This is a genomic window from Flavobacterium cupreum (assembly GCF_003996965.1).
Taxonomy (GTDB): domain Bacteria; phylum Bacteroidota; class Bacteroidia; order Flavobacteriales; family Flavobacteriaceae; genus Flavobacterium; species Flavobacterium cupreum.
Window position 1 is genome coordinate 57,672 of record NZ_QWDM01000007.1, and the last position, 57,671, is coordinate 115,342.

45 protein-coding genes (2 of these 45 cut by a window edge) are annotated in these 57,671 nt (G+C 37.8%); 12 read left to right on the top strand and 33 right to left on the bottom strand.

Annotated features, from left to right (window positions below):
• The 13 genes from D0817_RS12130 to truA all read right to left on the bottom strand — a co-directional run.
• On the bottom strand, nt 1-352 hold the start of the coding sequence (locus D0817_RS12130; RefSeq protein WP_127338640.1) for a DUF6620 family protein. The gene continues 611 nt to the left of window position 1, outside the view; the window shows 352 of its 963 coding nt (coding positions 1-352); the start codon lies at nt 350-352; the stop codon falls past the left edge of the window.
• Nucleotides 353-377: 25 nt separating this feature from the next.
• On the bottom strand, nt 378-1,313 hold the full coding sequence (locus D0817_RS12135; protein WP_238160862.1) for a hypothetical protein: 936 nt from the start codon (nt 1,311-1,313) through the stop codon (nt 378-380).
• Between the two features lie 10 nt (nt 1,314-1,323).
• Nucleotides 1,324-1,566: a hypothetical protein gene (locus D0817_RS12140; RefSeq protein ID WP_127338641.1), complete on the bottom strand. Its 243-nt coding sequence runs from the start codon at nt 1,564-1,566 to the stop codon at nt 1,324-1,326.
• The gene (locus D0817_RS12145; RefSeq protein WP_127338642.1) at nt 1,566-2,519 is read right to left on the bottom strand and encodes an SPFH domain-containing protein; all 954 of its coding nucleotides are present in this window, start codon (nt 2,517-2,519) and stop codon (nt 1,566-1,568) included. Before D0817_RS12145 ends, D0817_RS12140 begins: the two co-directional genes overlap by 1 nt.
• Nucleotides 2,520-2,682: 163 nt before the next feature.
• Complete coding sequence (gene lpdA / locus D0817_RS12150; RefSeq protein WP_127338643.1) at nt 2,683-4,071, bottom strand: dihydrolipoyl dehydrogenase; 1,389 nt, start codon at nt 4,069-4,071, stop codon at nt 2,683-2,685.
• Nucleotides 4,072-4,275: 204 nt separating this feature from the next.
• Nucleotides 4,276-4,860, bottom strand: coding sequence for an NUMOD4 domain-containing protein (locus D0817_RS12155; RefSeq protein ID WP_127338644.1), 585 nt, complete (start codon nt 4,858-4,860; stop codon nt 4,276-4,278).
• Between the two features lie 200 nt (nt 4,861-5,060).
• A complete protein-coding gene (locus D0817_RS12160) occupies nt 5,061-5,825 on the bottom strand; it encodes a LytR/AlgR family response regulator transcription factor (protein WP_127338645.1) in 765 nt (254 codons plus the stop codon).
• Between the two features lie 235 nt (nt 5,826-6,060).
• On the bottom strand, nt 6,061-7,380 hold the full coding sequence (locus D0817_RS12165) for a RagB/SusD family nutrient uptake outer membrane protein (protein WP_127338646.1): 1,320 nt from the start codon (nt 7,378-7,380) through the stop codon (nt 6,061-6,063).
• 12 nt (nt 7,381-7,392) lie between these two features.
• Nucleotides 7,393-10,731, bottom strand: a complete 3,339-nt coding sequence (locus D0817_RS12170; protein WP_127338647.1) for a SusC/RagA family TonB-linked outer membrane protein — start codon at nt 10,729-10,731, stop codon at nt 7,393-7,395.
• Nucleotides 10,732-10,749: 18 nt separating this feature from the next.
• On the bottom strand, nt 10,750-13,341 hold the full coding sequence (locus D0817_RS12175) for a zinc-dependent metalloprotease (RefSeq protein WP_127338648.1): 2,592 nt from the start codon (nt 13,339-13,341) through the stop codon (nt 10,750-10,752).
• An 86-nt stretch (nt 13,342-13,427) separates the two neighbouring features.
• A complete protein-coding gene (locus tag D0817_RS12180) occupies nt 13,428-14,999 on the bottom strand; it encodes a sensor histidine kinase (RefSeq protein ID WP_127338649.1) in 1,572 nt (523 codons plus the stop codon).
• 28 nt (nt 15,000-15,027) lie between these two features.
• Nucleotides 15,028-16,782, bottom strand: coding sequence for an ABC transporter ATP-binding protein (locus D0817_RS12185; protein WP_127338650.1), 1,755 nt, complete (start codon nt 16,780-16,782; stop codon nt 15,028-15,030).
• Between the two features lie 148 nt (nt 16,783-16,930).
• On the bottom strand, nt 16,931-17,671 hold the full coding sequence (gene truA, locus D0817_RS12190) for a tRNA pseudouridine(38-40) synthase TruA (RefSeq protein WP_127338651.1): 741 nt from the start codon (nt 17,669-17,671) through the stop codon (nt 16,931-16,933).
• Between the two features lie 307 nt (nt 17,672-17,978).
• On the opposite strand from truA, the gene D0817_RS12195 reads away from it, so the two are divergent.
• Nucleotides 17,979-18,473 (top strand): metallophosphoesterase family protein, encoded by a 495-nt coding sequence (locus D0817_RS12195; RefSeq protein WP_127338652.1) that lies wholly within the window; start codon nt 17,979-17,981, stop codon nt 18,471-18,473.
• A 3-nt stretch (nt 18,474-18,476) separates the two neighbouring features.
• Here D0817_RS12195 and D0817_RS12200 read toward each other — a convergent pair whose 3' ends face one another.
• The 3 genes from D0817_RS12200 to D0817_RS12210 form a co-directional block, all read right to left on the bottom strand.
• The gene (locus D0817_RS12200) at nt 18,477-19,385 is read right to left on the bottom strand and encodes a sensor histidine kinase (RefSeq protein WP_127338653.1); all 909 of its coding nucleotides are present in this window, start codon (nt 19,383-19,385) and stop codon (nt 18,477-18,479) included.
• 15 nt (nt 19,386-19,400) lie between these two features.
• A complete protein-coding gene (locus D0817_RS12205; RefSeq protein ID WP_127338654.1) occupies nt 19,401-20,063 on the bottom strand; it encodes a response regulator in 663 nt (220 codons plus the stop codon).
• Between the two features lie 155 nt (nt 20,064-20,218).
• Entirely contained in the window at nt 20,219-20,632 is a 414-nt protein-coding gene (locus D0817_RS12210) for a DUF4293 domain-containing protein (RefSeq protein ID WP_127338655.1), read from the bottom strand.
• Between the two features lie 182 nt (nt 20,633-20,814).
• On the opposite strand from D0817_RS12210, the gene rho reads away from it, so the two are divergent.
• Nucleotides 20,815-22,623: a transcription termination factor Rho gene (gene rho / locus D0817_RS12215; RefSeq protein ID WP_127338656.1), complete on the top strand. Its 1,809-nt coding sequence runs from the start codon at nt 20,815-20,817 to the stop codon at nt 22,621-22,623.
• Between the two features lie 729 nt (nt 22,624-23,352).
• On the opposite strand, the gene D0817_RS12220 is transcribed toward rho, so the two are convergent.
• The 4 genes from D0817_RS12220 to D0817_RS12235 all read right to left on the bottom strand — a co-directional run bounded on the left by D0817_RS12220 (nt 23,353) and on the right by D0817_RS12235 (nt 26,880).
• The gene (locus tag D0817_RS12220; protein ID WP_127338657.1) at nt 23,353-24,375 is read right to left on the bottom strand and encodes a M28 family peptidase; all 1,023 of its coding nucleotides are present in this window, start codon (nt 24,373-24,375) and stop codon (nt 23,353-23,355) included.
• A gap of 7 nt (nt 24,376-24,382) precedes the next feature.
• Nucleotides 24,383-25,357 carry a DUF3667 domain-containing protein gene (locus D0817_RS12225; RefSeq protein ID WP_127338658.1) on the bottom strand — a complete coding sequence of 325 codons (975 nt, stop codon included), beginning with the start codon at nt 25,355-25,357 and terminating at the stop codon, nt 24,383-24,385.
• Between the two features lie 177 nt (nt 25,358-25,534).
• A complete protein-coding gene (locus tag D0817_RS12230; protein ID WP_127338659.1) occupies nt 25,535-26,308 on the bottom strand; it encodes a dienelactone hydrolase family protein in 774 nt (257 codons plus the stop codon).
• A 119-nt stretch (nt 26,309-26,427) separates the two neighbouring features.
• On the bottom strand, nt 26,428-26,880 hold the full coding sequence (locus D0817_RS12235; RefSeq protein ID WP_127338660.1) for an Lrp/AsnC family transcriptional regulator: 453 nt from the start codon (nt 26,878-26,880) through the stop codon (nt 26,428-26,430).
• 200 nt (nt 26,881-27,080) lie between these two features.
• On the opposite strand from D0817_RS12235, the gene rocD reads away from it, so the two are divergent.
• Nucleotides 27,081-28,331: an ornithine--oxo-acid transaminase gene (rocD, locus tag D0817_RS12240; protein WP_127338661.1), complete on the top strand. Its 1,251-nt coding sequence runs from the start codon at nt 27,081-27,083 to the stop codon at nt 28,329-28,331.
• Nucleotides 28,332-28,462: 131 nt separating this feature from the next.
• Here rocD and D0817_RS12245 read toward each other — a convergent pair whose 3' ends face one another.
• From D0817_RS12245 to D0817_RS12280, 8 genes are all read right to left on the bottom strand, one after another.
• The gene (locus tag D0817_RS12245) at nt 28,463-30,112 is read right to left on the bottom strand and encodes an arylsulfatase (RefSeq protein WP_127338662.1); all 1,650 of its coding nucleotides are present in this window, start codon (nt 30,110-30,112) and stop codon (nt 28,463-28,465) included.
• Between the two features lie 25 nt (nt 30,113-30,137).
• Nucleotides 30,138-31,400, bottom strand: a complete 1,263-nt coding sequence (locus tag D0817_RS12250; protein ID WP_127338663.1) for a YeiH family protein — start codon at nt 31,398-31,400, stop codon at nt 30,138-30,140.
• Nucleotides 31,401-31,418: 18 nt separating this feature from the next.
• On the bottom strand, nt 31,419-32,135 hold the full coding sequence (locus tag D0817_RS12255; RefSeq protein WP_127338664.1) for a thioredoxin domain-containing protein: 717 nt from the start codon (nt 32,133-32,135) through the stop codon (nt 31,419-31,421).
• 124 nt (nt 32,136-32,259) lie between these two features.
• A complete protein-coding gene (locus D0817_RS12260) occupies nt 32,260-33,327 on the bottom strand; it encodes a sterol desaturase family protein (protein ID WP_127338665.1) in 1,068 nt (355 codons plus the stop codon).
• Between the two features lie 386 nt (nt 33,328-33,713).
• Complete coding sequence (locus tag D0817_RS12265) at nt 33,714-35,636, bottom strand: arylsulfatase (protein ID WP_127338666.1); 1,923 nt, start codon at nt 35,634-35,636, stop codon at nt 33,714-33,716.
• A 123-nt stretch (nt 35,637-35,759) separates the two neighbouring features.
• Entirely contained in the window at nt 35,760-37,328 is a 1,569-nt protein-coding gene (locus D0817_RS12270; RefSeq protein WP_127338667.1) for an arylsulfatase, read from the bottom strand.
• A gap of 24 nt (nt 37,329-37,352) precedes the next feature.
• On the bottom strand, nt 37,353-38,828 hold the full coding sequence (locus D0817_RS12275) for a RagB/SusD family nutrient uptake outer membrane protein (RefSeq protein ID WP_127338668.1): 1,476 nt from the start codon (nt 38,826-38,828) through the stop codon (nt 37,353-37,355).
• A gap of 16 nt (nt 38,829-38,844) precedes the next feature.
• Nucleotides 38,845-41,970 (bottom strand): SusC/RagA family TonB-linked outer membrane protein, encoded by a 3,126-nt coding sequence (locus D0817_RS12280; protein WP_127338669.1) that lies wholly within the window; start codon nt 41,968-41,970, stop codon nt 38,845-38,847.
• 930 nt (nt 41,971-42,900) lie between these two features.
• Between D0817_RS12280 and D0817_RS12285 the strand changes: the two genes are divergently transcribed.
• From D0817_RS12285 to moaA, 9 genes are all read left to right on the top strand, one after another.
• Nucleotides 42,901-44,079: a molybdopterin molybdotransferase MoeA gene (locus D0817_RS12285; RefSeq protein WP_127338670.1), complete on the top strand. Its 1,179-nt coding sequence runs from the start codon at nt 42,901-42,903 to the stop codon at nt 44,077-44,079.
• A gap of 201 nt (nt 44,080-44,280) precedes the next feature.
• On the top strand, nt 44,281-45,027 hold the full coding sequence (locus D0817_RS12290) for a sulfite exporter TauE/SafE family protein (RefSeq protein ID WP_127338671.1): 747 nt from the start codon (nt 44,281-44,283) through the stop codon (nt 45,025-45,027).
• Between the two features lie 162 nt (nt 45,028-45,189).
• Nucleotides 45,190-45,762, top strand: a complete 573-nt coding sequence (locus tag D0817_RS12295) for a molybdenum cofactor guanylyltransferase (RefSeq protein ID WP_127338672.1) — start codon at nt 45,190-45,192, stop codon at nt 45,760-45,762.
• A 5-nt stretch (nt 45,763-45,767) separates the two neighbouring features.
• Nucleotides 45,768-46,559, top strand: a complete 792-nt coding sequence (gene cobA, locus D0817_RS12300; RefSeq protein ID WP_127338673.1) for a uroporphyrinogen-III C-methyltransferase — start codon at nt 45,768-45,770, stop codon at nt 46,557-46,559.
• A complete protein-coding gene (locus D0817_RS12305; protein ID WP_127338674.1) occupies nt 46,559-46,795 on the top strand; it encodes a MoaD/ThiS family protein in 237 nt (78 codons plus the stop codon). Before cobA ends, D0817_RS12305 begins: the two co-directional genes overlap by 1 nt.
• 11 nt (nt 46,796-46,806) lie before the next feature.
• Nucleotides 46,807-47,883: a HesA/MoeB/ThiF family protein gene (locus D0817_RS12310; protein WP_127338675.1), complete on the top strand. Its 1,077-nt coding sequence runs from the start codon at nt 46,807-46,809 to the stop codon at nt 47,881-47,883.
• 202 nt (nt 47,884-48,085) lie between these two features.
• A complete protein-coding gene (locus D0817_RS12315; RefSeq protein WP_127338676.1) occupies nt 48,086-48,517 on the top strand; it encodes a molybdenum cofactor biosynthesis protein MoaE in 432 nt (143 codons plus the stop codon).
• A gap of 3 nt (nt 48,518-48,520) precedes the next feature.
• Entirely contained in the window at nt 48,521-49,435 is a 915-nt protein-coding gene (moaCB, locus tag D0817_RS12320) for a bifunctional molybdenum cofactor biosynthesis protein MoaC/MoaB (protein ID WP_127338677.1), read from the top strand.
• Complete coding sequence (gene moaA, locus D0817_RS12325) at nt 49,422-50,429, top strand: GTP 3',8-cyclase MoaA (RefSeq protein WP_127338678.1); 1,008 nt, start codon at nt 49,422-49,424, stop codon at nt 50,427-50,429. The genes moaCB and moaA overlap by 14 nt, the downstream gene beginning before the upstream one ends.
• A 76-nt stretch (nt 50,430-50,505) precedes the next feature.
• Here the strand turns inward: moaA and D0817_RS12330 are convergent, their stop codons facing one another.
• The 5 genes from D0817_RS12330 to D0817_RS12350 all read right to left on the bottom strand — a co-directional run.
• Nucleotides 50,506-51,105, bottom strand: a complete 600-nt coding sequence (locus D0817_RS12330) for a hypothetical protein (protein WP_127338679.1) — start codon at nt 51,103-51,105, stop codon at nt 50,506-50,508.
• Between the two features lie 367 nt (nt 51,106-51,472).
• The gene (locus D0817_RS12335; protein WP_127338680.1) at nt 51,473-52,903 is read right to left on the bottom strand and encodes a rubredoxin; all 1,431 of its coding nucleotides are present in this window, start codon (nt 52,901-52,903) and stop codon (nt 51,473-51,475) included.
• Between the two features lie 103 nt (nt 52,904-53,006).
• Nucleotides 53,007-56,525: a nitrate reductase gene (locus D0817_RS12340; RefSeq protein WP_127338681.1), complete on the bottom strand. Its 3,519-nt coding sequence runs from the start codon at nt 56,523-56,525 to the stop codon at nt 53,007-53,009.
• 231 nt (nt 56,526-56,756) lie between these two features.
• Nucleotides 56,757-57,125 carry a hypothetical protein gene (locus D0817_RS12345; RefSeq protein WP_127338682.1) on the bottom strand — a complete coding sequence of 123 codons (369 nt, stop codon included), beginning with the start codon at nt 57,123-57,125 and terminating at the stop codon, nt 56,757-56,759.
• Nucleotides 57,126-57,262: 137 nt separating this feature from the next.
• On the bottom strand, nt 57,263-57,671 hold the final stretch of the coding sequence (locus tag D0817_RS12350; protein WP_127338683.1) for an alginate export family protein. 848 nt of this gene lie beyond the right edge of the window; only the last 409 of its 1,257 coding nucleotides appear in the window; the start codon falls outside the window, past its right edge — the gene reads right to left on this strand; it ends in the stop codon at nt 57,263-57,265.

Here is a 57,671-nt window from a genome sequence, read left to right on the forward strand (position 1 = left end):
TTAATGAATTTGCCTTCTCAAACCTTATCATTTGATCTGAATCGCAATTGTTCCATTCCTTATAAACTTCTCTTCTGTAATTAAGATAGATGCTTTGAGTATCTTTTTCCCTCAGTTCCTCTCCGCGCGAGCGCTCATCCTGAATCCATGCCTCAGCTCTTGATGTCACTTCATTATCAAAATCTTCTATATCGTAATGAATTCCGTGCAAAGTATCAGGATCGTATTCTACTTCCTGATTTTCATTTTCGTAATCGTCTTCATAATTATCATTTGAAGATTGAGGCTGTTCGTAATTTTGATTTTCTTGTCTGCTTTCGCCTTCTAAGGCTCCAAAAAGTTTTTTAAACATTGGTCTATTTTTAAGGATTAATAAATTATTTTTTGTGTAATTGATTTTGATACATTTTTTCATTGTGCTCTTTTAAATCAGGTACAATTGCATTCCATTCGTCATACATTGCACGCAAATAAACTTGATATAATTTTGGAGCATTCTTAATAACAGATTGTCTTTGTTCTTCTAAATCATTCATTTTTGACTGAATTTCGGCAATTACTTTTTTGTCTGATTCATGAATTTTACTCAAACTCAGTTCATGTATCTCATAATAGAGTTCGCGCTCTTTGTTATTTTCGGTTTCAAAAGCTTCGTATAGATGGGCAGTCCTTTGATCTGCTAAATCTCTTGCAATATTCTGTAGATTCTTTGCATGTGTGCTTGGTGCAAAAGTATTTTGCGTTTGGCAATATGGACATGAAATATAAGTTTCAAGTAAAAAGATTTTCTCGATTTGAATATTTCCCCCACATTGTGTACAGTTGAATTTGTTTTTAATTACTTCGTATTCTTCTAAGATCTTTTTATATTCGATTTCGAGATCACGTTTCTGAGTTTTTTCGATTTGATTTCTCCAATATTCGCATATTTCTTCAAAATCATTATAACGGTCACAACAATCGTTTCTAAAATCAGAAATCAGGTTATGATGTTTACTTAAAACAGAAATATACGAATTGTAATCTTGATAAACTTTTAGTATCTTTTCATCGTAAGTATCTCTGGCTTTTTGTCTTATATTTGATAATTGACCATTAACGCCAGAATATACTCTGTGGAAAGTTCTTTTATACAAATCGTCGTCGCTTTGCATAATTTCTTTGAGCTCGGGAATTGCTGCAGTTGCAAATTCTTCTATTTTGGCTTCTAATTTTTCTAAAAAGATAAACCATTTTTCCTGCGATTCCTGAAGTTCCGGATACCATTCCGGAATTGCTTCATCGGCTTTTTGTTTGTTAAATAATCTGAACACTATATTAAATTTAAATTGAATTGTCTTCTTTTTTGATGTAAACCCCATCTGTAAGTTTGGTGTTTATAAACTCAAATCCACAATACGAACAATGTGTGACGCCGTCTTGTTTCGCTCTTCCGGCACCACAGTTTGGGCAGTTTCTAACATTTATCTGCGCTTTATTGATTTCGGTTTTGCCTCCATAGTTATTCTGGTTTTTGACCTTTTGTTTTAGGTTTTCTAAAAACGAATTTACATTTTCCTCTTGCATTATAATTGGCTTAATAATTCGGTTTTTTTGATTTTAAACTCGTCTTCGTCGATCAAACCGATATCAAATAAAGATTTTAGTTTTTGAAGTTTTGAAGTTAAATCCTTTGTGGTTTCTTGTTTTGATATTTCCTTATTTTGCTGTAATTGATTGAAAAGTATTCCCAGGCTTAGTGCATTTTGAGTCGTATCGTGCAGTGCCGTTCCTTTATCACCAATAGCAGTTGCGGTATTAAATTTCGTGAATTTATCCATGTCGTTTACCATATTCATATTGGTAATTTTATCGAAATGTGCTGTAACTTCTTCAGGTAATGTTACGCTTGATATTATAAGTTGTGTTAACTCGATTCCGAATTGTTCAAAATACGGGTTTAAATAAGGTTCTATTTTTTTGCCTAGTTGTGTAATGTTGCCGGCAACGTCTGTGATAGTGATATTTTCATTTGCTAAAACTTCGCCAAATTTCGGAGCAATAAAATCCCTTAATTGATTTTGTAATTCAAAAATTGTAAGTTGTTTGTAGGTTCCGGCATATTGACGGAAGAATTTGGCAACATCGATAATTCTAATATCAAAACTTCCGAAAGCGCGAACTCTTATTTGTCCGAATTGCGGATCGTTAAGGATTATGGGAGTGGGAGTTCCCCACTTATTATTGATGAATTGATGTGTATTGAAAAAGTAAACATCGACTTTAAACGGACTTTCGAAGCCATATTTCCAACCTTTGAGTTTACTTAAAACAGGAATGTTTGCTGTAGATAAAGTATATAGGCCGGGCGAAAAAACATCTGCAAACTGTCCTTCATTTAAAAGCATTACATGCTGGCTTTCGCGAACAGTTAGTTTTGCTCCGTTTTTAATTTCTTTATCTTCATCATAAAATTTCCACATTAACAAATTAGGATCGCTAGTTGTAGATTCAATTATTTCTATAAAGGATAGTTTCATAAATAATTATTATAAAACAGCAAAAAGACAAAATTTAAGGTAATTTAAAAGCTTGAAAAAGACATTTTTCTAATAAAATAAGGTTAAATAAAAAAATCCGGTTTGCTTTAGCAAACCGGATTTTTAAATTGAAAATTATATGTAACCTTAAAACGGTTCTGTATTACAAGTGAATTACTTCGCCGTACGCATCAGCTACAGCTTCCATAACAGCCTCGCTCATTGTTGGGTGAGGGTGAATGGATTTTAGGATTTCATGACCTGTAGTTTCCAGTTTACGGGCTACAACCGCCTCAGCAATCATATCTGTAACTCCGGCACCAATCATGTGGCATCCTAACCATTCTCCGTATTTAGCATCGAAGATTACTTTTACGAATCCGTCTGAATTACCGGATGCTTTTGCTTTTCCTGAAGCAGAGAACGGGAATTTACCAATTTTTAAGTCGTATCCTTTTTCTCTTGCTTGTTTCTCTGTTAAACCAACAGAAGCGATTTCAGGAGTTGCGTAAGTACAGCCCGGAACGTTTCCGTAATCGATTGGGTCTACGTGTAATCCTTTGATTTTTTCAACACAGTTGATTCCTTCAGCAGAAGCTACGTGAGCTAAAGCCTGCCCAGGAGTAACATCACCAATGGCGTAGTAACCCGGAATATTGGTTTGGTTGTAAGCGTTTACTAAGATTTTATCTCTGTCCACAGCGATTCCAACTTCTTCAAGACCTATGTTTTCAATGTTTGTTTTGATTCCAACTGCCGAAAGTACGATGTCAGCTTCAAGGATTTCTTCTCCTTTGGCTGTTTTTACCGTTGCTTTTACACCCGCTCCTGAAGTATCCAGTGATTCTACAGAAGAACTGGTCATTACCTTAATACCTGCTTTTTTCAAAGATTTTTCAAATTGTTTTGAGATATCTTCGTCTTCTACCGGTACCACGTTTGGCATAAATTCTACAATGGTAACATCTGTTCCCATGGAGTTGTAGAAATGTGCAAACTCTACTCCAATTGCACCTGAACCTACAATAATCATAGATTTTGGCTGTGTTGGTAATGTCATTGCCTGACGATATCCGATTACTTTTACACCATCCTGAGGTAAGTTTGGTAACTCACGGGAGCGTGCTCCGGTTGCAATGATAATGTGATCTGCACTATATTCGGTAACTTTATTGTCTTTGTCTGTAACGTCAAGTTTTTTTCCCGGTTTTAGTTTTCCAAAACCTTCAATAACGTCAATTTTGTTTTTCTTCATTAAGAACTGAACTCCTTTGCTCATTCCTTCTGCCACATTACGGCTGCGTTGTACAACAGCAGGAAAATCTTTATCAAATTCAGAAACTTTTAATCCGTAGTCAGAAGCGTGTTTCAGATAATCAAAAACCTGAGCTGATTTTAGCAATGCTTTTGTCGGGATACATCCCCAGTTCAAACATACACCACCTAAGTTTTCTTTTTCAACTACAGCTACTTTAAAACCTAATTGTGAAGCTCTAATTGCTGTAACATATCCGCCGGGACCACTTCCTAAAACAATAACGTCGTATTTCATTTTTTTTGCTTTTAGTATTTACTACCGAAAATGAAGTTTATGAATCCGAAACTCATTTTCAATTTCTTTGTTATTTGTGATTGCGAATTTAAGGATTTATTTTAAAAAAAAGTAAGATGTAAAAAAGTAAAAAGGTAAAATGTGAAATGTTGATTTAAATATCCTACATCTCACATTTTACCTTTAGCATTTTATTTAAGCCGGTTAAACCTTAATATGTCCCCAGTTTTCACCGCTCGCAATGCGTCTGATTTGCATTTCGCTTACCCCAAATTGCTTGGCAATCATTTTCAGACGTGTTTTTTGTTCCGGTCTGGCCAGGATTTTCTTTATTAACATCACTTTGGTCGTTGTAAGTTTTCTTCCGTCGGCTTTTAGGTTGTGCTCGATCAGATTCTTTTTGGCCTGGATTACATGGGGGCTTTTGCGGCTGTGTTCCATCATTTCGGCTTTTGTTGCCCAGCGTAAATTACTGACATCATCATTGCTTCTGTTGTAATCCAGATGGAGTACATAACTTTGTTCTTCTGATTTTTTCGGAATGAAATACTGCGCTACTAATTTGTATAAGAAAAGATATTTGTTGACAATCTTGTCGTCTTTCTTCACTTTGAAACGGAAGGTTGGATATCCGTCGCTCAGGCCTCCTTTTAAAAGCCGGCCGTTTTGTATTTCGTCGGTAAAGCTTATTAATCTTCCTCTGTTTGAAATGGCATATCTAAGCTGCAAAGAGGCATTTATTTCTATTTCTTTGAATTCTTCGTTTGGATAAAATCTGTTTATTGGCATTGTCTTTTACATTTGATTTGATTCTCAAATATAAAAAATTCAAAAAGGAGTAAAGCTATTGGATTGGTAATGAGGGCTAGTTTTATGATTCTTATAACGCTATTTTAACTTTTTTAAGAACTTTTTTAGCATTTGAAAACGGATTTTACTGCCTAAAATTTAAAAACGAATACTTTTTTGAGCCAAAAATTAGCATTAATTTACTGATCAAGCCAATTCTTGAAATTATTTATTTCCTTTTTGCTGATAATTATCGGGTCGTCTTCAACAGGGCGAACGGTAAGTTTCAGTTCGATTTTCTGATTGGAGTGTTTGATGACTTCTTTGATAATATTTCTGTTGACAATATATTTTCTGTTGACTTTAAAGAAAATCACCGGATCCAGATTGTGAATAATATCTGTGAGTGTATTATTGTATAAATGGCTGTTTCCTGAATTCACATAAATAAAAAGGTGCTTGCCCGACGCTACAAAATAGGTAATATCATTTTCGTTTACAGAAATAAGTTTGTATCCGTGGTTCACCAGAAAGTGACGCTGGATTTTGCTGGTTTCCGGACTTTCGAGTGCAACCAGTGACTGGATGGTAGCATCGCTGTTGAAAGTGTTTTTTATCTTTTTGAATTTTTCCAGTGCTTCAAACAATTCCTGTTCTTCAAATGGTTTCAGGAGATAGTCAATTGTAAAATGTTTGAAAACCCGTATGGCGTAGGAATCATAAGCCGTAACAAAAATGACAGGGCAGGCGATAATGGTTTTTTCGAAAATTTCGAGACTTTTTCCGTCGCCGAGATGAATGTCCATAAAAGCCAGGTCAACATTGTTTTCAGCAAAAAAAGCGACAGCTTCTTTTACCGATTTTAAAATTGTTACTTCTGCTATCGGTACAATATTTTGCTGTTCTAAAATAGATTTCAGATAACTCGAAGCGAGATATTCATCTTCAACAATGGCAATTTTCATCTTCTTTTGAATGGTATATTGCTTTGAAACTACTACAAAGCTGGTATTTGACTCTGCAAATATATTAGTTAAGCTTTATAATTGATGATCCTGAATTGTTTTTTATTGAAATTTTGAAGTGATTTTGTTTAATGCGAGCGTTTAAATCAGGTAATGTGTTTTTATTTCACTGCTATAATAAACAAAAAGAGGCCCAGTTTTGCAACTGGACCTCTTTAAAAAAAAACAATAGGTATTATAGATTGGGATTGTTTAATCTCGCATTTGCCGGGTAAATAATGGTATAACGCGGATCGTTTTGTATCAGTTTGTAAGTATCACCATCTAAGGTATGGATGATTTCTTTTTGGGTTGTTCTTCTTAAATCAAACCAACGGTGTCCTTCAACAGCAAATTCACGGTGTCTTTCTTCCAAAATGAAGTTGGTTAAATCAGCAGCATTCATTGCATTGACAGTGGTTTCAAGTTGTGTATATCCTGCAGCGGTATATCTGTTTTTGATAAAACTTAAAACGGTTGTTTTAGCATCACCAATATTGTTCAGTTTTAATGCAGTTTCTGCTTTTGTCAAATACAACTCAGAAGTTCTGAAAGAACATTTCTGATCATCGTTACCTCCTTTTTGAATTCTGAAACGGCTCCCGTTTGCTAAAAAGTAAAGAGGAAAACGTAAATCAGTAGTCTTGCTGTAGGCCGCAATTAAGTCAGGTGAAGCATAAGATGTTCCTTTAAGACCGTTAATGTATCCGTCTTCAAGCGCTAAAATTGATTCTTTTGAATTGAATTTAGTTGCGAAAACCGGTGTAGCTTTTAAGTCCACTAAAGTACTGTTGATCGCCAGAGCTTTGTTGGCAGCATCAAAAGATTTTTGCCATTGTTGCTGGTACAAAAAGATACGGCTTTCCAAACTAAATAATGCAGCTTTAGAAAAACGGTAGTTTTTACCAGTTGCCTGTGTATCTAAATTGATTAATTTCTCCGCTTCCTGCGTATCAGCAATAATCTGATTGTAAATTACTCCAACGCTTTCAGGTACAAAAGCCTGCTCTAAATCGATCTCAAGTGCCAAAGGAACTCCTTTGTCTGCACCTGCAGTTGCAGCGTTGTATGGTTTACCAAAAAGGTTTACCAAATCAAAGTATGCCATTGCTCTTAATGCATAGGCTTCTCCAATTAACTGATTCTTTTCCGGTGACGGAGCTAATTTTGACGTTGCTTCGTTGATGACCACATTCGTGTAGAAAATTACAGTATACAAATCCTGATATTGGAAGGTAAATGTAATACGGTCCGGATTAGAATCTTTCCAGGTATAAATGTCTTTGTAAACATTCAACTCATCGCTAAATTCATTCATTGTCAATTCGTCTGTACGAACTGCCGTCAATGACTTGTGTTCCGGATAAGTTGCATATCCTGTTGTTAAAACAGCACGATATTGTTCAAGGGTTTGTGGAATTACACTGCCTATAGGTGTAATATCCAGGTAATCGTCGCAACTTGTTACCGCAAGTGCAGCAACAAAAAGGGCTATATATTTTGAGAATTTTTTCATCTTTAAATTTTATTAGAAAGTTACATTACATCCTAAAGTGAATGACTTAGGAACTGGTTGTGCATAAATGTTTCCGAATGTTTCAGGGTCAAAATATCCTTTGTAATCAGAACTGATTACGAATAAGTTTCTTGCCTCGACATTAAAACGGATGCTTTGAATGTTGATTTGGTCTGTAAACGCTTTAGGGAATGTATACCCCAGACGAATACTGCTTAATCTCATATAACTCATTTCGCTAACCCATGTATCTAAATAATTGTAAGTTGGAATTTGGTTTTGTCCGGAATACCATAGGTATGCCATGTAAGAATCTCCTGTTCCTGAATCTTTACCATTAATTGCAGGTAAATTAGAGGATGTATTTGTTGGAGACCATGCGTTCAAAATTTCATTACTGTAATTTTGTCCTCTGTCAACTGTTGTTCCGTTGTAAGGAGGAGTTCTTACTACTGTTTGTTTTAAATTAAAAGAAGCAGCAATGGTAAGATCAAAATTACTTACTTTGAAAGTATTCGTGATACCTCCTGTAAATTTAGGGTCTCTGTCTCCTAAGTAGGTAAACAAATCTCTGAATTCGCTTGCTGATAATCTTGACTGCGTCAATTCTCCAGGGAAGAAGTCAGCATACGGATCAAATAAACCAAAGAATGTCTGAGTGTTTACCGTTTCTCCTTTTTTGTTTACAAATAAAGGATATCCGTTTTCGTCAATTCCGTTTGTTTTAAATCCAAAGATAGCATTTACACCGCGTCCTTCTCTGTTAGGCAGGTAATCAGCGTCACGTACTTCGATACGGTCAATGTTACTTTTGTTATGAGAAAAGTTAATGCTTGTATTCCATTTAAAGTTTGGACGATCGATATTCTTTGTAGACAAAGTAATTTCGTACCCTTTATTACTTACTTGTGCCCAGTTTAAATTCGTGTATTCAAAACCATTTTCTAACGGAAGTGCTCTTAAACCAATAAGGTCTGTACTTTTTCTTCCGTATAAATCAGTTACAATGCTGATACGGTTATTGAATAAACCAAGGTCCATACCTAAGTTGGTATTTGTTGTTTTTTCCCAACGTAATTTATCATTTGGCGGGCTTTCCACTACAAGTGTAGGTTCTGTTTGTCCCGGTAAAATAATAGTACTGCTTCCTCTACCCACTACATATGGAGAAGTTCCCTTGTCAATGTTTCCTTGTAATCCGTAAGAAGCACGAAGTCTCAAGTTAGAAAGTGTTAAATTATCTTTTAAGAAATCTTCTTCAGAAACGGCCCATGAAGCAGAAGTAGACCAAAGTGGTAAATATTTATATTTTGGATCTACACCAAATAAATCAGAACCATCGTATCTGACACTTCCAAAGAAGCTGTACTTTCTGTCATAGGTATAAGAAGCTGTTGCAAAAAAGGAAGCAAAAGCATTCTCATTTTTCGTCTTAATATACGTTTTGTAATCTGCGTCGTTAGCAAAAGATGTCGTTGGGAAAATAATTTGTTGTGTAGTTAAATTATTTTTATCAAAACCAAATCCTTTAGTGGCAACAAAAGTATTGTAATTTCTTCTTAACTCATTACCTACCATTGCTTCAATTTCATGTTTCTCTCCAATAACTTTAGAGTAGTTGATCATTGTTTTCAGGTTGTACTGGAAAAAGTCAGTATTGCTGTTTTGGATCACACCACCATCAGGAAGGAAATAATTGAACGCTCCGTTTGAGAAATATCTTGATTTTTCTCTTTGTTTTCTGGTGTAGTAAGTCTCTTTACCAGCATATTTTTCACTAGACGTGTTGTCTAATTGTAAACCTAACTGGCTAGTTACTTTTAAATCTTTAGTTACTTTATATTCAGCATCCAATAAAGCTTTTACGGCTCTGGTTTTTAAATCATAAGACGTATTGGCTCTTTCTTCCAGGAAGTTAAAAGGCACGTAACGATCTGAATAACCTGAAATGTCCTGGTCATATTTATAACTTCCGTCTGCGTTATAAGGAGTTAAATATGGGTTTACATTTCTGGAGTAATTTGCAGGATTTGTAAAAGCATCCGTATCGGTCAGATAAGAAATAGTTTTGTTTTCAGATCCGAAGATTCCAACACCAACCTTAAATTTGTCTGTAATCTCGTAGTTGTTTTTTAACGTTAAGTTGTAACGTTTGAAACCAGTTCCAATAGTTGTTCCTTTCTCATCATAGTATCCTAAAGAGAAATAGTAATCTGATTTTTCACCACCTCCGGATAAACTTAAACCGTGTTGTGTATTTATTGCAGTCTGGTACAATAAGTTACCCCAGTTAGTGTTGTTTCCTCTCAGGTTGTTGATCGATTGTTGTGTCTGTGGGCTCAAAGAAGAGAATCCACCGGCTCTGAAAGCTGCTAATTCATTCGATCCGTTAAGGATACGAGCAATATCACCACCGGTGTCTCTATAAGTTAAATCTTCACGGCCCGCCATGCTAAGTTCTAAATCAACTTTCTCACTTGCGTTCATTAAGTTTAATTTAGAAAATTCAGGTCTTTGCGTAATAAAAGTATTCGTATTGAAACTTACAACCATTTTACCGGCTCTACCTTTTTTAGTAGTCACTACGATTACACCATTTGCGGCACGCGCTCCGTAGATAGCTGTTGCAGCGGCATCTTTTAGAATGGTAATATCTTTAATATCATCAGGGTTTAAACCTGCGATAGAATAATTAGTAAGATTATCTATATTATCTTTATCGTAGTTTTTTGGAACTTCATTGTTCTCTAATGGTAAACCATCCAATACCCATAACGGATCTTGTGTACCATTTAGGGAAGCAGTACCCCTGATTCTGATTTTTGCCGGTGCTCCCGGTGCTCCTGACGGAGTACTCACAGCAACCCCTGCAATTTGTCCAACTAACAACTGGTCAATACTCGAAACCCCTGTTTGCTGAATCGCAGACATGTCAATTTTTGTAACGGCAGAAGTAAGTTTTCTTTTCTCAATTTTCTGGTAACCTGTTACCACTACTTCCTGAAGCTTTGCAGTCTCAGATTTTAAGCTGACAGTATAATTTTTCTGAGCATCTAATTCAAGAGTATACGATTTGTATCCCATAAAAGTAACTCTCAAAGAAGTAATATTCTTTGCTATTTTCAAGGTAAACTTACCATCAAAATCGGTTGTTGTTCCGATTCCTTCACTTTGAATAATTCCGGCATAGGATGTTTTGTTTGAAATCGAATTGTTTTCAACAAAAATCGATGCACCGGGTATTGGCGACTGATCCGCTTCGTCTAGTATTATACCCGTAATAGTTCGGGTTTCCTGCGAGTATCCTGCGATGGCCAGGAGAAGCAGTAGGGCATGTAAAATTTTTCTCATGTTTTTGGGGGTTATTTATTAAAAGGTTGTGTTACTTAATGCTTTTTCTATTCTTTGTATTAAATCGGTATAATGGTTCTGAGTGGACTCATCTCCGGTATTCTTTTTGCTTTTTAACAGTTGAAGCACTTTTCCAAGTTCTCCTTTTTTATCAGAAGTGACTTCTGTAACTCTTTTTAAAGAGTACTGATTTATGTTTCTTATCATTTCTCCGTCCTGCATATACGTACATAACTGAGGCATGCTTAAGGTGTGTAAATCAACTGTCTTCTTAGGGTCTGTTTTTTCAAATATTTTATTTGTTGATACAATTAAAATATCTACATAATTCTTTTGGGTCATACGCTCCAGAATCGTTAATGATTTGTTTAGGATCGTCGGGGCAAAAATCTGCTGATGTAATTTTTTGAATAATTCATTTACGGTAAAAACCTTTTCTTTGGTTCCATTACGCTGATATAATTCATTCTCCGTCATTCTTAATAAACGATCATCACCTAGTAAATCGTTCAATATCCCGCATTGTAATTCTCTTGCCAAAGTATAAGGCGTATATTCATAAGGTCCTAATGGAGAATCTTTTAACGGATTCGTTTTGTCCAGAATCGGATTAAAAAACAACCATTGCGGAATCGTTATTGCATTCTTCACTAAATAGTCTGCCGCTCTTTTTTGCATGGCAGCGGGAACCGGAACGTAGCTTTGTTTGTTATCTCCGTGAACGGTTACGTTCAGATAGATTCCACCAATATTGTTTAGTACGTGACGGTTGTACAATTGCCACTGACCAATGGTTCCAATGTATAATTTAGCCGTTTCATAATAAGACTGATCTTTATCGTAGGTCCAGTCTAAAATATTATCTACGACACGTTTTAGGTTTTTCAATCCGTATTCACTTGCTTTGACAGCATCATTTCCTAAATCTTCCGATTGGGAACGCGGATCAACTACTTCTCCCTGCTGTTCGCCATAAAAATAAATCGGATCATTTTGATGAGAAGCGATGATAGCATTCAGTTTTAATCTCTCATTATCATTATTCGAATACCATCTGTATCCCCATTCGATAGCGTATTTGTCATATTCACCAATTTTTGGAGTAATAGCCGTAACGTTATCTTCCGGTTGTGCTACATAATTATAACGGGCATAATCCATAATCGAAGGAGCCGTTCCACCCATTTTTGCCGTGAATTCTTTAGAACGCAAAGACTCAACATCATAAGCAAAAGAGGCACCCATATTATGTTTCAGACCAAAAGTGTGACCAACTTCGTGAGACGATACAAAACGGATCGCTTCGCCCATATGTTCGTCGCTAAAGGTATTTCCTCTTGCTTTCGGGTCAATTGGCCCGGTCTGAATACGCATCCAGCTCTGTAAAGACGTCATTACATTATGCCACCAGATAATATCGGCTTCAATAATTTCACCGCTTCTTGGGTCAACAACCGATGGTCCCATCGCATTTGACTTTTGCGAAGCAGCATAAGTAATAACAGAATAACGTACATCGTCAATATCAAAATCCAAATCGGCTTCTGTAGGCTCTTTGGCAATGATAGCATTTTTAAAACCGGCTTTTTCAAAAGTAACCTGCCAGTCGTGAACACCGTCAATAATATATTTTCTCCACTGTTTTGGAGTCGAAGGATCGATATAATAAACGATAGGTTTTTTAGGTTCCACCAATTCACCTTTCAGATATCTTTCTTCATCTTCCTTTTTTGGTTCTAATCTCCAGCGGGTAATTAGTTCTTTTTCAACCATTGCCTGTTGGGCATCGGCAAAATACCAGTGTTTTTCTGTGAAAAAGCCAATGCGTTTATCGGAAAAACGGGGTTTCATCGGAACTTTATCCAGTAAAACAATATTGCTTGTCACCCCAAGGGTTACAGATAAAGCAGGACCGCCTTCACTAACGGAAGTCGTTAACTGCGATTTTACTACCACATTTTTCGGGAATGCTTTCAGGCTTTCTATATACGATAAATTCGAAAGTACCGAACCTCCAAATTCGATATTGCTAAGGACATCGTTAAAGCTTTTTTGTTTTCCGTCAAAAATTTTGTTAACCTTAATAACAACCGAAGTCGAATCATTATTTTTGGTTTCGATATCAAATACTTCAATAATGGATTCTGAAAAATTATCTTTTACCGAAGCGGTTATTGCATCTTCTTTTGGGGAAGAAACTTTAGGCAGATAAGACTTTACCCAAACTTTCTTTGCTACTGTATCTTTATAGAAAGTGATTACTTTGTTTTCGTAATTCATTCCTTTATTGAATCCGAAATCATTAACCTGAAAAGGAACCTGCGATAATTTGTTTACTATCAGAAATTCTCTTTCGAATAAACTATCCTGAATTTCAAAATAAACATCTGTTTTAACCTGTATAATATTGAAAAGACCTTTTTTTACCGTTCCTTTTTTTACAAGGTCATTGTATTTCTTTCCTTTTTTGGAAAATGTGCTGTCTTTTGCAATTTCAGTATCGTTTTCTTTTTTCTTATTTTTTTGTGAAAAAACAGAAATAGGGCCTACTAAAAATAAAACTAATGCGACGATTACTTTTACATTACACAGGATTGCCTTTTTCCTCATTGTGGTGTTAATTTTAGGTTAATTTTTGCTCGAAAATATTTGTAATCCGGTCAAAAAAAAAAGGAAAAGGAGTGAATGGCTTTTTTTTAGGAGTGAATGTCAATTAAAGGCAAAATACATACGAAATTGCCTTCTTTTTCTGTAGCCTGAAAATCAGTTTTACCATAATGGTTATAAATGCTCCTCAGGTAATTTAATCCAAATTTAGTACCCGGTTCTGAATTTTGTTTAGGCTGCAGGTTGTTAGAGATACTAACGTGATCAGCCTTAACAACGATTGTCGTCCGCAACGGAATTTCCGCTGTAGCCATATTATGTTTGATTGCATTTTCAATAACGATCTGAAAGGCCAGGTACGGAAGACTCCTGGTCAGAGCCGATTCATCCTCAATTTCAATAGAAAAAAGCAGCTCTTCCCTGAAACGGGTTTGTTGCAGGAAAATATATTTCTCTATAAATAACAATTCATTTTTAAGCAGCACAATATTTTTTTCTGGCGGATCTATCAGATAACGATAAATACGGGACAGGTTCAGTGTAAATTTCTGCGCTGTTTTTACATCGCTGTCAATTAACATATAAAGGGAGTTTAACGAATTGAATAAAAAATGCGGATTGATCTGTTCTATCAGTTGCTTTAACTGCATCAGCGCCTTTTCCTTGATGATTTTTTCGTTTTCTACCAGCAGTGTATTTTTTTCCTGAATAACTACTTCTTTTTCCTGATACGCTCTTCGGTTGGCATATGTAAACAGATAGAAAATCAGAAGAAGCATTATAGTCGTAATCGAATAAATTAAGGTGGTATATTTTTTTATGGTAGTAACGTTCTCCACTACAAAATCTTTCACAAAACTGACACAAATGTACCAGTGAGAACCTTTTAAGTTCACTCTTTTAGTAAACCGGATAACATCAAGTTTAAGGTACTCCGATAAAGTTACCCTTTTTACATAATCCTGGTTCTTGCTGAAAATAGTGTCTGAAGCCTTTAGTGAACTAATCTCGTAAACATTTTTTCCTATAAAGTCAGATTCAGGGTGAAAGATGCAGGTTCCTTTCTGATCAAATACAAAAGCATAATTGGGTGCAGTACCGTCAATTGTGGCAAAATAATCGTGCAATGCTTTTAAATTGATGTCATACCCATATCGTACAGTGGTATGATCTGGGGCAACTAATTTAAAATAAATTCTCCATATCCATTTTTTGCCCTGGGGAATAACAGTACTGATGTGCTGTGCCGTGGTATTTTGAGCCGCAAAATCGCGAATGCTGTTTTTTACGGCAGTAGAAATGGTATCATTACCAAAATGAATTTCACGGTCATCAATCTTAAACCAGTTATTAGTCAGTAAAGAACTTGTCATCTGAATTGAACTCAGTACTTCCAGATTGGCAGAAAGATTTTTGGAAGTACTAATCTTTACGACATTTTTAATCTGATTTTCCTGTTCCAGAAATTTTGAAAATTCCTGCGACATAAATTCCTGCTTCTTGATAAAATTTCGCTGCGCAACCTCTTCATTGGATTTTTCGGTAAGATCTGTAATTAAGCTGCTCAGGAAATACACCGAAATTACGGTAAGCAAAATAGAGATAGTTCCGTAAATCAGGAACGCTCTTCTGGAGGTGATATTGCTAAATCTGAATTTCAAAAAGAATAGTTAGTTTAAAAATGAAAAATTAATTCGCCACCGAAAATTGCGAATCGTAAAGGTTTTTATAATAACCGTCGGTTTTGTTCAGCAATTCCTGATGGGTTCCCTGCTCGACAATTAAACCTTTGTCCATTACTACAATTTTGTCTGCGTTTACAATGGTTGCAAGTCGGTGTGCAATAATAATCGAAGTTCTTCCTTTTGTAATCGTTTCAGTTGCACGCTGAATCAGTTCTTCCGAATAACTGTCAATAGACGAAGTGGCTTCATCCAAAATTAAAATACTCGGATTACTCACATAAGAACGTAAAAAAGCAATCAGCTGACGCTGACCCGAAGAAAGCATAACGCCGCGTTCCTTAACATCAAAATCATAATTGTCCGGCAGGCTCATAATGAAATCATGCACTCCGATTTTTTTCGCAGCATTCAAAACCTGTTCCTTTGTAATCTCGGGATTGTGCAGCGTAATATTGTTGTAAATCGTATCGGCAAACAGAAATACGTCCTGTAAAACTACAGCAATTTGTTTTCGCAGGGAAGCCAGCGTATAGTTCTCAATATTGTGACCGTCAATATAAATGGTTCCGCTGTTAATTTCGTAAAAGCGATTCAGTAAATTAATAATGGTCGATTTTCCAGCACCTGTAGATCCAACAATGGCTATCGTCTGGCCCGAAGCAACAGATAAATCAATTCCTTTTATCACTTCTTCTTCCGGGATGTAACTAAAACGGACTTCTTTAAATTCGATGCTGCCATCAAAAACAGGTGCTTCCAGCGTTCCGGTGTCCTGAATGTGATCCTGTGTGTCGATAATATCAAAGACACGATTGGCAGCAATCATGCCCAGCTGCATCTCGTTAAATTTATCTGCAATCTGGCGCAGCGGATTAAAAAGCATTCCGATGAACATCGTATAGGAAAACAAATCTCCAAAAGTGGTAAAATGATCCCCGTTCAGAATCCGGAATCCGCCATACACCACTACAAGTCCCAGGGTAATCGACGAAATAATATCGGCAATAGGGAAAAATATCGAGTTGTACAGGATCGTTTTTATCCAGGCGACTTTGTGTTTGTTGTTTATTTCCTTGAAGTTTTCGGCTTCAATTCGCTCGCGGTTAAAAAGCTGTACGATCTTCATTCCGGTAACGCGTTCCTGAACAAACGAATTCATGTTGGCGATCTGCGTACGAACTTCCTCAAAGGCAACCTGCATTTTACGCTGAAAAATTCTGGTAATGAAAACCAGGATTGGCATGGCAACGACCACAATCCAGGTTAGTTTCCAGTTCATGTAAAACATAAAAATCAGTACCACCAGCATTTTCATCAGGTCACTGATAATCATAAACAGTCCCTGGCTGAAAATTCGCGCAATCGATTCAATATCCGAAACCGACCGGGTGACCAATTGTCCCACCGGAACCAGATCAAAATATTTCATCCTGAAACTTAATATATGTTTGAAAAGTTTGGTACGGATGTCTTTTACAATATCCTGTCCGAGCCAGTTTGCCCAGTACACAAAATAAAACTGGGAGAAAACTTCCATCAGAAGGACAACGCCCATTAATATAATGTACATCAGCAAACCATGCTGGTCATGTGTTTTGATATAGCCGTCGACCGTTTGTTTTAATAAATAGGGGCGGAGTGCTGCAAAAACCGACAGTGAAACGGCAAAGATAATAACGCCGTAATAACGCCCTTTGTAAGGTTTGGTATATTTTAGGATTCGTTTGAATAAACGGGTATCAAATGCTTTTGCTTTCATTTACTTTTAAGGAGCTATTCCTGCTTTTCGTTACAAGTTTTTCTTAAAAATATGTTTTTGTATTATTTTTATAAAGCTTCCGCTGGTCGCTCCATAAAAATTACAAAAACTATATTTTTTTCAAAAAAGCTTTTCACTGCAATCAGGGCTAATTTGTGATATAATCATAAGATATATCGGTTAAATATAATCCGTGTGCCGGAACTGAAAACCCGGCTTTTTCTCTGCTTTTACTCGCAATAATCGTTTCAAAACCCGACAGTGAAATTTTGTGCAGGCCAATATTAATCAGCGTACCGACAATAGACCGGACCATATTCCTGAGAAATCGATTTGCCGAAATCGTAAAAACAAGCTTGTCATTTTCAATTGTCCAGTACGCCTCAAAAATCGTGCAGTCAAATGTATTGACATCCGTATTCACTTTCGAGAAACACTGAAAATCGGTATGATTCAGTAAGATTTTCGCGGCTTCATTCATCAAAACTACGTCTAATTTTTGACTAAAATACCAACTCAATTCCTCCAGAAATGGATTTTTAACAGTGTTGATGTGATATTCGTACGTTCTCTTCGTCGCATCAAACCGACAATGTGCATCATCATGAACCTTGATAAGATCAAAAACGGCAATGTCTTTGGGCAAATAGGAGTTGAGTTTGTGTACTAACATCGCAGTATCAACCGGAGCTTCAAAATCAAAATGAGCGTACATTTGCCTTGCATGAACACCCGTATCTGTTCGCCCGGCTCCCATGACATTTATGGAAGAATTTAACAAAACCGAAAGTGCCTTGTTTAAGGTCTCCTGAACAGAGGAGGCGTTAGGCTGAATTTGCCAGCCGTGATACTGCGTTCCGTTGTATGCGAATTGAATAAAATATCTCAAAGTAAAGGTTAATAGGTTTTGAGCGGCAAAGGTACAAAGATTTTTTTCTTTGGAGGTCCTAAGATTCTGAGGAGCTAAGGTGCTGAGTTTTTTTTGGGAAATATAAATGTTAAGAGTTGTAAAGTATAAAAGGTTTTTTTTGATTAATTTTTAATTTTAGTAATGCCATTTCTAATTGTAAAAAACTTTAAAAAAGCTATCACATCAGTACAGGATTCTTAGTATCTTAGCGACTTAGGGCCTCAGTACCTTCAAAGAAAAAACCTTAGCATCTTAGAAAATTAGCACCTCAGAACCTTAGAATAGAATGAAAAAAATCCTCCTTCTTTCCGATACGCACAGCCATATTGATGATATGATTTTAAAATACGTGGCACAGGCCGATGAAGTCTGGCATGCTGGTGACATTGGTGATCTGACTGTTACGGATACTATAAAAAAACTGAAACCTTTGCGCTGTGTTTATGGGAATATCGACGATGCAAAAGCCAGACTGGAATTCCCTTTGCACAACCGTTTTTTATGTGAAAATGTAGACGTCTGGATGACTCATATTGGAGGTTATCCGGGAAAATACAATCCAAATATCAGGGAAGAAATAGCGGCAAATCCACCTAAATTATTTATTTGCGGGCACTCCCATATCCTGAAAGTCATGTTTGATAAAAAGAATAATTTATTGCACATGAATCCCGGGGCAGCCGGTAAAAGCGGATTCCATCAGATGAGGACGATGTTGCGATTTGTAATTGATGATGATAAAATCAAAGATCTGGAAATCATCGAAATTGGTAAAAAATAACTTTTACGAAATCGGAATTTTTATTTTTACAGAAGTTCCGGTATTTTCATTTGCTTTGGAAATAATAGTCATACTTCCTTTTAATTTTTTAATTCGTGCCCTGATCCGGTTAAGGCCAAAACCTTCCGTTTCGTTTTGTTTTTCGGTGTTAAATCCCTTTCCATTATCCTGAATAATAAGGATGAACCAGTTTTCGTTTTCGCGTAATGAAATTTGCGCTTTTGACGCCCCGCTGTGTTTTATGATGTTGTTAAGGAGTTCAGATACGATAAAATAAATCTTCATTTCGAACTTTTCAGTATATCTTTTTTCGTCAGGAACTGAACTTAAAAACTGGAAGTGGATATTGTGATTTGTATTTTTCTCGCATAAATCTTCCAAAGCAAACAATAGTCCAAAACGAACCAGAAGGGCAGGTGTCAGTTCGTGCGACATATCGCGTAACCGATCGTGGGCTTCTTCTAAAATGGCCTTTGCTTTTGTGATTTCCTCAGACTGGATGTTATGTTGTGTGGCGAATGCATTGAGATGCAAGCCAACGGAAGAAAGTAAAGAATTGATATTGTCATGTAAGAAAGCAGCAATTTTTTTACGCTCATTTTCCTGACCGTCAATGCCGGAATTAATGATATTGAGCTGTATTTTTTGTTTAATATCTTTTTGTTTGTTTTTTCGTTTTAATTCACCGTTACGGTAATAAAAATAAGATAACATTACGAGCAGGATGACAAGAATAATAATCAGGCTTACGATCTTTTTATTGTCGGTTTTGATAAGCTGCAGCTGTTCTTTTTTTATGGCATTGATAGTGATTTCAGTCTTTTTTTCAGGCAGGATGTCCCTGATGTAAGCAGGACTTGTAGCTGTGACTGAAAAGAGAATCAAAATCAGTGTATTTCTTAAAACGGACATGTAAAAAAGGTGTAATTATGGATTTATCAAATTGTTTTTTAAAGCATATTTTACAATGCCGATCACATTTTTAAGTTTTAATTTTTTCATTATATTTTTTCGGTGTGTTTCTACGGTGTTCAGGCTTATAAAAAGTTTTTCGCTTATTTCTTTTCCGCTGTATTCAAGTGATATCAGGGTAATCACCTCCAGTTCTCTTTCACTCAGCAGTTGGTTTCCGGTAAAAGATTTTTTGTTTAATTTTGGATTGTTGTGCGTAAAGCTGGCAAAGATTGTTTCTCTTATATAATTGTCAAAATATTCTTCATCCCGGTGAACTGCTGTAATGGCTTCAATGATATTTTCGCCTGCGCTTTTTTTGGTAAGATAGCCTTTGGCGCCCAGTTTCATGACTTCTTTTACTATTTTTAAATCATCATAACTCGAAAGAATAATGACTTTGCAGGGAAATTTATTTTGACCGAATTCTTTCAGAACACTTATTCCATCTTTAAAAGGCATGCTGATGTCCAGTAATAAGATGTCAGCTGCACTGGACACTACATCTTTATAAACAGTCTCTCCGTTAAGGGAGAAACCCACCACTTCAAAGTCTGTGACAGTGCCTAATAAATTAGCAAGCCCTTCAATAAGTACCTGATGGTCGTCTGCTAAATGTATTCTGATTTTCTCCTTCATTACCCATTTCTGATAGTGGGGGCAAAATTATAAATAATAACTTACAAATAAAATACTTTTAACGCTAAATATTAGGTGGGATTAATTTTCAGCCACAAAAAAACCCGAATTATAAAATCCGGGTTTTTTCACACAAATAAATTAAGTTTATAGGTTTACCTCAAACGATCTACAGATTTTACAAGATCTTCGTCCTTCTTGATGGCCTTATTAGCTAAAACTAATAACACGATAGCAACAATCGGAAGAAACATCCCAATACCTTTCTCTGAAACAGTAACTGTCTCTCCAGATAAATTTAGTGATCGATATACAAATAATCCTAATAAAATTAAGTTTAATATTATATTCAGTCTGCCCATTACAAACTGGTTTTGTCTTTTCTTATAGGAAATAATACTGATAATGGTAAGCATTGTACTCAAACCCAACAAAATGGTGTAAACCTGATCCTGCATAAAATAAAATGCTTTTCCGTTGCTTAATGTCCAAAGCGGGATAAAAAACACCAATACCCCGGTAACGATAAAGGTAAGAATTAAATATATGGTCTGAATTCGTTGTATCATGGTCTGAAATTGTTTTACAAAAATATATTTTCTTTTTTATAAATACTATTGTATGATAAAATTTTATTCGTATTATTGCATCATAATACCGTAAGCACTTCATACTGCGGTCAATTCAAAACAATTATCTACCTATTCTTTTACAGTATTTCTGTTAAAATAATTAAATTCATAGAACATTCATGTTTGATATTTCTGCATTAAAAGAAATGAAGCTTTCTGAGCTTCAAGAAATAGCTAAGTTAGCTAAAACTATAAAGTTTAATGGCGTTAAAAAAGAGACTTTAATCAGTCAGATATTAGCACACCAGGAAGCGACTGTGGCACCGCCTGTTAATGCTGCAGCCAATGCGGAAATAGTGGATGACAAGCCCAAAAGAGCAAGGATTGTTCCTGTAAAAAAAGCCGCCATAAGTAAAAATGCCCCGGTTTTGGAATTTGATAAAGTGGATGAATCACCCGTGAAAGCTGAAATTCCGGTGGTTGAAGAAGAAGGCCCTAAAGCAACAGAAGCCCCGGAGAAAAAGACAGTTGAAAAAAAGGCGCCAAAAATCGTAAAATTTAATAAATCAGCTTACGAAAAAAAGGTCGCCCAGCAGAAAGAAAAAGAAACAGTAAAAGAAGTTGTCACTGACGAAACTCCTGAAACTATTGATACTCCGGCAGCAACAGCTGAAAAAGCAGAAACACCTGCTCCGGTAAAAAAAATAAACCCGAATCAGAATAAAAGCCAGAATTCAAATCCAAATCAGGTACCGGCAGCTCAAAACCCGAATCAGAATCCAAATCAAAACGGGAATGGAAACGGGAATAACGGCAATCAGAATCCAAATCATAAAAATAAAAAGAATAATTTCAGGGATTCAGACTTTGAGTTTGACGGAATTATAGAAAGTGAAGGCGTGCTTGAAATGATGCCTGACGGATACGGATTCTTACGTTCCTCAGATTATAATTATTTAGCCTCTCCGGATGATATTTATTTATCCACTTCACAAATCAGGTTATTTGGTTTAAAAACCGGAGACACCGTAAAAGGAGTGGTACGCCCTCCTAAAGAAGGCGAGAAATTTTTCCCTTTAGTTCGTGTACTTAAAATCAATGGCCACGATCCGCAAGTAGTTCGCGACAGAGTTTCTTTCGAACACTTAACCCCGGTTTTTCCTTCTGAAAAATTCAAACTGGCAGAAAAAGGCAGTTCCGTTTCAACCCGTATTATCGATTTATTTTCTCCAATTGGAAAAGGACAGCGTGGTATGATAGTAGCACAACCGAAAACCGGTAAAACAATGTTATTAAAAGACATTGCCAATGCAATTGCAGCCAATCACCCTGAAGTTTATCTTATCGTTCTTCTTATTGATGAGCGTCCTGAGGAGGTTACCGATATGCAGCGCAGTGTTCGCGGAGAAGTGATTGCTTCTACTTTCGACAGAGAGCCGCAGGAACACGTGAAAATTGCCAATATCGTTCTTGAAAAAGCAAAACGTCTGGTTGAATGCGGACATGATGTTGTGATTTTACTGGACTCCATTACACGTTTGGCAAGAGCTTATAATACAGTTCAGCCGGCATCCGGAAAAGTATTAAGTGGTGGTGTTGATGCTAATGCATTACAAAAACCAAAACGTTTCTTTGGAGCGGCGAGAAATGTAGAAAACGGAGGTTCACTAAGTATCATCGCAACTGCATTGACCGAAACAGGTTCTAAAATGGATGAAGTTATCTTTGAGGAATTTAAGGGAACCGGTAACATGGAGCTACAGCTGGATCGAAAAATCGCGAACAAACGTATCTTCCCGGCTATTGATTTAACGTCTTCAAGTACACGTCGCGATGACTTGTTATTAGACGAAAAAACACTGCAAAGAATGTGGATTATGCGTAAATACCTTTCCGATATGAACCCGGTAGAATCTATGGATTTTGTAAACGAACGTTTCAAGAAAACCAGAAATAATGAGGAGTTTTTGATTTCTATGAATGATTAAGGAGAAGGTGCTGAGGGACTAAGTGGCAAAGGTACAGAGGTTTTTTTTTAAGCTGCTAAGCTGCTGAGGTTCTGAGTTACTAAAGTTTTCTTTTTGGAATCTATACTATAAACAAAAGGATGAGTTTTTGAAAACTCATCCTTTTGTTTTTTGTAAACTTGTGTGTCGGGTAAACTATTTTTTTATTTTTTTGTGTTCTAAATTTCATTCGAATTCGGGGATCTTCACAATGTTTGTCAGACTGAGCGAAAGGAAAGGTTCTGAGGGACTAAGTTGCAAAGGGTTAAAGTTTTTTTAAAGCTGCTAAGCTGCCGCGGTCCTGAGTTGCTAAGGTTTTCTTTTTGGAATCTATACTATAAAAAAAGGGATGAGTTTTTGAAAACTCATCCCTTTTTGTTTTTTGTAAACTTGTGTGTCGGGTAAACTATTTTTTGTTTTTTTGTGTTCAAAATTTCATTCGAATTCCGGGATCTTCACAATATTTGTCAGACTGAGCGAAAGGAAAGGTGCTGAGGTACTAAGTTGCAAAGGGTTAAAGTTTTTTTAAAGCTGCTAAGCTGCTGAGATCCTGAGTTACTAAGGTTTTCTTTTTGGAATCTATACTATAAAAAAAGGGATGAGTTTTTAAACTCATCCCTTTTTGCTTTCTTTGCTTAGGACCTTAGCAACTTAGTATCTCAGTATCTAAAAAAAAACTCTGAACCTTTGCCCCTCTGAACCTTTGTACCTCTATTTAATAGGTTTATCAACTACCGGTCTGTTCTCTCTATTGGCTAAATCCCACGCGACAACAAATGCCAATTGTGCTCTTTTGGTTAAAGCATCGTATTCGATTTTTTGAGGTTCGTCACCTTTTCCGTGGTAATCTTCGTGAACTCCGTTGAAAAAGAAAACCGCCGGAATACCATGTTTTGCGAAGTTGTAGTGGTCAGAACGCTCATAAAAATGATTTGGATCTTTCGGGTCATTAAATTTAAAATCTAAGTCTACTTTTGTGTATTTTTCGTTTTGGCTCACCACTGTATTGTGTAATTCCGTAGACAAACGGTCCGCGCCAATTACATAAACATAATTATTGGATTTTGCATGTTCTACATCGCGTCTTCCGATCATGTCAATATTGATATCAGTGATGGTATTGGCAATTGGGAACAACGGGTTTTCAGAATAATAACGGGAACCGTGTAATCCGTGCTCTTCTCCGGTAACGTGAAGGAACAGTATTGAACGTTTTGGTCCGTGTCCGTCTTTTTTGGCTTTTGCGAACGCTTTTGCAATTTCCATAACTGCTACAGTCCCGGAACCATCATCATCAGCACCATTGTAAACTTCACCGTTTTTAATTCCAACGTGGTCATAATGCGCTGAAATTACCAGTACTTCATCCGGTTTTTCAGAACCTTCAATATACGCCCAGATATTTTCAGAATCAGGTAAGTTTTCGTTGCGTCTTGCATTCAGGAATGCTGCGGGAATTGGCTGATAGTAATCTTTTGCTCCTTTAGGAAACGAAATTCCATTCTTTTTGTATTGCTCGATCATATAAAGTCCGGCTTTTTTCTGTCCTTTTGAACCCGTTTCACGGCCTTCCATTTCATCTGAAGCAACAACGTATAACATTGTTTTTAAATCCTTTTCGGTGATGACTTTCATGTATTTGGTTGGATCTGAATTGTCCTTAGAGGCAGCCAGCTGCGCATTTTTACATGAAAATGCAGAAGTAATTAATAATAAAATTACAAGTTTTTTCATTTTTGGTTTAGTGTAAATTGATGAATGTGTAAAAAATATAAAATAATAGTAAAAATAAAATAAAAAGGGAGTTTATAAAGAACAAAAACACGCTTTTTATAAAAGAAACAATTCTCGTTTCCCCGTAAAAACGATGGTGGGCCGGATAAAAATAATAGCACATCCATAGCGTCCCTACAAATGTTATGATGTTAGATAGGAAGGTTAGCGGATTATCTTCCCCAAACAAACCAACTATCCTGTTAACGATAAACAGAATCAGAAAGATGAGAAGCAAAAACGAAAAATAGTGCAGTGTAAAAATCCCGTGATCAAAGTAATACCATTTCTTTTTACTGTGAAAAATCCACAAAAAGAAAGCAAAAAACGGCATGATGACAAACAATATTTTTGGGATATTATGAAAAAAGGATTCAATAAATTTTTCAATGATTTCCTTTTTAGTATTGTGTTCCGTGACATTCGTTACTTTTTCGTAAGCCCAGTACTGAAAATCGGAAAGCTTCTCGTCTTCCTTTCCGTATTTCTGAATCGAATCTATTTCTTTCATGGATTTGAAATCGAAAAACTTGCTGGAAATTTTCATTTCACTTCCTTTATTCGCCTGATTTATTATTTCAGCGGTATCCAGCTCTTTTTCGCTTTTATTGATATCTTCACTCACTTTGCCGGGGAATATAGCAATTAAAAGAAAAGTGATAAAACTGATAAAGATATACAAACGAACGGGTGCCAAATACGACAGCCTTTTTCCCGAAAGATATTCTTTGGTCAGTGTTGAAGGTTTAAAGAGCAGATTTTTGATCGTTTTCCAGAAAGCATTTTCGTAATGCGTTAAGTCTTCAAAAAAATGAATAAATAAATGGTGAAAGGTTTTTCGGCTGTCTGTATTCTCCTGTCCGCAATTCGGACAATATTTTTGCTCTACAACATGCCTGCAATTTAAACAGGTTTTATCTTTTCTAATCGGACTATGTGACATTGGTAATTTATGGTTAATTTGGTTTTTGGTTTGTTGTTTTTTTTGCCCACGGATTTAACGGATTTAAACGGGTTTGCACCGGTTTTTTTTCACTCCTGATTGCTACCATGATAAAAGAGTTTAATTAATTTTTTAGTAACTCTGTCAATCTGCTACATCTGCGGGCTGTTTCGAAGCTTATTTTTTCAGGACTTCATTCAGAAAAAGCTGCAAATGTTCAAAAGATCTTTTCGCTGCTTTTTCATTATAAGCCGCTCCTTTTGAATTATCGCTTCCGGCTTCGGGATTGGTAAAGGAATGCACAGAATTGGCGTAGTAAATCATTTGCCAGTCGGCTTTTGAGTCACGCATTTCCTGTTGGAAAGCCGTTATTTCTTCTTTTGAAACAAAAGGATCATCAGCACCGTGGCAAATCAAAACTTTAGTGGTAATTGGCTCAACAGCTCTTGTCGCATCTTTGCCCAGCCCTCCGTGAAAAGAAGCGATTCCTTTTATATTCAGATGCCCGCGTGCAGCTTCAAGAACTCCCGTTCCTCCGAAGCAATATCCGATCGCAACAATGTTATCGGCATTTGCACCGGATTTGATTAATTCCTGTAAAGCCAGATTGATTCTTTTTTGATAATCTGCAAAGTTGGTTTTAAAGTAACCGGCTTGTTTTCCCGCTTCAGCAGTATTTTTCGGATAGTTTCCTTCACCATAGATATCAGCGATGAAAACATGATAACCTAATTTTGATAAATTTTCTGCAATTCCTTTTGAGGCATTGTCAATCCCCAGCCAGGCTGGTAAAAGAAGGATACCGGGATTGTTTGTGCTTTTTTTGGCCGCTTTTATAAATAAGCCATTTAAGGCCTGATTTCCGTCAGTGTATTTTACTGTTTTCAATTGTGCGTTTATAGTGTTTGAAAATAATATTGTAGCGAAGAGGAGCAGGGTTGAGTTTTTCATAGTTTTACAATTTTTAACAAATATCAGAAATATTATGTTACAAAAAAATCTCAAAAGATATTTCTTGTGAGGTTTGCCAAACTTTGAATTGTTTAGTTAATTCTTTAATAATTAGCTGTTTATAAGCTTATGTTTCTTTTAAAAGCGCAACCGAGTTCTACCATGGAGTCTGTTTTGGCAATTCCGGGAATATTATCGATTTTTTCATATAATATTTTACGCATGTGTTCGTGGTTTTTTGCCGTGATTTTCAGGTACAGCGTAAACGATCCGGTTACAAAGTAGCATTCCGTAATCTCCGGAATTTCTTTTAGGGCCTCGATAATTCTTTCGGAATCAGAATCCTTATTCAGCGTAATTCCGGTGAAAGAAGCCCAGTCATAACCAATCTGTTTTTCATTCAGAATCGGTTTGATGCCGGTAATAATGCCCTGTTCAAACAAACGGTTAATACGCTGGTGCACCATCGTATTTGAAATTTTCAGATTAGTAGCAATCGTCGAAAAAGCGATTCTGCCGTCTTTTTCTAATTCTTTGATAATGTTTATGTCAAATTCATCTAAAATATCCATGCTGCTATTTTTTACAGGTTTAATAATGTAAAGATAGAAATAAGTCTGGTTTGAAATCGGCAATCAAATGCAAAATTGACTTTTATTCTGGTTTAAATAATAAATTTGATTTTTAAGAGTCGTAATGAAGTTAAAAGTTGTGATTTAATGGTTGTAAATAAATAATTTTTATATTTTTGTTTCCGTAAAAAGAAAATATTATGGGACATCAACAGGAAATACTTTCGTCAAAATCAGAAGTTTTGATCGAAAAAGAGAATAAATACGGAGCGCACAATTATCATCCGCTTCCGGTAGTTTTAGAACGAGGCGAAGGTGTTTACGTATGGGATGTTGATGGAAAAAAATATTATGACTTTTTATCTGCTTACTCTGCCGTAAATCAGGGGCATTGCCATCCGGTTATTGTAAAAGCAATGACAGATCAGGCGCAGAAACTGACTTTAACTTCAAGAGCGTTTTACAACGATAAATTGGGGAATTACGAAGAATTTATTACCAATTATTTTGGTTTTGATAAAGTATTACCCATGAATACAGGTGCTGAGGCGGTTGAGACTGCTCTTAAGCTTTGCAGAAAATGGGCGTACGAAGTAAAAGGAATTCATGAAAACCTGGCTCAGATTATTGTGTGCGAGAATAATTTTCACGGAAGAACTACTACTATTATTTCATTTTCGAATGATGAGAGTGCCCGTAAAAACTTCGGTCCTTTTACAGAGGGATTTATAAAAATTGAATATGATAATCTGGAAGCTTTGGAAAAAGCTTTGGAATCTTCAAAAAATATTGCCGGATTCCTTGTTGAACCGATTCAGGGGGAAGCCGGGGTTTACGTTCCTTCTGAAGGTTATTTAGCGAAAGCAAAAGAGCTTTGTGAAAAACATAATGTACTGTTTATTGCAGACGAAGTTCAGACTGGAATTGCACGTACGGGAAAATTACTAGCCGTTCATCACGAAAATGTACAGCCTGATATTTTAATCTTAGGAAAAGCAATTTCAGGCGGTGTTTATCCGGTTTCTGCGGTTTTGGCCAATAACGAGATTATGAATGTTATCAGACCGGGACAGCATGGATCTACTTTTGGTGGAAATCCTGTTGCTGCGGCAGTTGCAATTGCCGCACTTGAAGTGGTAAGAGACGAAAAATTAGCTGAAAATGCTGAGCGTTTGGGGATTATTTTGCGCAAAGGATTAAACGAAATTGCACAAAGAAATGACCTGATTACGTTAGTACGCGGTAAAGGATTGCTAAATGCCATCGTCATTAATTGCGGTGAAGATTCTGATCTGGCCTGGGAAATCTGCCTGAAATTCAGGGACAACGGATTATTGGCAAAACCAACTCACGGAAATAAAATCAGACTGGCGCCGCCTTTGGTCATGACCGAATCTCAAATTCAGGAATGTCTGGAGATTATTGAAAAATCACTAAACGATTTCAGGTAAAATTAATTCAGCTTACTTTACTATATAAAAAGGCGATTGCTAAATGCAATCGCCTTTTGTTTGTAATTGGTTTTCTAAAAAAAGCCGGGCTTAAATTTTTTACTTTCAGACCTCCTGCAGGAAATTAGATTCTATTTCTTAAGAGCAGCACCGCCGGGCATCTGTTCCGGTTTTAGCTTAAATTTACTGTATTCTACCACTCCCGTTTTGTCGGCCCATTCGAAATATTCGGCAGAAAGTTTATTTACGATTCCGGGATTTTGCTGCGCTACATTTTTGGTTTCGCCGCGGTCTGTTTCGATATCATACAGTTCCCATTCGTAAGACGGATAAATAGATACCAGTTTCCATTTGCCATCCCTTACGGCTCGATTTCCGGCTCTTTCCCAAAATAATGGTGCGCCTCTGTCTACCTGCGAAACATTATCAAATAAAACAGGCAGTAAACTCTTTCCAACCAAAGGATTTGAGGTCACACCATTATATTCCTTAGGATATTCAATTCCGGCGAGTTGATAGAAAGTAGGAGCAAGGTCAATGATATGTCCTGTTCCTTTGTCTATTCTTCCTGCTTTTATTTTAGAAGGAAACCAGGAGATAAAAGGGGAACTGAATCCACCTTCGTGCATATTATTTTTATATTGCTGTAAAGGAGTATTCGACAAATACGCCCAGTTTTGTTCCTGATAATCAAAGGATCCGGAAGTTCCGACAGGACCTTCATTCCGTACTAATCCTCTTCCAAGCGGATTATAAGTATTAAAACCTCCCTGCGCGCCGTTATCCGAAATGAAGATAATCAGGGTGTTCTGATCTTTTTTCAGGGCTTTTATTTTTTCCAGAACCTTGCCTACATTCTGATCCATATTGTCGACCATGGCCGCATAGACTTCCATTTTTGCTTTCCAGAACTGCTTTTCGTCGTAAGTCAGTTTATTCCATTCCGGAACTTCAGGATCTTTTGGCGCTACGGTCTGATCTGCCGGTAAAATGCCGTTTTCTTTTAATTTCTGGATTCTCTTTTCTCTTAAAATATCCCAGCCTTCATCAAATTTCCCTCTGTATTTGGCAATATCAACCGGTTTAGCCTGAAGTGGCCAGTGTGGCGCGGTAAAAGCGAGGTACAAAAAGAAAGGCTTATTTTCCTTGTTCTGCTCGTCCAGAAAAGCAACTGCATTATTCCCGATTTCATCTGTAAAATAATACGAATCATCTTTAGGGTGCAGTTCTTCATTATTTCGGATCAGTTTTACAGGATAAGGCGTCTTTCCAAAAGGCAGGGGTTTGGTATCAAAATAATTCGAAGCTCCTTTTAAAATGCCGTAAAATTTATCAAAGCCTCTCTGGTTCGGCCATTGTGCCTGATCTTCGGAACCTACGTGCCATTTTCCGGATAAAAGGGTACTGTATCCGCCCGAGCGAAAAACTTCTCCCAGTGTCAGGGACTCTTTGTTTAAATATCCCTGATACGCCGGTAATCCTAAATTGACATCGAAAAAACCAACACCGGCTTTATGCTGATACTGGCCTGTGAGTAAAGATGCCCTTGTTGGGGCACAAATGGAGTTGTTGTAGAATTCACGCAGTCGGGTTCCTTCCTTTGCCAGTTTGTCAAGATTGGGTGTTTTTATTTCTGAACCATAATTTCCTAAATCCGAATAGCCCATATCGTCGACCATAATCAAAATGATATTCGGTTTTGTACCTTCAGTTTTATGTTGTGCCTGTACCAAAACGGCTGCCGAAAGAAGCAGCGACAGTGTAATAGATATTTTTTTCATGCGTTGGAGTAAATTTTAAACCGGATCAGGTACTGAAAAGTACAAATGCGATCAGGAGTGTAAGGATTATATTGAATAGCTGTGCTATTAAAAAGGCGTATAGCGGTTTTTTACTGGTATTGCTAAATAAATCTTTGAAGTTCGTTTCCAGGCCAATACTGGTAAAAGCAAGTGCGAACCAAAGTCCCTGAATATTTTTTAAACTGTCTTTCACATTATCCCGGGTTTCGGGAGTAAGCAGAAAGGAAAAAACAAGCGAAGCGCCAATAAAGCCAATAACAAATTTTGGAAAACGTTCCCAGATAATTCCCAGCGTTGGTTTTGCATCCGCAGTTTCCGCAGAGGTGTTTTGAGTGTAAATCCAATAAAGAGAGATGGCAAAGGCAGCCAGTCCCAACAATACATTTTGGGAGAATTTTACGATCGTACTGATTTTTAAAGCAGTTTCCCCAACAAGGGTTCCGGAAGCCACAACAGCTCCGGAGGTATCAATACTTCCGCCCAGCCAGGCTCCGGTAACTTCTTCGGGAAAGTTGAAATAACGCGCAATAACAGGCATGAAAATCATCATCGGAATTGCGGTTACCAATACCATCGAAATGACATAAGACAGTTTCTTCGAATCTCCCTTAATAGCTCCCGAAGTCGCGATTGCAGCTGAAACACCACAGATGGAAACCGCACTCGAAATCATCATAGTCAGTTCATCATCCACTTTTAATTTACGGCAGAGCCAGAAGGCAAAGTACCACACCGACAATACCACGACCAAAGCCTGAAAGAGTCCCAGCGAACCTGCTTTCAGAATGTCGGAAAAGATAACGCTGGTGCCCAGCAAAACCAGTCCGATTTTTACAAAAACTTCTGTAGAAAGTGCCGTACGAAACCATTCGGGCAGTTTGAAAAAATTACCGATTGCCAGACCAATGATCAGACTGAAAATAACGGCTTCCAGATTGATGCCTTTTACGAAAGTATTTCCGGCAATAATTAATGAAATTAACGTCAGTATATAAACGACCGGGAAAACAACTAAAAAGCTTTTTACCGGTTTTCCAATCAAAAAGGCCCCTATGGTTCCGATCGAAAGGAAATAGACAAATTGCAGCAGCAGGGTCTGCAGATTTCCGAATTCAAAAACATCCTCTCGTAAATCGGCTATACCGGACCATTTGAAAGCGGGCACTTCAGGAAGAAAAAGAAACAGGGAAATCCCAATGATTAGAAATGCTAAAAGAACTACTGTCCAGTCTTCGTGCAGGGCAAATTGTTTGGTTGTAGCTGACATTTAAATATTTTTAGACTATTATCTTTGGGCCAAAGCCACATCCACATCATTTTTCAAATCACCCAGACCATCTTTTTTGAAGACAATTTTACCATTCTGATACAAGATCAGAGTAGGGAAGACCCGTACGGTTTTTAAATCGGCAATGACCTGAGGGCTTTCTTCTAGCTCAATCTGTACGATTTTTAGTTTTTCCCCGTATTGCGTTCTGAGGTTTTCTAAAATTGGTTTTACCGTTTTGCAGGTAGCACAATATTTAGATCCGATATCTACTAAAACATAGTTGTTATCGACAACAATTTTTTTGTATTCCGGCAAAGTCAATTTGCTTTTCAGATTGCTGTAAAAAGGTTTTCCGCCGCCAATCCAGCTGGCAATTCCGCCTTCTAAGATATAGACTTCCGAAAAGCCTTTTTTTACTAATTCTGTTGCTAAAAGACCACTTCGGTAAGCGGCAATGGAATAAATAAATACGGGTTGTGACGGATTTAAGGCGGCTACCGCTTTTTCGAAATTTTCAGATTTGGTATTGAAATTCAGGGCGCCTTCTATATGGTTTAACGCAAATTCTTCCGGGCCTCTGGCATCAATGACCTGCGGGTTTTTCTGGGTTTTGATTTTTGAATAAAAAGCATCCAGCAAAACCACACTCGAGCTTTTATCCTGTGCAAAACCTGCAAGGGTAAAAAGGAAGAGCAGGGCTGAGAGACTGTTTTTGAGTATTTTATTTTTCATGATTTCCTGTAATTTTATAAAGTTGGCAGTGTATTTCAAAGTTGAACCTGAAAAGCACTGCCAATTTTTTATGATATAATTCCGATCGCCGTTTTCGGATTTCGTTGTTGTATTCCTGACTGTTTTATACCTGAGCCGGTTCGTCGTAGTAGACCGGAGTTGGAGCAGCAACAGTTTCTGCTTTAGTTTTTAGCGGAACAGATAAAACACCTTCTGCCAAGGCACTTCCTTCTTTTTTAGATTTGAATATTGGCCATAAAAACTGGGCATACCATTCTTCTTGTTTATAGGATTTCATTCCGTATGATTCCGGGAATTTACGCGTAATTAAACCTGTTCCGAAAATGATGTCCCAGATAAAAAACATATTGCCGAAGTTGCCTTTAAAGTGACCGACACCATCTCCGCTTGTATCGGCATGATGTGCGTGATGCGTTGCCGGAGTCGAGATCAGACGCTCTAAAACCCATGCAATTGGATGTAATACTTTGTATTTGTAAAAGGGTTTGTCCCAGGCAATGCTTGAATGAGCCCCTAAAGTGATAAAACTTTTGATCACCAGTACAAACAAAGCAGGTAGTCCTAAACCTAAATAAGTCAGCGTCGCAGTCAGATAAATTTGAGAAAAGAAAACCGTGTAGATAAAGTTTTGTCTGGAAGCCATCGCCATTCCCATGTATGGAGCCGAATGGTGCGTTCTGTGAAAACGCCATAAAAACGGAACCTGATGGTGCAAACGGTGGTACCAGTATTGTGTTAAATCATCGGCAATTGCGATCAGGAAAAAACCTCCCCAAAAAGGAACCCATGAAAGTGAATTGGCTAAATTTGGTATTAAATAGGGCAAAGCCGTTAGGCTGAAAAAAGCAATTACAGGCGGTAAAAGCAATTTTGGAGCTAAGAAACAAATAATATCTATTTTACGTTCTTCGCCCGTCCATTCGTCATCGTATAAGCCTGCGGCAAATTCTATCGCCCCTAAAACGAGCATGAAAACAATTAATCCCCAGGTTCGAATGTGTTGAAATGCGGGTTGCGCAAACTCTAAAAATGCCGGTAATGTGATATGTGATTCACTCACAAGACCGTTCGTTAATTTAAAGTAAAGGAAAATTGCCACTACAGGCAAACTGTATATTAAAAGACTGATACTCAAATCTCTTGTTAGTTTTTCTTTTTGAACTATTGCCATGATTTCTTTATTTTAAAAATTGGTTGATTAATGCTAAACCTCCGGCCAAAATGGCTAGTGGAACTAAAAATACGATTGCCCCAACGACAATCTTTTTTCCGATAATTTCATAGTCTACTCGTTTCATGATTACCTTTTTTTTATTGTTAATTTTTTTTAAAGTGTCCGTTTCAGTTTAGTTTTTGTACCTGCCCTGAAAATCAATAAATTAGATAGCGTCACAAAAATAAAATAAAAACCTTTTTAATTCTATGTGCTTAGTAGAGTTTTATTTTTTGGTTTTCAATTAATTTGTTAAATACTGAGCTATTTCTGTTATTATTTAACTTTTAGCATAACAGAGCCATTAGCTGCAAAAGAAAATGGCTCTGCATCTTTATTTATTTTTATTCATTAGTACCTGCAGGTTTATTGGCCTGACGAATTAATTCCTGAAGGTTTTTACTCTTATCCGTTCCGTTGTTGTGTATTCTTCTGCTGAAAACATCCTGCCAGTCAATTAGCGGATACAAGTTGTTTTCCTTAGCTTGTTCATCAAACAATTTTTGAAGCTCTGCTAATTTTTCCGGATATTTTTTAGCCAGGTTTACACGTTCATTAAAATCTTCATTCAAATTGTATAGTTCCCAGACATCAGCATCAAAATTACTTTTGACAGGCGCTTCGTTCTTTCCTAATGAATTTTTTAAGGCAAATGAATCCGGAAGGTGTGCTGCGGCAGCTTTCCAGCCGTCTTTGTAAATCGCTCTGTTTCCGAAAATATAATAGTACTGAACTTTGTGTAAGGATTCGGCTTTGGCATCGTTCAGGGAAGCGTAGAAAGAAGAACCCTGAATTTTGTCCTGCCTGATTTCACGGATAGTTTCCGGTGCTTTGATTCCCGCAATATCCAGTGTAGTCGGAAGTAAATCTGTTACATGGCTGTATTGATTTCTGATTCCGCCTTTTTCCTTAATTTCTTTTGGATAAAAAACAATCAGCGGGTTACGGGTTCCGCCTTCTGAATGGGCATCCTGTTTCCAGTTTTTGAAAGGCGAATTGGTTGCCTGTGCCCAGCCTAAAGGGAAGTTGGTATTCAGGCCTTTTGCAGTTCCGATTTCTCCAATGTTGTTTAAATTATCCTGAAGATTTTTTTCGTCAGATACGCCGCCGGCAAAAAGATTTTGATTGATGGTTCCTTGGAGAGAACCTTCTTTACTGGCTCCGTTATCTCCAATGGCTACAAAAATAAGCGTGTTTTCCAGTTGACCTGTTGCTTTTAGATGGTCTACGATTCGTCCGATTTCATGATCCGTATACGTCAGGTATCCGGCGTATACTTCCATAAATCGGGCGTATACTTTCTTTTGGTCCGGAGTTAGTTTTTTCCAGTCGGCAATAAGCGGATTGCGTTCCGGTAAAATAGCATTCGCCGGAATGACACCTAATTTTTTCTGATTGGCTAATACTTTTTCACGGTAGACATCCCAGCCTTCATCAAATTTTCCTTTGTACGGATCACTCCACGATTCTGCCACCTGATGAGGTGCATGAACCGCTCCCGGTGCATAGTACAAAAAGAACGGTTTATCAGGCGCGGCTTTGTGTTGTTTCGTGATATAGCCAATGGCCTTATCTGTAATCTGGTCTGTTAAATGTCTTCCGTCAGGAACAATATGCGTATTATCTTCTACTAAATCGGGTTTGTACTGATCGGTTTGTGACCCCAAGAAACCAAAAAAGTGTTCAAATCCTTTTCCGGTGGGCCATCTGTCGAATGGTCCGGCGTCAGAAGCTTCTTCATCCGGCGTCAGTCCGTATTTACCAACGGCAAAAGTGTTGTACCCTTTGTCTCTTAAAATCTCGGCAATTGTTCCTTTGTCAGACGGAATTCGGCCATCCCAGCCCGGGAAACCTGCTGATAAAACAGTGTGCGAAAATCCGCTTACATGTACTTTTCCTGAATTTCTTCCTGTTAATAAAGCGGCGCGTGTAGGGGCACAAATGGCAGTCGTATGGAAGTTGGTATAACGTAAACCGTTATTGGCCAGATTATCGAAAGTTGGGGTCTGTATCAAACCACCAAAAGCACTTGAAGCTCCAAATCCTACATCGTCTAATAAAATCCAGACAATATTGGGTGCTCCGGCCGGTGCTTTTACCGGTTTCGGCCAATATTCTTTGGAATCCGCTATTGTTTTGCCGATAACGCCTTTGAAATTAGCGTCTTGTTGATCCTGTGCAAAACCGAATTGGGCAACCAGTAATGCGGTAATCAGAAGTCCCTTTTTAGGACTTTTGATGGTACTGTAGTTATTAATTTTTTTCATTTTAAATAGTTTTTAGTTGATTAAGTAATAATTTTACTTGTTTGCTTTGGTTACTAGTTCCTGCAGATTAGCTGGCGTTTGTTAGTTTTATTTACCTGACATGTAACCAGTGTTTTAGCTGTATTATTTTATTTTATTCCAATCTTCGACACCTACTTTTACGGACCATTCCTGATGTAATTCAATCAGGCTTTGGAGCAGTTTTGGTTCTGATTCTGCCAAATTTTTTGTCTCTGTTCTGTCGGTTGCAAGATTGTACAATTCCCAGGGCTGATTGTTTTCGGCTACTGCTTTCCACTCGCCTTTTCTTACTGCTTTGCTGCCTTCATGTTCCCAAAACAAAGCTTCATGCGCATCAGATTGTTGTCCTTCGAATTCCTTTTTTAAGGGGATACCTTCTAGGGGGATCAGGTTCTTTCCCTGAAAAGAATCGGGATATTGAAAACCTGCATATTCAAGACAAGTTGGCAAAATATCAATCACATGGCTTACCCTGTTGCTTAGTGAACCCGCCTTAATATGCTGTGGATAATAAGCAATAAATGGGGAAGCAATACCGCCTTCGTGGGTGTTCTTTTTGAATAACCGGAAAGGTGTGTTACTCACATTTCCCCAGGGACTTTCGTAACTGTCAATTGACGCTGCCGAACCGGGAGTACCGTTTTTTTGTGTCACATAATTCCAGTTTTTTACATCGTCGGCGCTTCCTCCATTATCTGAAAGAAAAAGAACAAGGGTATTATCTTCTTCTCCCAAAGACTTGACTTTCTGCAGGATTTCTCCAATTCCGGCATCCATCCTGTCGATCATGGCGGCGTAAATGGCCATCCGCGTATCCCATTTGTCTTTTTCTTCGGGGCTTAGTTTTTCCCAGTCCGGCACTTTTTCAAAACGATCTGATAAGTCCCAGTTTTTAGCAACGATTCCCTGTTCTTTTAATTTTTTAAAACGCCTCGCTCTCAATTTATCCCAGCCTTCCAGGTATTTGCCTTTGTATTTTGCAATATCTTCCGGCAATGCCTGAATGGGCCAATGCGGAGCATTATACGCCACATAAAGAAAAAAAGGCTGTTGCTGGTTTCGCTGCTTTTCTAAAGAATTAACAGCAAAATTGGTAATCTCCTGAGTGAGATAGGCAGAGGTATCTGTGCGGATAACTTCTTTATCTCCTTTCAAAAAAGTCACTTTTCTTCCGTCGTTATACAAAGGTTCCGAGTTAAAATAACTGCTTCCATTGTTTTGTAACGTAAAAGAATCATCAAATCCCCGATTAACCGCCCAGGCCGATGGTACTAATCCAACGTGCCATTTTCCCGAAACAATAGTGTTGTAACCTGCGAGTTTAAGTGCCTGCCCAATCGTGATGCAATGTTCGTTTAAATAGCCCTGATAAGCCGGAAACCCCTTGTCCTGAACCATGTCCCCAATACCTGCCTGATGCGGATACAAACCCGTGAGCAATGCAGCCCGGGATGGACAGCAACGCCCGGCATTATAAAACTGGTTTAGTATAAGCCCATCTTTAGCGAGCTTATTCAGGTTTGGTGTTTTAATTTCTGAGCCAAAAGCACCAATATCTGAGAAACCTAAATCATCTGCCAAAATGACGATGATATTAGGTTGCTTTTTCTGTGCAAACAGCTGAAATGGTCCAACAACCAACAACGCAATAAGGAACAGTTTTTTAATCATTTTATTTACTTGTATAGAAGCCGTTTAATTGTAACCCGGGTTTTGTGGTAACCCAACCGGATCAAAATTTCTTTCGCTTTGCGGAATTGGGTAAAGGTTATTTTTTTCGGAAACCGAATTTTTGGCTGTTACTTTTTTCACTTCCGTAACCAAAGTTCCCCAGCGTACTAAGTCAAACCATCTTTGTCCTTCCTGAACAAATTCTTTTTTACGTTCTTCCTGAATGGCTGCCCTAAAAGTGACTTGATCCAGTCCTGCCAGATCTACAGTGGCATCCGGAGTTGTAATTGGTTTTCCAAAAGCTCGTCTTCTCACCTGATTAAGCAATTCATAAGCTTCGGCAGTTGGCGCTCCCTGTTCGTTTATCGCTTCCGCCAAAGACAATAAAATGTCTGCATAACGAATAAGCGGAAAATTAATGGCTGTATTTCCCGGCGTTGCCAGATTGGTTAAATCCAGGTATTTTTTAAAAATAGGCTTAGGAAAAGTATAAAGCGTTCCTGTAACCGGATTGACCAATTTTTTGGCGTAACTCACATCTCTTCTGGTATCTCCGGCAGCATAAATATCATAAAACAAAGCGACGTCTGAGATAATATCAGCAGGTTCCGTGGCTGTAAATCCGGTAAAAGAAGTAGACTGGAAAGTACTTCCGCTGGATCCGTTTCCGGCCTGATTCGGCTCAAACTGAACAGAGAAGATATGTTCTTTTCCGTTTTTCTTTGTTTTGGTAAAGATGTCCTGGAAATTTTCGAACAATGCATATCCGTATCCGCCGTTGATTACTTCTCTTGCTTTTGCGATAGCATTTGGATAGTCTTTTCGGGTCAGGTAAACTTTGGTTAAAATTGCTTTTGCAGCCCCCGAAGTGGCACGGCCTGCATCGGCTGCTGAATAGGTAGGAGGCAGGCCTTCAGCATCGGTAAGATCTTTAATAATCTGTGCATAAACTTCGTCTACAGTGGCTCTTTTTGATTTTAAACTTTCTAACTGAATAGAAGTCGGTTCGTGTAAAACAATCGGAACTCCGCCCCAAAGACGGACTGCCTGAAAGTACAATAACCCTCTGATGAATTTTGCTTCATTGATTAATCTGGTTTTTACGGTCTCTGAGCCTGAAACTTTCGAAATGTTATCAATAGACACATTTGCTCTGTTAATTCCGGCATAAATTTGTCTCCATGCTACCTGAACACGGTCGTTAGTGGCATCATGTGTTAAAGCACTCATGGCCCTTACCTGTGGATTTGTAGCAGAAACTCCCGCTGCTGCATAGTCAGAACCCATATCGGTTAAGAAATAAAGATTTCTCCCGAATAAACTCTGCTCCCCCGGATCAAGACTTAACGAGGCATAAACAGCGGCTACACTGGCAACGGCATCATCCTGGGTTTTGAAGTACTTATCTTCGGTTACAAAAGAGGTTGGTGTTACCTCTAAATCGGCGCACGAAACAAACAGTCCGGCACTTAAAAGGAATAATAGTATGATCTTTTTCATTTTATATTTTTTTTACTTAGAAAGTTACGTTCAGGCCCGAGATGAATGTTCTGGAGTTTGGATACGAACCAAAGTCAATTCCCGGATATAAGTTATTTTGTTCGTAGGAACTTACCTCCGGATCATATCCGGTATATTTTGTCCACGTTACCAGATTCTCTGCGGAAACATAAAATTTCACACTGGTGGCTCCCAGTCTTTTCGAAACACTCTTTGGTAATGTATACCCCAGAGTAACTAATTTTAATCTGACGAAAGAAGCATCTTCTACATAACGCTCAGAAACGATTCCAAGCGGAGAACTTGACGCTCTCGGAATTTCATTGCTTGGGTTTGTTGGGGTCCAACGGTCTTCTAAAGTAACATTGGCGTTGGTTCCCAGCGTTGAAATTTCTAATTGCTGGTTTAAAGCATTGAATATTTTTGCACCGTAAGATCCCTGGAAAGAGAAATTCAAGTCGAAATCGCGATACGAAATAGTGTTACTGAAACTTGCCACAAATTTTGGCTGGGAAGTACCGAGATTACCTTTGTCCAGAGCAGTGATAACTCCGTCGCCATTGGTATCCACATACTTACGGTCTCCCACTTTTGTATTGGCTAAACTGTTGATTTTCGGCTGTGTATTCACTTCTTCCTGAGTCTGGAAAATACCATTTGTTTTGTATCCCCAGAAAGTTCCCAAAGGCAAACCTACTTTTACGGTTACAGGCTGTTGTTGCAATAAAGAGCCATTCGGCACTACCGGGAAAAACTGATCGACTCCGTTTCCTATTGATACTACTTTGTTTCTGTTAGCAGAAAATACAATGTTGGAATTCCACGAGAAATGTTCTGTTTTTAAATTTTCAGTTGTTAAACCTACCTCGATACCTTTATTTTCGACACCTCCAATGTTTTGAAGTACAGTTGCATACCCGGAAGTTAAGGGTACCGGAACGCTAATTAACAAATCGTTTGTTTTTTTGTAATACACATCAAAAACAAAATTTACTTTTCGGTCTAATAACGATAAATCTAAACCAGCATTATACTGCGTTGTTTTCTCCCATTTCAGATCCGGATTTGCCAGTCGGGTAGGAGCTAATCCTGTATATAAGGTTCCGCCAAAAGAGTAATTTACAGAACCCATGGAAGCTAGCGAAAGGTAATTTCCAATTTCCTGGTTTCCTGTAGTTCCCGCTGTAAGTCTAAGTTTGGCTTCGGTCACGCCTTTGATATTATTAGCGAATTCTTCATCGGTAATATTCCAGGAGAAACCGGCAGATGGGAAATAACCCCAAAGCGATTCAGAACCAAATCTGGAAGAACCGTCCGCACGTCCGGAAAGCGTAAAATTATATTTTCCCCTGTAGGAGTAATTTACCCTCGCAAGCCATGATTTTAAGACACTTTCAAAGGCATCGCTATACGGTTTTACAGCGACACCATCCTGAATCGCATTATACGTATTCGAATCATTGACAAAAGTATTTGCTCCGGCATTTACGGTTTCTCCCTGCGTATATTGAAGCGTATAGCCTCCCAAAACGGAAAATTTATGGTTTTCGCCGAATGTAGTATTATAGTTCAGGGTATTTTCGTTCAGTACAGAACTTACCAGTCTGTCTCCTATTGAGGCCAGACCTTTCGTTCCGGCACCGTTTGTAGTATTGGCAGGCGCGTAGTAGTTTTGTTTCGTATTAATAACATCACCGCTTACGGCAACTTTTGCAGTCAGTTTTTTGGTGATTTTATACTCTCCAAATAAACTGGTTAAAATTCGGCTGATTTTAGTTTCGTTAATTGTATTTTCCAAATCATTAATAGGATTCGGAACAAAACCGTTTACTGACGTTGCGTAAATATTATTCGTCACATTATAAGTTCCGTCAGTATTTCTAATTGGCACTACAGGTGCTGTTAATACGGCACTTACGATTGGGTTTGGTGTTCTTCCGCCATTTCCGTTACTTCCAACTCCGTTTGCGATGGAGTTGCTGTAGTTGGCATTCACACCAAATTTAAAATTCGTGGAATAATTTTTTTCGTAGTTAATGCGAAGTGAGATTCTCTTAAAATCAGATCCCAGGACAGTTCCTTCCTGATCAAAATATCCTGCAGAAACGGCATAACGGGATCTTTCGTCACCTCCCGAAAAAGACAACTGGTGATTTTGTACGGGAGCCGAAGATCTAAAAGCAGCAGACTGCCAGTCGTATCCTCCGGAATTTCTGAAATCTTCGATTTGTGCAGCCGTAAAGGAAGGAGTCTGTCCGATACTGGCCTGAACATCATTTCGTAAACTGGCCCATTGAGCGGCGTTCATCAAGTGCAGTTTCTTTGAAACATCCTGGAACCCGAAATAGCCCTGGTAGGAAATATTGTCGTGACCTTTCGTACCCTTTTTAGTTGTAATGATTACAACGCCATTGGAGCCGCGTGATCCGTAAATGGCAGTGGCGGAAGCATCTTTTAAAACCTCGATAGATTCAATATCGGCAGGATTTATGGTAGAAAGTACGTTGATACTCGCTCCGGCAAAAGAAACTCCGGCTGAACCATTATTATTGTCATTATAAATTAAGATTCCGTCTACAACATATAGAGGTTCATTACCTGCTGTAATCGAGTTTCCTCCACGAATACGAACGCTGGATGAAGCGCCGGGACGACCTGAACTTTGTGTAACTACAACCCCGGCAACAGCACCTCTTAATAAGTTATCTGCCGATGAGGTTACCTGAGATAAATTCGCTTTTGGAACAGAGGCTACAGAGCCTGTAATGTCTTTTCTTTTCTGAGTTCCGTACCCGACAACGACTAATTCATCCAGTTCCTGTCTTTCTTCTTTTAAACTAATCGTCACCGGATTTTTATCCACTATGATTTCCAGTTTTTTGTACCCGATATAACTTACGATTAAAGTATAAGGAAGTTTTTGACCGGTTTGAAAATAAAATTTTCCTTCTGCATCCGTTACAACTCCGTGAGTTGTACCTTTAATCGTAATGGAAGCTCCGATAACAGGCTGATTTGTAATATCATCCACAAGAGTTCCGTCAAGTTTTGATTGTATAAGGGGTGTGGTATTCTGGGCATTAATTCCTGCATAAGAAAGCAGGAGAAAAAGCAATGAGTATATCTTTAATATTTTTTTCATTTCTTTGTAATGGTTTTGAGTAATTAACAAGGAGCCTTGAAAGTTGATTTTTCAACTCTCTTCCTTGTTTTCTTTATTTCACGATAAATTTTCTTTAAGCCTCGCCATTTCTGTTGCCGCAGAAATGGCTTTTTTTATTTACAGCAACAGCTTTGCATTTTTTTCATCTTAGTTTTGTTTAATTATTAATTCTTTTTGGATTTATAGGTATCGTTTCAAGGCCAGCTCAATACAAATCAATGCATTGAACAGACTTTTGTAATTTCAATAAATTGTATTGTGGTTATTTTGGAATATCCGTCTTTGAATCAGATTGATTTTGTGATTAGGAAATAATCAACAGACCGAATAAGGCTGGAAGGATTAGCAACAGAAGCACATATAACAAAAAGTGTTATATGTATATTTTTTAGGTAAAATGTAGTACGATATGCTTTCGGTTGTTTTCAAAATATAGTTTTTTGGTTTCTAATATTATTTATAAACTCTACTAATCCTATAGACAAAGTTAATTTTAATATAATAAAAACCAAAAAAAAATTAAATTATTTTTTTACCGAACAGAAATAAAATCTAGATGATTGTAAAACAGCTAATTAAATTATTGTAAATCAATTACTTGTGTTTTAAAGTTGAAATAATACTCTCGGTCGGATTATTTTTTTAAAGACATTTAAATGTAGTATTTTATACTTATTTTTTTCTTTTTCATCGCGTGGTCAGATTAAAAAAGAGGGCAAAAACGTCAGTTAAGAAGCATTTCTGATTCATATAATGATTTTTTACGCAAAACTAGCCTGGTTTTTAAAGTTGATTTTGAAGAAATTAGACTAATTTTATAGATATTAAAATAAATTATATTTTTTATTCATCCTATTATTTAATACTTATATTTGTAATAAGTATTTATACTTAGTTATATTTCAAAACATGATACAAGTTAGTCAGGCTTTAACAATCGTAGCTGAAAACAGTTCAGAGATGCCAACGCAGAAAATTCAAGTGAATAAGGCGTTGGGATATATTTTGGCCAAAACGGTGCATTCGCCAATTGCAATGCCGCCTTTTCGCCAATCTGCTATGGACGGCTACGCTTTTACGCACAGTAAAAGGCATCAGTATGATGTAATAAGCACGTCACAGGCCGGAGATCATGTAAATACCAAACTTGAATTCAACGAAGCGGTACGTATTTTTACAGGCGCTTTTGTGCCGGACGACGCAGATACTGTCGTTATGCAGGAACATGTGATGGCCAACGAAAAATCGATTTTGATTACCAATATGCCGGAACAATTTGCCAATGTACGCAGTAAAGGGGAGCAGATTCAGAAGGATGATGTTGTTTTTGAAGCAAATACTTTGATCACACCCGCTGCAATTGGATTTTTGACTTGTTTGGGAATTACGGAAATAAGCGTTTATAAAAAACCGAAAGTTGCCATTTTGGTTACCGGGAATGAACTGGTGAAACCCGGAAAGAAATTACCAAAAGGGAAAATATTCGAAAGTAATTCGGTAATGCTTCAGGCCGCGCTCCAGACCGTCGGAATTAAAAAAACAAAAGTTTATACGGTAAAAGACAAGCTGAAAGCTACTAAAAAAGCATTAAAAGAGATCTTGCCGCAATATGACATTGTATTAATTTCCGGCGGAATTTCAGTCGGCGATTATGATTTTGTAAAAGAGGCCTTACTGGCCAATGAAGTGGAAGAACTGTTTTACAAAATCAATCAGAGGCCGGGAAAACCAATGTTTTTTGGAAAGCGAAATGAAACTCTAGTGTTTGCATTGCCCGGAAATCCGGCTTCTTCACTCACTAATTTTTACGTTTATGTGTATCCTGCCATCCGAAATAAAATGGGTTTCTCTGAAATTCACCTTCCAAAATTAATTCGCAAATTAAATGCAGATATTCCCAACACAACCGGAAAAACCTTGTTTCTGAAAGCAATCTACGACGAAACGCACGTTGAGGTCCTGGGAGGGCAAAGCTCGGCAATGCTTAATTCTTTTGCCATTGCCAACAGCTTACTGATTGTTCCGAATGATGCGGAAATGCTTAAAAAAAACGAATTGGTGACTTTGTTGCCGATTGGGGGATTTTAGTGGGAAAGAGTATAGAGTATAGAGTATAGAGTATAGAGTATAGAGTATAGAGTATAGAGTATAGAGTTGGGAGCTATGAGTAAAGAGTAAAGAGTAAAGAAGATAGATTGTAGTCTATAAAGTGGGCAGATAACCTGAAACCTGAAACCTGAAACCTGAAACAAAATTAAACCAGAAACAACAACAAACAAAAACATACCTATGAATCTCCTTAGTTCTGAAAATATGGTCCTGTTTAGCTTCGCTTTAATCGTGATTGCGTTTTTGTATTCCAGTGTGGGGCATGGGGGAGCGTCGGGATATTTGGCCTTGATGACGATTTTTGCGTTTCCGGTGGCTATAATGAAACCATCTGCGTTGCTGTTGAATTTGTTTGTTTCGAGTATTTCATTTTTCTTTTATTATCGAATGAATTATTTCAGGCCTAAGCTGTTTTACCCTTTTGCAATTGCGTCGATACCGGCTGCATTTTTGGGTGGTTTTGTGACGCTGAACAATGCGGCTTATAAAATTATTCTCGGAATTGTATTGGTTTTTGCAGCGCTGAGGCTGTTCGGGATATTTAATTTTAAAGAAAAAGAAGCAGTTGCGATTAATATTCCTTTTGCATTGGTTATCGGATTTGCGATCGGATTATTATCCGGAATGTTAGGGATTGGAGGCGGAATCATCCTGAGTCCGATTTTATTGTTTTTGGGATGGGCAAACATCAAAGAGTCGGCAGCGATTTCAGGTTTATTCATATTTGTGAATTCATTTGCAGGGTTACTCGGGTTCTTTCTGGGAGGAAAAACAATTCCAACGGAAAGTTTTTACCTGGTTCCAATTGCTGTGATTGGGGGAGTTTTAGGCGGATTTTACGGAAGCGGCTATTTCTCCAATAAAACATTAAAATTTGTGTTGGGAACTGTAATATTAATTGCAAGCGTTAAGTTGATTTTTCCCTAAAGTATTTTAAAAATAAAATCCACAGAAAAAAGATCATTCAAATTAAAAAAGAAAAATCTGCCAAATCTGCGAGAGCAAAATAAGAGTCAAAAAAATAAGTAAGAAAAAAAATTGAATATAGAAAAACAAGCAAGATTGGTAAACCCCTGAAACAACAAAATCATGGAAACGCTAACAGTATTTATTCTTTGTGGAGGTAAAAGCACCAGAATGCAGTCCGAGAAAGGATTGGTTTTGTTTCAAAAGAAACCTTTCATTGAACATATTATTCAGGCGATTTTACCCATCACAGAAGAAATAAAACTGATTACGGCGACCAAGGAATACGAGTACCTGGCCTATCAGAAAATACCGGATATTATTTCGGATAAAGGGCCGTTGGGCGGCATTTACACCGCACTGACAGCTTCTGAAACCGAATTTAATCTGATTTTAAGCTGCGACATTCCGTTAATTTCAACCGAATTATTGACGGAATTAATTTCAAAACACAATACCGAAGCAGGCGTTACCGTTTTTGCTTCCGAAAGTAAGGTGCATCCGTTAATCGGAATTTATTCTAAAAAAGTGCTTCCTGTTATAAAAGAAGCTGTAGAAGCAGATGAGCTGAAAATGATGGACCTGATTGCTAAAATTCCGCATCAGATTATCCATATAGAAGAAAGTGAAAATTTTCATTTGAGCAATATTAATTCGATCGATGAATTAAATGACCTGAATATCAATTTAAGTTAAGTAGTATGAAAAACCTGAAAACACCAAAATTAACAGTTGTAGGCGCAGGTCCCGGCGATGTTGAATTAATTACACTTAAAGCAATCAAGGCGCTAAAGTCTGCCGATATAGTTTTGTACGACGCCCTGGTCAATGAAGAATTATTGCAATATGCCGAACAGGCCGAAATTGTTTTTGTTGGGAAACGTTTAGGTTGTCATGCCTATTCGCAGGATCAGATTAATGAATTGATCGTTTCGATGGCCAAGAGTCACGGACATGTAGTGCGTTTAAAGGGTGGGGATCCCTTTGTTTTCGGGAGGGGAAGTGAAGAAATAGAATATGCAGAAAAGTTTGGACTGGAAACAGCAGTTGTTCCGGGAATTTCGTCTGCTTTAGGGGTTCCGGCTTCGGTTGGAATTAGTCTGACACAACGTCTGATAGCCGAAAGTTTTTGGGTAATTACAGGGACGACATCCAATCATGAATTGTCGAAAGATATACATTTAGCCTCAAAATCAGCCGCTACAGTCGTAATTTTGATGGGCATGCATAAGTTAGATCAGATTATTTCGATCTATAAAGAAAACCGGACAGACGATTTACCCATTGCCATTATTCAAAACGGAACAAAAAATTCCGAACAAAAAGTAGTCGGAACCATGAGTTCAATTGCTAAATTAGTATCCGAAAAGAATATTTCTTCTCCGGCCATCATTGTGATCGGGGAAGTGGTGAAAAACAACTCCAAACTGACTTCCTGTTTTCAGGAACATTTTGAAGATGAATTTATTTTTCAGAATTTAAATTTAGAATAATGATCGAGATTAAATATTTTGGAGCTGTTGCCGAAAAGACCAGATGCACTTTCGAAAAAGTACTTTCTTCGGATATTTCACTGCAGGATTTATTGCAGGATTTAGAAGAGAAGTATCAATTGGATTCCCTGGCTTTCAGTGTTGCAGTCAATCAGAAGATAATTCCAAAAGCAACTGATTACAAATTGAAGACAAGCGATGTAGTTGCTTTGTTACCACCGTTTGCCGGAGGTTAAAAATAAATGGCATGAATGCATCAACGCGTTATAACAGACAAATGATTCTCCCGGAAATCGGAGAAAAAGGACAGGAGAAACTAGCCAAAGCCAAAGTTTTAGTCATTGGCGCCGGCGGTTTGGGAGCTGCTGTTCTCCCGTATCTGGCTGCCGCAGGAGTTGGTGAAATTGGTATTGCAGATCATGATGTGATTGAAATTTCAAACCTGCAAAGACAGGTCATCTACACCACAGCTGCAGTAGGAAAATATAAAGCGGATGAATCCAAGTTGATGTTAGAAGCACTAAACCCACTAGTGAAAGTCAATTCGATTGCAGAAAGGTTAGCAGCACACAATGCGATTTCGTTATTTGAAAATTATGATATTATAGTCGATGCAACAGATAGCCTTGCTGTAAAATACCTCATCAATGATGCCTGTCTGGTGACCAATAAACCAATGGTATATGGCTCTGTTTTTAGATTTGAAGGGCAGGTTTCGGTTTTCAATTATAAAAACGGACCCACTTACAGATGTCTCTTTCCCGAGGAAAACACCTTCGCGGAAAATTGCAATGACGCCGGAGTGGTTGGGGTTTCAGTTGGGATTATCGGTTTGTTACAAGCCGGTGAAGTCCTTAAAATGATTCTGGAAACAGGAGAAGTGTTAAGTGGTAAATTGCTGGTTTACTCTATTTTGAATAACGAACAGCAAAAATATGACTTCGAAAAAAACAATGATATCAGGATCGACAGCCTATCTTTTGAAGAAAAATATAAAATTGAAGAAGACAATAATGAAATTGAAGCCGAAAGGATTTTAAACCAGATTGATCTTGAAGATGTACTTTTTTTAGACGTTCGAAATCCGGACGAACTTCCGGAAATAAGAATGAAAAACAGTATTCTGATTCCCCTGACCGAATTAGAAAAAGAGCTTGAAAATTTAGATCCGGATAAAACCATTTATATTTTCTGCCAGTCCGGAATGAGAAGCAAATTGGCATTGGAAATCCTCCTGAAAAAGAACTTCAAAAAAGTAAAAAGTATCAAAGGAGGAGCTGTAGTTTTAAATCAATTATTAAAAAAAGAAAAAGCCTTAACATAAAAACAATTGACAATTAAAATGCACTGGTAAACAAAAAAAGTTAGTGCTAATTCGTGTAATTTGTGGCAAAAAAAAATCAATTAAATCAAGCCAATCTGTGGCAAAAAAATAAAAGGGCACAATTAAAATAATTAGATTTTGCGTTATTGAATAGAAATAATTCGTGATAATTCGTGCCATTCGTGGCAAAAAAAAATAAACAATGAGTAAAAATGTATTTCTAGAAGGGGCCATTTCTCCTGAATTTATTGCAGCATCTATCGCCAAACACCAATCGAAACACACGATCGGGGCGCACAATATTTTTCTGGGACAAGTCCGGGCAGATGTGATTCACGAGAATACCGTTGCAGCAATCGATTATTCTGCTTATACCGATATGGCAAATGAAGCCTTACACGTCATTCGGGAGAAAGCTTTCGCTAAATTCGATCTGACCTGCATGCACATTTATCACAGCTTGGGAGTTGTAAAAGCCGGAGAAATCTGTTTGTTTGTGTTCGTCTCGGCAACCAGGCGCAAACAGGTTTATGAAGCTACGGAAGCTATCGTAAACTGGATAAAAACAGATGTGCCGATTTTTGGTAAGGAAATTTTTGAAAACGGTGCTTTCACCTGGAAGCAAAATACCTAAAAAATGGTAGATATCACACATAAAATAAATACATTACGCGCTGCAACCGCAACTGCAATTGTAAAAGTAAGCAAACAGGAAACGATTGATGCTGTTGTAAATAACCTGGTTCCGAAAGGGAATGTGTTGGAAATGGCCAAAACGGCGGGTTTGTTTGCGGTAAAAAATACGCATTTGTCCATTCCGGATTGCCATCCGATTCCAATCGAATATACGTCTGTTGCTTATAAAATCGAGGAATTAAGCATTCATATTATTTTCGATGTCAAAACCGTTTACAAAACCGGAGTCGAGGTTGAAGCCATGCACGGCGCCTCTATCGTGGCGCTTACGATGTACGATATGCTGAAACCAATCGACAAGGAAATCGAAATTTCGACGATCAGATTAGTTCAGAAGGAAGGCGGGAAATCGTCTTTTAAAAATAAATTTCCAGGCGTGATCAAAGCCGCCGTTTTTGTGTGTTCCGATTCGGTTTTTACCGGTGATAAAGAAGATCGTTCCGGAAAAATCATCGTCGAAAAACTAACTTCCTACGGAGTAGAAACCGGACATTATGAAATCATTCCGGATGAAATTAATGTGATTCAGGAAAAAGTTAAAGCTTTCACGAAAGAACACCAGCTCGTTATTTTTACAGGAGGAACAGGTTTATCTCCAAGGGATGTAACACCGGAAGCGTTATCACCATTATTAGAGAGCAGGATTCCGGGTATCGAAGAAGCCATTCGAAATTACGGCCAGCAGCGTACGCCGTATGCGATGTTGTCACGAACGGTGGCAGGAACGTTAGGTAAAAGTGTAGTTTTGGCTGTACCTGGTTCCACCAACGGAGCAAGAGAATCCATGGATGCTGTTTTTCCGCATTTGCTGCATGTTTTTCATATTTTAAAAGGTAAAAATCATGATTCCCTCTAACACGATTTTAACGGATGATTTTGGGCGAAAACACAACTATCTGCGTATTTCGCTGTTGGAGAAATGCAATCTGCGTTGTACGTATTGCATGCCTGCCGACGGAATTGCCTTATCTCCAAAAGCCAGTTTAATGACTGCAGATGAGATTCTTGCCATTGCCCGAATCTTCGTCGAAAATGGTGTGGACAAAATCAGGTTAACAGGAGGAGAGCCGCTTTTACGAAAAGATTTCCCCGAAATTATTTCCAAATTAGCCACCTTGGGAACTGCAATTTCCATAACCACAAACGGAATCTTAATCGATCGGCATATGGCTGTTTTAAAGGAATTTAAAGTCAGCAACATCAATCTGAGCCTGGACACGCTGGTTTCTTCTAAATTTCATACTATAACGCTTCGAAATCAGTTTGAGAAGGTAATTGACAATCTGCATTTGCTGTTGAATAATGATTTTAAAGTAAAAGTAAATGTTGTTTTGATGAAAGGTTTTAATGAAAATGAAATTGCCGATTTTGTTCAGTTAACCAGGTTTTTACCGTTATCGGTTCGTTTTATTGAGTTTATGCCTTTTGCCGGAAACGAGTGGGACAGGAGTAAAATGGTTTCCCAAAGTGAAATTCTGTCAGAATTGGCGAAAGTCTTTTCTTCCGAAGAAATCCAGAAGCTGGAAGATGAAAAAAACTTTACAGCCAGAACCTTTAAAATAAAAGATTTTCAGGGCGATTTCGGAATCATAAGTTCTATCACCAATCCGTTTTGTGATGGCTGTAACAGGATTCGCCTGACGGCAAACGGAAAAATCAAGAATTGTCTTTTTTCGAACTCAGAAACAGATTTACTTACACCTTTAAGGAATGGTGAATTGATCACCAGCCTGATTTCGGAATCGATCAGGAATAAAAAGAAGGTAAGAGCAGGAATGGTAACCACTGAAGAAATGGATGATCCTTCACTTCATTTCGACAACCGCAGCATGATTGCAATTGGCGGCTAGTTCTTCGATTCCCGCGCGCTAACAAACAGGGCATAAAAAAAAGGTTCAACTTACTAAGTCAAACCTTTTTTGTTCATTATTTTTTCTTTTTAGCTTTTGCTTTTTTCTGAGACTTCGCTTTCTTTTTGGCTATTTTTTTAGCCTTCGCTTTATCCTTTGCTTTTTTAGCCTTTTCTTTTTTCTTAGCAGCAGCTTTTTGTTTTGCTTTTTTAGCTTTCTCTTTCTTTTTGTCTTTTTTAGCCTGATCTTTTTTCTTAGCTAATTTCTTTTTTTCCTTGTCCTTGTCTTTGTCTTTCACTTTTTTCTTCTTTTTATCTGTTGATTTATCTTTCTTAGTTTCTTCTTTTGAAGTTTTTTCAGTAGTTTTTTCTTCTTTTGATTCAATAACTTCTTGTATTACTTCAGGTTTTATGGTTGAAACCGGAGCGGTAACCTTTTTTGCCGGAGCTCTTCGAACTGTAGGCTTTGGTGTAGTGGCTGCTGCCGTTTTTGTCGTCGCTTTTGGCGTTGTAGTTGTTGTTGCAGCAGTTGTTGGTTTAGCCGGAACAGCTTTGCGAACGGGCGTTTTTGCTGGCGGTGTAGCTACGGGTTTTTTAGTTTCTGTAACGGGCTGAATATTTTCAGGTGTTGATGAATCGATTTTTTCAGGAGTAATTTCTTCGTTGTTGTTTTCCATATTAAAGTCCTTTTAGATGATAATAATTTCTAATGTAACTAAATTGTTAAGTGATCGTTAAGTAAAGATAATCATTATACAAGTCTTTCAATGTTAAGTTTTTTGATAAATTTTTAACTTAAGTATTTGGAATTAAACTATTTGACTTTTTGTCTAAAAATAAAAAGTAAAATCTCTTAACAATTCTACATGAAAAAATGGAGGAAATTGCTGTATAATTGTGAGTTATGAGTTATGAGTTGTGGGTTATGAGTTTTGCGTTATGGGTAGTGAGTTAGTCTTATGACTTATTAGTTTTAGGTTGTTGGTTGTGAAAAGTAAAGTTTGGAATTTGGAATTTAAAAATTGGAATTTACCAGGTGTATTATTAATTCCTGACAATTTCCAGAATTCTGAAGTTGCTTTTAGGGGATTCGCAAAGGGAGCAGCAGTATGTTTCGGGTAAATCGGTAAATAGTACGCCTTTCGGAATTCCCTGGCTTTCCTCTCCGAATTCTGATTTGTAAAGGGTTAAACATTCCTGGCACTGGTAAATGTCCAATTGTGGTTTTTCTTTTTTCTGTGGATTTTCTGTTGTTTCGGTAACGGAAGTCCCGAGTTCTTCGAAATATTTCCGGCTTAATTCGATTAAAATCGTCGGCAGTTCGAGCTTGTCAATATCCTGCGAATGCACTATATATTCGCGTGTATTGGGATCAAAATTCTTTGCAAACAATATATTATAAGTATCCCTGATTTTAATGGAAGCTAAGTCTTTTGGCAACTCATTTTTTTCGACTACGATCGAGGTAAAGTAATGTCCTTCGCGATTGTATTCTGACAAGCCAAAAGTCAGTCCGTAAGTGCTGATATCAAACTGATCGAGCGTACGAACCAGAAATGTTTTAAGATTTAGTGCCCATTCCATTGCCACAGGGAGATGCCAGTTCAGTTCTAACAGCGAATGACGTACATTGATTCCTTTTTTGCCTAAGAATTTTTCCCATTCTAATTTTCTATCCTTCGGAATTCCTTTAACAATAAAGGATTTCCAGGGCGTAATGCATATTTTCCCGATTTTGCAGTCAAAACACAAATCGCACATTTGTTTCAGGAAATCCAAATCGTATAAATTGTTACGCCAGTACAAGCCCAGCCAATACTGATCAATTCCCATTCTGTTCATTCCCTCGTAATACGGGAAAGGATAAAACGGAACATTCAGAGGTTGGTCAATCGTTCTGTTGTTTGTATCTAAAGCTTCGCTGACCAGACTAAAAATAAGGTCAATACCAATTGATTCTTCGGCTGTGATTTTTTCAATTTCGTAATAAAACCGGGCAATATCCCAACTGTAAATCAAAACCGGGTAGACTTCCATGCGTTCCCATTTGGGTAAGCGAATGTACAAATACCAATAATCTTCTTGTTCAGAGGCAATAAAATTAAGATGGCCCGTAAACAACGGTACCAATTGCTGTTTAGGGTCTGTAATGTTGACTTTTAGCTTGGGTTGTTCCTTGAACTGCTCTAAAATATACAAATACCGATTTCCTGTCAGCCAGCTGGTATTTCTGAAAATATCCGTTGAAACATACGAAGAAACGATATTGTTACCGCTTTTCTGGTCCGGAAATACAAAATGATGTTTGCCGGTTTTTTCTTTTTCTAAAGGTTTAATGCCTTTCGGGAAAATAATATCCTGTCTGGAACCAAAGGAAATGGATTCCAAACCCTGATCCATAGCCATGTGCACTACTTCTCTCAATTCTCCCGGGGATATTACGCCTCCTTTTACTATTAGTCTTGTTAGTTCCATTTTTTATTTTGTTTCAGGTTTTTTTTGTTTCAGGTTTTAGTCTCGATCTCGGTCTTAGTTTTCAGTCTCGCAGTATACTGTGACTGCAAACTGCGACTGCAAACTAAATACGGCATTTCGCCAATAGCTCCTTCACTTCTGTTTTACAGCTTCCGCAGCCTAATCCTGCGCCGGTGTTTTTACATAAATCGGTAAAATCGGTGACGCCGCTTTTTATGGTTTCTTCTATATTTCCGACGCCGACCTGACTGCAGGAACACACTAATTTCCCTAAGACCGGCCTGGCAGTTGAGCTTCCCCTGAGCAGTAAATTTCGTTTGTCGGACAATTCGATTTTGCTTTCAATCATCGTTTTGAATTCGGCAAACTCATTTTTATCCCCCATTAAAATAGAACCCACCAGCAAATCGTTTTTAACGATGCATTTTTTGTAATAGCGTTTCTTTAAATCGGTGAAAATAATTTCTTCGTACGAATCATCATTTTCCGGAATTTCAATAGCACCAATACTGCATAAATTGATGTCTTCCAGTTTTAAAATATTCATTAAAACGGAACCTTTGTAGTAGCTGCTGATATCGCCAGCCAGGAAGTTTGCCAGAACATCTGCCTGTTCTTCTGCAGCAGAAGTGATTCCGAATAGTTTATTTTCAAATTCGGCAATTTCCCCTATCGCAAAAATATCCGGATTTGAAGATTGCAAATACTGGTTTACTTTTACGCCACGTCCGCAGGAAAGTCCCGTTTCGCGTGCAATTTCAATATTGGGAATTGTTCCGATGGTGTAAACAATAGCGTTGGCGGTTATAATTTTGCCACTTTTTAATGCAATTTCAAGTTCGTTGCCACGGTCGGTTTCAAAAACAGTACTTACTTCATTATCAAAATAAATCTGAATGTCACGAAGCTGTACTTCTTCGGCCAGTAATTTGCTTGAAATCCGGTCTAACTGGCGTTCCATCAATCGTGAAGCTCTCTGTATAATAGTAATTTTTACTTTTTTATGCTTTAAGGCCGCCGCTAATTCCAAACCGAGTAAACCACCGCCAATAATAACGACATGCTGTTCGTCAGCTGGCAGTCCGGTGTTGTCCAGATACGTTTTTAATCGGTCGGCGTCTTCCTTCCTTCTTATGGTAAAACGGCCCGGAAGATGTAACTGTGCATTTTCGGGAACGAAAGGGCGGCTTCCCGTCGCAAGAATAAGCGAGTCGAAATGGTGCAGGTTTCCGTAGTTGTCCAGAATTGTTTTTTCGGCGGAATTTATTTTGTCAATCGCAACACCGGCTTTCATGGTGATGTTGAGTTTTTGCAGTGCAACGCCATCTTTTACTTTTAGCAACTGCTCCCACGAAAATTCTCCGGTCATGTATTCCGGAAGTAGGACACGATTGTAAAACGGATTTATTTCATTGGAAAAAACAATAATTTCATCGGTTGTATTGAATTCGCGATAGTTCTGAATGAAACGAAAAGACGCAGCTCCCGCACCCACAATCGCAATTTTCTGAAAGGGTTTTACATATTTGCTGATAGCAACAGTCGTATATTTAAAATCAGGTTCCTTAGAAACCGGATCGACCACGGTATTGGTTAAATTATTGGTTCTGTTCAGATCATTTTCAAGCTGTTTTCCCCAGTGCATGGGCAGAAAAACAACCTTTTCCCGAATCGAATCGGTGACTTTTGTTTTGACACGAACTTCACCGTTTTTACTGGATACCATTACGATATCACCATTTTTAATATCATTCTTAAAAGCATCAATCGGATTAATTTCCAATACCGGACTCGGTGTATGCGTCAGTAAACGCGATACTTTTCCGGTTTTGGTCATCGTATGCCACTGATCGCGGACTCTTCCCGTGGTCAGGATAAAAGGGAATTGCGCATTGGGCTGTTCCGAAGTATTTTCAATAGCGGTTGGCAGATTGAAAATTGCTTTTTGTGAGGGGGTATAAAACTTTTTATCGGTAAAAAGACGTGGCGTTCCGGGATGTCCGTAATCCGGAACAGGCCATTGAAAAGTGCCTTCGGTTTTTAAGCGATGGTAGTTTAGGAATGAAATATCAATATTGGTGTTTTTGGTAAGGGCACAATGTTCCTTATAAATTTCTTCGGCACTGTTGAAATTGAATCCGTGGAAATTCATTTTTTTAGCAAAACGAATTAAAATTTCAATATCCGGAAGTGCTTCACCCGGTGCGTTGATTCCTTTTGGCAAATAGGAGATACGACGCTCCGAATTGGTCATCGTTCCTTCTTTTTCCAGCCAGCCTGCAGCGGGAAGCAGTAAATCGGCAAATTTGGCGGTATCGGCCTTATGTGAAATATCCTGAACCACCACAAATTTGGCCTTCTGAAGCGCTTTTTCGATACGACGCGAATCCGGTAAACTGACTAAGGGATTGGTGCAGATGATCCAGACGGCTTTCATTTTGCCTGATTCCAACGCCTCAAACATTTCTGTTGCCGTTAAGCCCGGTCGGTCTGAAATCGAATCCACGCCCCAGAAATCAGCAACTTCTTTGCGATGCTCCGGATTGGCAATGTCTTTGTGTGCGGCCAGTAGGGTAGCCATGCCGCCTGCTTCGCGTCCGCCCATCGCATTGGGTTGGCCTGTCAGCGAAAATGGCCCTGATCCGGGTTTTCCTATTTGTCCCGTCAATAACGATAAATTGAGCAGTGCCGTGTTTTTATCTACCCCGACAGCGCTCTGATTAAGTCCCATTGCCCAAAGCGAGATAAAGCCCTTTGCTTTTCCGATGATGTCAGCGGCAAGTTTGATGTCGCTCACCGAAATGCCGCAAAGTTTGGAGGCTTTTTCCAGAGAAGTACTTAAAACCAATTCTTTATAGGCTTTGAAATTTTCAGCATTGTTTTTTACAAAGTCATGATCGACATGCCCTTTTTCGATGATGCGTTTGGCGATGGCATGGTATAAAATGATGTCAGATCCGGGAATAATCTGCAAATGCAAATCGGCGAAAGCGGCAGTATCGGTTCGTCTCGGATCAATAACAATGATTTTTATTTTCGGATTTTTCTCTTTGTGTTTTTCGATTCTTCGAAACAAAATAGGATGGCACCAGGCCGGATTGGCACCTGTAATCAGGAAAGTATCGGCCAGTTCAATATCATCATAAGCAATCGGTACGGAATCTTCTCCAAAGGTTTTTTTATAACCTACCACTGCAGAACTCATGCAGAGTCTGGAGTTGGTATCGATATTATTGGTTTTCAGAAAACCTTTTACGAGTTTATTGACCAGGTAATATTCTTCGGTTAAACACTGGCCGGAGATATAAAAACCAACGCTGTCCGGTCCGTGTTTTTTTATAAGCGACGAAAAAACTGCTGCAGCGCGGTCAAGCGCAGTGTCCCAGCTCACGCGTTCGAGCGGATACGATTTGCTGCCGCGCATTTCCGGATATAAAATCCGGTCTGAAGTATCGTTTACTACATAATGCAGATTCATTCCTTTCGAACATAACATTCCTTTGTTGACGGGATGCTCTTTATCGCCCGTGACCATTACGCCATTTTTAGCCTCGTTGGTCACGATAATACCGCAGCCAACGCCACAATACGAACAGGTAGTTTTGATTTCGGTATTTTGCATTAGAATTCGTTTTTGAATACTGGTAAATGAATTTCTTTATCTAAGATGATTCACGTATAATGATGTAGACAAAAATAAGTATTTTTACGTATAAATACGTATTTTGTGAGTTTAATTTTTAAATTTTACGACAAAAAAATCTCCTTTGTCCTAACAAAGGAGATTTAATAATCCGGATGTATTTTTATATTTTATTTCGTAAAAGTAAAGATTCAGGATTTACAGAAAATCTTAACCTACAAGTTTTGTTATTCCGCTATTGATATCAATTTCGGCAAAATTGTGTTTTCCCATCACGATAAGTAGTTTGTTGGAATCATTATATCCTACATATCTTATTTGAGGTTCTCCGCGTTTTGGTGTTCCACAAACAGAAATTACATTGGTCTGCCATTTCAATTTGTTGCTTTTGTAAGCAGATATGGTTTGTAAGTCATTTTCAACATAGTAAATAATGTTGTTTTTTTTAATTCCTCTTTTCTGTGTTTTTGCAAAATTTATTTCTGAGCCTTTTGAAATTAAGGCATCGTTGTATTTTTGAGGAATACCAGGTTGAGTTACAATAAAAGTAAGCATGGAAAATTTTAAAAATTGTTTCATAGGATAGAATTGGGGGTTCATAATCGCTTCAAATATAACTAATTAAATCAAATAACAATTTTTTAGGCAAGTAAAAAAAATACCCTTTTCAAAAAATATGAAAAGGGTAAAATAGATGTGTTAATTTTGAAGAAAAACTATTTTTTCCAGGTAAAAATTCTGGGATTTACAGAAATCATCAACCAGGCCCAATTGTTGGTATGACTGGCGTCCCCGGTTTTTAAGTACTCTAAAGTCTTAGAACCGAACATTTGTGAATATCCTCCTGTTAATGTAATTTCTTTTTTGAAATTAAAGCCGACACTAAAGTCAATTTCAGTTCCTAAGTAAGAATCAAGTTTTTCTACAGGCGTAATTACGTCAGCAGCAGCTAAGAATATGTGTGGCATCAAAGCAAATTGCCATTTGTTTACATTGTAATTTAGTTTTAGAAAGGCATCCTGTAAACCCACACTGTTTAAATGGCCTCCGCCTACATAAAAATAATCCATGTAGCCATTAAAACCATGGTTCGTTCCAAAAATCGGATTAAAAGATTTAATCACA

Bases quoted from the DNA above. Each gene is read 5' to 3' on its own strand.
- D0817_RS12140 (WP_127338641.1), bottom strand. From the start codon at position 1,566: ATGCAAGAGGAAAATGTAAATTCGTTTTTAGAAAACCTAAAACAAAAG.
- D0817_RS12145 (WP_127338642.1), bottom strand. From the start codon at position 2,519: ATGAAACTATCCTTTATAGAAATAATTGAATCTACAACTAGCGATCCT.
- lpdA (WP_127338643.1), bottom strand. From the start codon at position 4,071: ATGAAATACGACGTTATTGTTTTAGGAAGTGGTCCCGGCGGATATGTT.
- D0817_RS12155 (WP_127338644.1), bottom strand. From the start codon at position 4,860: ATGCCAATAAACAGATTTTATCCAAACGAAGAATTCAAAGAAATAGAA.
- D0817_RS12160 (WP_127338645.1), bottom strand. From the start codon at position 5,825: ATGAAAATTGCCATTGTTGAAGATGAATATCTCGCTTCGAGTTATCTG.
- D0817_RS12165 (WP_127338646.1), bottom strand. From the start codon at position 7,380: ATGAAAAAATTCTCAAAATATATAGCCCTTTTTGTTGCTGCACTTGCG.
- D0817_RS12170 (WP_127338647.1), bottom strand. From the start codon at position 10,731: ATGAGAAAAATTTTACATGCCCTACTGCTTCTCCTGGCCATCGCAGGA.
- D0817_RS12175 (WP_127338648.1), bottom strand. From the start codon at position 13,341: ATGAGGAAAAAGGCAATCCTGTGTAATGTAAAAGTAATCGTCGCATTA.
- D0817_RS12185 (WP_127338650.1), bottom strand. From the start codon at position 16,782: ATGAAAGCAAAAGCATTTGATACCCGTTTATTCAAACGAATCCTAAAA.
- D0817_RS12195 (WP_127338652.1), top strand. From the start codon at position 17,979: ATGAAAAAAATCCTCCTTCTTTCCGATACGCACAGCCATATTGATGAT.
- D0817_RS12200 (WP_127338653.1), bottom strand. From the start codon at position 19,385: ATGTCCGTTTTAAGAAATACACTGATTTTGATTCTCTTTTCAGTCACA.
- D0817_RS12205 (WP_127338654.1), bottom strand. From the start codon at position 20,063: ATGAAGGAGAAAATCAGAATACATTTAGCAGACGACCATCAGGTACTT.
- D0817_RS12210 (WP_127338655.1), bottom strand. From the start codon at position 20,632: ATGATACAACGAATTCAGACCATATATTTAATTCTTACCTTTATCGTT.
- rho (WP_127338656.1), top strand. From the start codon at position 20,815: ATGTTTGATATTTCTGCATTAAAAGAAATGAAGCTTTCTGAGCTTCAA.
- D0817_RS12220 (WP_127338657.1), bottom strand. From the start codon at position 24,375: ATGAAAAAACTTGTAATTTTATTATTAATTACTTCTGCATTTTCATGT.
- D0817_RS12225 (WP_127338658.1), bottom strand. From the start codon at position 25,357: ATGTCACATAGTCCGATTAGAAAAGATAAAACCTGTTTAAATTGCAGG.
- D0817_RS12230 (WP_127338659.1), bottom strand. From the start codon at position 26,308: ATGAAAAACTCAACCCTGCTCCTCTTCGCTACAATATTATTTTCAAAC.
- D0817_RS12235 (WP_127338660.1), bottom strand. From the start codon at position 26,880: ATGGATATTTTAGATGAATTTGACATAAACATTATCAAAGAATTAGAA.
- rocD (WP_127338661.1), top strand. From the start codon at position 27,081: ATGGGACATCAACAGGAAATACTTTCGTCAAAATCAGAAGTTTTGATC.
- D0817_RS12245 (WP_127338662.1), bottom strand. From the start codon at position 30,112: ATGAAAAAAATATCTATTACACTGTCGCTGCTTCTTTCGGCAGCCGTT.
- D0817_RS12250 (WP_127338663.1), bottom strand. From the start codon at position 31,400: ATGTCAGCTACAACCAAACAATTTGCCCTGCACGAAGACTGGACAGTA.
- D0817_RS12255 (WP_127338664.1), bottom strand. From the start codon at position 32,135: ATGAAAAATAAAATACTCAAAAACAGTCTCTCAGCCCTGCTCTTCCTT.
- D0817_RS12260 (WP_127338665.1), bottom strand. From the start codon at position 33,327: ATGGCAATAGTTCAAAAAGAAAAACTAACAAGAGATTTGAGTATCAGT.
- D0817_RS12265 (WP_127338666.1), bottom strand. From the start codon at position 35,636: ATGAAAAAAATTAATAACTACAGTACCATCAAAAGTCCTAAAAAGGGA.
- D0817_RS12270 (WP_127338667.1), bottom strand. From the start codon at position 37,328: ATGATTAAAAAACTGTTCCTTATTGCGTTGTTGGTTGTTGGACCATTT.
- D0817_RS12275 (WP_127338668.1), bottom strand. From the start codon at position 38,828: ATGAAAAAGATCATACTATTATTCCTTTTAAGTGCCGGACTGTTTGTT.
- D0817_RS12280 (WP_127338669.1), bottom strand. From the start codon at position 41,970: ATGAAAAAAATATTAAAGATATACTCATTGCTTTTTCTCCTGCTTTCT.
- D0817_RS12285 (WP_127338670.1), top strand. From the start codon at position 42,901: ATGATACAAGTTAGTCAGGCTTTAACAATCGTAGCTGAAAACAGTTCA.
- D0817_RS12290 (WP_127338671.1), top strand. From the start codon at position 44,281: ATGAATCTCCTTAGTTCTGAAAATATGGTCCTGTTTAGCTTCGCTTTA.
- D0817_RS12295 (WP_127338672.1), top strand. From the start codon at position 45,190: ATGGAAACGCTAACAGTATTTATTCTTTGTGGAGGTAAAAGCACCAGA.
- cobA (WP_127338673.1), top strand. From the start codon at position 45,768: ATGAAAAACCTGAAAACACCAAAATTAACAGTTGTAGGCGCAGGTCCC.
- D0817_RS12305 (WP_127338674.1), top strand. From the start codon at position 46,559: ATGATCGAGATTAAATATTTTGGAGCTGTTGCCGAAAAGACCAGATGC.
- D0817_RS12310 (WP_127338675.1), top strand. From the start codon at position 46,807: ATGAATGCATCAACGCGTTATAACAGACAAATGATTCTCCCGGAAATC.
- D0817_RS12315 (WP_127338676.1), top strand. From the start codon at position 48,086: ATGAGTAAAAATGTATTTCTAGAAGGGGCCATTTCTCCTGAATTTATT.
- moaCB (WP_127338677.1), top strand. From the start codon at position 48,521: ATGGTAGATATCACACATAAAATAAATACATTACGCGCTGCAACCGCA.
- moaA (WP_127338678.1), top strand. From the start codon at position 49,422: ATGATTCCCTCTAACACGATTTTAACGGATGATTTTGGGCGAAAACAC.
- D0817_RS12330 (WP_127338679.1), bottom strand. From the start codon at position 51,105: ATGGAAAACAACAACGAAGAAATTACTCCTGAAAAAATCGATTCATCA.
- D0817_RS12335 (WP_127338680.1), bottom strand. From the start codon at position 52,903: ATGGAACTAACAAGACTAATAGTAAAAGGAGGCGTAATATCCCCGGGA.
- D0817_RS12340 (WP_127338681.1), bottom strand. From the start codon at position 56,525: ATGCAAAATACCGAAATCAAAACTACCTGTTCGTATTGTGGCGTTGGC.
- D0817_RS12345 (WP_127338682.1), bottom strand. From the start codon at position 57,125: ATGAAACAATTTTTAAAATTTTCCATGCTTACTTTTATTGTAACTCAA.